Here is a 56103-nt window from a genome sequence, read left to right as displayed (position 1 = left end):
TGCGTCGTCGGCACCGGGGCGCTGGGCAGCGGCGTCGCCGACGTCCTCGGTGCACTCGGTGTTTCCGTCACCGGCGTTCGACGATCCGGCGATCCCGTCCCCGGCTTCGAGGAGGTGTACGCGAACGACGATCTGCTCGAGGCCGTCGCGGACGTCGAGTTCGTGATCGTGACGCTGCCGCTGACCGACGAGACCCACCACCTGATCGACGCCGACGTCTTCGAGGCGATGGACGAGGGGGCGCGCTTCGTCAACGTCGGCCGCGGCCCGGTCGTCGACCAGGACGCGCTGATCTCCGCCCTCGAGTCGAACTCGATCGCCGGCGCGGCGCTGGACGTCTTCGAGACCGAACCGCTCCCCGAGGAGTCGCCGCTGTGGGGGATGGACGAGGTGATCGTCACGCCCCACTGTGCGGCCTTTACGGAGGACTACTTCCGGGATACGGGCGATATCGTCCGAGAGAACGTCGACCGCCTCGAGTCCGGCGAGGCGTTTCACAATCGGATCGTATGACGGTCGACGGCGAGGAGGATCCGATGTGATTCGACCCGAATCGACGTAATCCGGATCGATAGCAATTTCAGTTTCACCGCGGATGGCCGACAGTTACGGTCCCCCGTTCTCTCTCCCCGGTATGGAAACGACGCGTCACTTCACGTCGACCGTCTACATCGTCAACGACGGGGCGACCGCCCTCCACGACCACAAGCGACTGGACTTGATGCTCCCGCCGGGCGGTCACGTCGATCGGGACGAACTCCCCCACCTCGCCGCGATTCGGGAGGTTCGCGAGGAGACCGGCCTCGAGCCCACCCTGCTGGACGAGCCGGCAGCGGTCGAGTCGCCCGACGGGCGGCCCCTTCCACAGCCGCGCCACCAGATGCTCTACGACATCAACGTCCACGACGGCGAGGTCGGCCACCAGCACATTGATATGATCTACTACGCGACGGTTCCGAGCCGCGATATTACGCCGGGTGACGGCGAGGTGAGTTCGGACGACTGGCGGTGGTACGCGCCGCGTGACCTCCGCGGGAGTGATCTCCCCGAGGACAACGTGACGTTCGGGCTCGAGGCGATCGAGGCCGCTGGATCGCCGTCCTAGCGGTTTTTGAGTCCGGGAACTGATTCATACGGTTTACGTCCGTGATTTCCGAGTTAGGTCTGCGTGAACGGAACTGCCTCGTTGGCGACACTGCCTTCCTCGAGACGACTGGCGACGGCGAATACACGCTCGGAAGGTTCACCGAAGACAGTGTTCGGGACCGATAGCAGGGATCGGAGACGAAATTGGGAACCACGAACGAGCGCGGGATACCGACGTTGCTGAAGAACACCGAAAGGATGCATTCCGGAAACGTCGTGAGTGGCCTCGATCCGCGCTCTGAATACTTCCGAACCCCTGTTCAGTCGAAACCTGTAACTCGCTTTGTCCGACAGTATAACCGAATTCCGCCGGATTTTCGCTCGGAGCACAGCAATCCAAATCGTCTTTGGCTCGACGTGCATACGCTCGAGCGGCCGATGACGATACACCCGCTCCGAGCCGGACTCGGCACCTGGTGATGACGAGCCCTATGAGTGCAGAGGCCGCCATTTTTGACGGTAGACGGCGTTTCTAACGGCATCTAGCTGTGGCCACAGTAGACATAGGCCCCGGTCAGGTTCTCGCCGGGTAGGCGGACACGGATTTATGAACGTTGCCGAGTAATCGTACTGCATGGCCGCCGAAATTTCCGACCGGGTTCGAGAAATCGCTAAAGCCCGCGGCCTTCCAGAGTCAGAAGTGTTCGAACAGGCACTCGAACGCGGTCTCGAAGATTTGTGGGAGGACCTCGTACTCGCACAGTACCTCGACGGCGAACTCGACCGCAAGGAGGCTATCGAGCGCGTCGGTCGGACGAAAGTCGAGCGAGCGGACCGAGAGCGCGAGGTCGTCGAGGAAGATGTCGACTGGGGTCTGAACGCGTGACGGTTGCGGCTGTCTCAGACGCGGGACCGCTCATTCACCTCGCCGAAATCGGTTCGTTCGAAATCCTCTCGACGTTTGACACACTACTCGTACCAGAGACGGTTTATAAGGAAGTCGAGGCCGGCGGTGTTCCGGACGAGTTGGCCGACCTCTCGTACGGACTCGTCGAAGCCGATGAGAGCCAAGTCGGAGCTGAAGAACTGGACGCCGGAGAACGCGCCGCGATTGCGGTCGCTGAAGAGCGGGGTATCGTTCTTCTAACCGACGACCTCGCCGCCCGAGAGGCAGCGTCCGACGCGGGCATAAAAGTACACGGCAGTATCGGCGTAATTGCATTCGGTTACGCTCAGCGATTACTAGATAGAGACGAGGCGGCGTCACTCATGCGAGCACTCCAGCGTCAAACAAGTCTCTTCGTGACCGAGGCAGTCGTAGAGCGCGGCATCCGAATGCTGGACGAACAGTAACGCGACGAGCGGACTCTATAGCCACGCTAAACACATTCACTATGGATAGATTGTGAGTCGTGAGTGCCGAGGCCACCGATTTACATGTACCGAGCATGTCATAAATGACAGCTGGAATGACGGTGTTAGGTACAACGTTGGCTCTCCGCTCGTACCATGAAGACGAGCACCCAACCACGCCTACAGCAGTTGATATTCTTCGGGAACTCATTCGAACTGTTCAATAACCATATCTTCGTATTCGTTGATTCAATCAGGTGACGTAGAAATAGCTACTTACGAACGTTCCTATAATACTACTTTGTTCTATAAAATCCACTATCTTCTCATATTTGTCTATCCCGTTTAGGGATTTCTATCGGCAAATTCGTTCGGATAGGGCCAGTACTTGTCCGAGTGCGGGCTATATTACTATCGGAGGGTAATTGTTCTATTTCCGGAAGAACATCAATATGGTTTTGTATTTTGGAACCTTGTTCTGGGTACGTTGATGCCTGAGCATCCGATCCGAGTGCTCGTCATCGGTGCCGACCACTCGTCGCTGTGTCTCGGTGACGGATTCGACGTTCGGCTCGAGCCGACTGCTGGGACAGGCCGCGCCGTTCTCGCGGACGATTCGACGCGGATCGACTGCGTCGTCACGCACCACGGTCGGGTCGACTGTCTCGAGGCGCTCGAGACGCTCCGGGAGGGGTACCCTGAGGTTCCGTGTATCGTCACTCTCGAGCCGGCGGATCGTTCGATCGCAGCCGACGCGATCGAGCGGGGGGCGACAGATTACTACGTCGCGAACGGATCGAGTTCGCTTCTGGCGACTCGAATTCGAACTGCCGTGGGACAGCCGCCCAGACGAACGCTCGAGCGACGAAACCGCCGACTCGAGACGCTCGTCGACAACCTTCCCGGCATCGTCTACCGGTGTCGGAACGAACCGGGGTGGCCGATGGAGCGCATCGAGGGCGAGTGCGAGCAGATCACCGGCTACCCTGCTGGCGCGTTCGAACGGGGAGACGTCTCGTTGGGAGATGACGTGGTTCACCCGGAGGACCGGGAACGAACCTGGGAGACGGTCCAGGACACACTCGACGCTCGAGAGCCATACGAAGTTACGTACCGCATCACCACTGCTGATGGATCCACTAGATGGGTGTGGGAACGCGGACGGGGTATCTACGACGACGGTGATCTCGCGGCGCTCGAGGGGTTCATCGCGGATATCACGGAGCGAACTGAAGGTGAACGAAAGCGCCGGCGGAACCAGCGACGCTTCGAGGCGGTCTTCGACGACCCCAAAACGATCGTCGCGTTGCTCGACCTCGATGGCACGTTGCTACAGGCGAACCAAGCGGCGATGGCGTACGTCGACGAGGATCGATCGGCAGTCGTCGGCGAACCGTTCTGGGAGACGTCCTGGTGGACCGAAAACGTCGCCGACAAGGTCGAACAGTGGGTGGAACGAGCCGCGGCCGGAGAGTACGTCGGATACGAAACGAATCTCGATCCGACGAACGGCGAAAACGAACGGATCAGTGGAACGATTCGTCCAGTCACGAACGAAGACGGCGAGCCGACCTCGCTGATCGCCTCCGCACGCAACATTACTGACCAACGCGATCGCAACCGTCGACTCGAGCAAACGCGCGACCAACTCGCCGTGCTCAACCAGGTCGTCCGCCACGATCTTCGCAACCACATGCAGGTCGTTCGAGGACAGGGACGGTTGTTGGCTGACCACGTCGACGGCGACGCTGATCAGCACCTCGAGGCGGTGTTGCTGGCCGCCGAGGAGGCGATCGATCTGACGACGACGGCACGAGAACTGACCGCGACGATGTCCGAAGACGAGGCCGAGTTGAAGACGATCGCGGTCCACCGGACGGTAACGTCCGTCGTCGAGAGCGTCCGATCCCGGTACGCAGACGCCGAGATCACGGTCTACGGACTGAGCTCCGACGTGGCGATCGAGGCGAACGAGATGTTCGAATCCGTCGTCCACAACCTCGTCCAGAACGCCATCATCCACAACGACAGCGAGCGCCCAAAAGTCGACGTCTCGATCGACCGTCGGAACGACACCGTCCTCGTAACCGTCGCGGACGACGGTCCGGGTATCTCAGACCGTCGGAAAGGGGAGGTCTTCGGCCGTGGCGAGAAGGGCCTCGGGAGTCCGGGGACCGGAGTGGGGCTCTATCTCGTCAGAACGCTCGTCGAGGGGTACGGTGGCGACGTGTGGATCGAAGACAACGAGCCGACGGGATCCGTCTTCGTCGTTCGGCTCCCGATCGACGAGGAGTCGGTGACGTCACATTCGACAGAACGCGTCGACTGACCGTCGCAGCGCGTTCTCGATCTCCCGGCGATCCGCCAGGGTCGCGGCTGCGTCGGCACTGACGGACGGTAACCCGTCTCAGTTAGCCCGAAAAGTCATAGAGGTCGTCGCCGACGTGGTGTAACGAGTCGACGACCTTTCCCTCCTCGCCGACCATCTCCGACCCGTCGACTCGAGCACGGCCGACCGCCAGGACTTTGCCGTGGGATTCCTCCGCGATGACGACCAGATCGTCCGGAGTGATGTCGTCGGTCGCCTCCGTGATTCCGGGTCGCATCACGTCCGCTCCGTCGCTGACGAACGAGATCGCACCGGCGTCGACCGTCACGACGCGACGGTCTGGTTCGTAGGCGTTCGCTCCTCGAACGGTCAGAAACGGCTCCTCGTCGAAGTACGCGACCTGTGGCTCGCCGTCGATGAGGATCACTTCCCAGTCGGTGTCCTCGAACTCGACGCGCTCGTAGGCGTCACCCTCGGGCGAGACGCCGAGTTGCTCGGCCAGCGTCTCCTCGATATCGGAGACAGCGTCGCTTCGGAGGTGGTGTCGGGATTTGACCTGCATACCCTTCCTTCCCTCCGAACCCATTTAACGAATTAGATTCGTCTCGGGGTGACCCACGCGAGGAGTCGGGCGCGAGGCTGAGACCGGACCACGGTCGATTCCGCCTCGTGAGAGTCGAGCGTGGCTACTCGTTCCCTCGGATGGATGGCTCCGCATGATCAAGACGCTCGGCGGGAAGGGAACGGATCGAATGGAGGCGTTGAGCGACGGCTTGTTCGCCATCGTCCTCACGTTGTTGGTGTTGCAGTTCGACGTTCCGGACGTCTCCGCGGCGGAGCTTCCGGGGGCGATCGCGGATCAGGAGACGCTGTTGATCAGCTATCTCTTGAGCTTTCTCGTCGTCGGTCTCTACTGGATTATCCACCACAATCTCTTTCGATACATCGTGGGCCACGACCGCGTCTTGTTGTGGCTCAACCTCCTGTTCTTGCTCTCGATCTCGTTTCTCCCGTATCCGACGGAACTGCTCGGGCTGTACGGGACCCAGTTCGCCTGGACGTTGTACGCGGCCAACTTCGTTCTCGTCGGTCTGTTGCTCACCGCGACCTGGAGCTACGCCGCCAGGGCCGGATTCACCGACGACTCGATCGACTCCCGCACCGAACGTCTGGTCGCCGTTCGGGGTCTGATCTCGCCTGCGGTGTTCGTACTTTCGATCGCCGTCGCAACGGTATCTCTCACCACCGCGTTTTTCGTCCCGATCCTGATTGCACCGCTTCAGCGTCTGTGGGTTCGCTACTATCGCCGCGCGAACCCCTCCGACGACGAACTAGCTGACGACCTGGGGTAGCGCCTCGCTTTCGGCTGAACGAGTATCCAACTGGCGCCGTGGAAGGGGACTCGAGGCGAACTGTCACTCAACCACTTGACGGTCCGTCTCATACTGACCGCTGTAAGTCCTTACCGGGGCAACCGCGCCTCTCCTTGCGGTTGCCCCGGTAAATAGTTACAACAATCCGTCTCAGGTGTGATCCGAATCGATTGGAAGTTCCACGACGAACACCGCCATCTCGCCTTCCAACCAGATCGAACGAAAGCAGGGTGAACGTCTTCGTGCTCACTCGTGAGCGGACTCATAGGGGTTATCGTAGAAGTTCAGAGTTTCTCGCTGGAGAACCGAGAGACAGTGCCGAAGGTCCGGTTTCGAGACCCTCGGTAGGCTACGATAACCCCTATCAGTCCGATGTCGATCGGTTGAGTGTGAGTTCGATGACACTCCCGCCAGATTTACCGGTTTCGTACTCGACGGCACCACTGGATCGCTCGAGAATCCAGTAGACGAGCCACAGACCGAGGCCGCTGCCGTGGTACAGTGGATCTACCTTGCCCGTTCCGGTTAGTACGCATCGTTCCTCCTCTGGAATACCGGGGCCGTTGTCGGCGATCCGGAGGGTGACAGTCTCCGCCGTACACTCGATTTCGACAGTGACCGCAGGCGTGGAACGATTACTGTGAGCGAGCGCGTTGGTGACTAGTTCTTCGATCGCGAGCTCGATCTTCGTCGTCGCTTCGACGAGACCGCGGTCTGGCCCCTCGTATCCGATCCGTGCGTCGGGATACTCGGCACGTATCGAGTCGAGGATCTGTTGAGTGATTTCGACGATGTCGACCTCGAGGTATTCGGGGGGTTTCGAGAGGATCTGAACGATTTCCCGTTGCTTGGCGACCGTCTCGAGGAGTTGATCGCTCCCGGCGGTGATCTGGCGGGCATGATCGGCGAGTTCTCCGCCCGTTCTCTCTTCGATCGTTTGTGCGTAGCCGCGGATAATCGACATCTCGTTGTTGAGGTTGTGTCGGAGGACGCGATCGAGAACCCGAAGCTGGCGAATCCGCTGATTGCGGTCGGTGATGTCGCGAACGAACGCAACGAAGCGATCGTCGCCGTCTTCACTGTCGAGGCGACTCACCCAGACCTCGACCGGATACGTCGAACCATCCGCACGTCGGTGGCGTCCGTCGACTTCGGCTTTGTGACTCGAACCAGGCGCCATCGTCGCCCATCGTTCTCGCAACGGTTCGTCGTCGGCTTCGGTTTCGAAGTCGGAGACGTCCATCTCGAGCAGTTCCGCACGGGAGTAGCCGAGCATTTCGGCGAGCGTTTCGTTGACGTCGAGAACCGCGCCCGTGACGTCGTGAACGACGATTCCGTCCGGTGCCTGGTCGAAGAGCACCTGTAGCCGTGTTCTGTGTTCCTCTAGTTCTCGTTCACGGCGTTTGCGTTCGGTGACGTTTCGCTGGATCGCGACGAACCAATTGATCTCTCCGCTCTCGTCGGCAACAGGAGCGATCGTCTGCTCGGCGTGATAGTGTTCGCCGGATTTCGTCGCGTTGACGATTTCTTCTTCCCAGTCCTCGCCGGCCAGAATCGTCTCCCACAACGCGGCATAGTACTCGTCGTCGACTTCCCCGGACTGCAAAATTCGGGGATTCTGTCCGATGGCTTCGGACGACGTGTATCCGGTGATGTTCTCGAACGCTGGGTTGACGTACTCGATGGCCCCGTCTGTATCAGTGATAAAGATGGCGTCTGCAGCGTGTTCGACCGCCCGTTCGAGACGGTGGCGCTCCTCACGAATTTCACGCTCGTGCAGGGCGTACGCGATGGTCTCACCCAGTTCGTCGAACAACGCCCGCTCGTCCGCGTCGAACGCGTCGATCCGATCTGCGTAGACGTTCAACACACCATAAAGATCCCCCTCGTAGACGAGCGGAATTGCGGCACTGGATCTATACCCCCGCTCGAGTGCGTGATCTCGCCAGGGTTCGTAGTCCGGGTCCGCGGGGATGTTCTGCATGACCTGGGTTTCGTGGGACCGAACGGCCTTCCCCGTGGGCCCGCGTGCAGTTGCGTTCTCGTCCGTGGTGATCGTGATCGCATCGAGGTAGTTCCGTTCGATGCCAGCAGCGGCCCGTTTGGTCACTACCGCCTCGTCGGGATCGTGTTCGCCGATCCAGGCGAACCGGTACGGTTCGGATTGGCTGATGATCTCACAGACCTGCTGGTCGATATCGGTCCGTGAGGAGGCACGAACGAGTGTCTGATTGAGTTTCCGAAGGACGGAATTGATTCGTTCGTACTCGTCCGCTCGACGGTTCGTTCGATATCGTGCGACGACCTCGTCGATGCGGTCGACTAACAGCGGAAACGACTTTTGGTCGGTCTCTCGCGGAAGGTGCTCGGTGATTCCGGCAGCAACTGCACTCCGGATCAGATTGGGAGCGCAGTCGGTGGTGAGTATGATACATGGGAGATCCGCGTCGGCGTTTCGAAACGCTTCGAGAAATCCACTCCGTGACCGCTCGAGAGGAGCGTCACCCACCACGATGCAGTCGTACTCCTCACCGTCGAGCGCTCTGTCACAGACAGTAACATCTTCTTCGAAATCGACGGTGATTCGCTCGATTTCACGGTCGAAAAATGACAAAACAGCGTTCGCAGCGGCCGACCGTTCATCGACGTACAACACCTGCACCGAATCACTCATACACTGGTTCCGTTTCTCCGTTGTTCATTAAACGTGCTGATTAGGATGTCGTCGTAATACTCCGGTGATCGATTTATCCGGATTGCTGTCCCGATGTACCGCCGGACCCGCGACCCGTCTGCGGGTTCGCCGGTAACGATTTACAGCAGACCGTATGACAGGAAATCGTATGAGTGGTCGCTCGATACGAACTGTTGTCCCGATCGTTCCGAACCGATCGACCGGAGGGATGGTGGCCGCTCGTAGCACGTCGGCTATAGTAACAACTCCACCGATGTATCCACTGATCGCCGATACGTCTGGTGATCAGGTGTGCAATGACTTGCAGTGGCTACTATAGTCGTTAAGTACTAGCACGACTTTCGTTCAGCTATGTGGCCCTCCCGAACGCCGTCGGTCGTCTGTCTCGCGTGTGGGACCGAGCTCTCCCAGTCGATGGCCCGCGAGTACGACAAGTACGGCGATCGGTGGGACCGAGCGAACAAGACGTTCGAACACCTCTGTAAGGGCTGTCACTCCGACCTCTGTCCCCAGCCTCGAGGCGAACTCGAGAAGCTACTTGGCGAACTCGAGGCTGGCAACCCGAGCCAGGCGGAGTTTCTCTCACGGTACGTCGCGACGGTCGACGATCGGTACGGGCCACTCGAGGAGTCGTGAGGTGTCCTCCGACCGGGAAAACCGGTCGAATCACCTGCGAGACGATCGAAAACCGGTCCGTCGGTGTCGGACTATCGCTCTCTCCATCCCGACACGACTTTCATCCCCACGTCCGTACTCCCCCTCATGAGCGACGACGCACAGGCCGACGCCGGTACGGCCGAAGGGCAGGGCCCCGTCGAGATCTCCGAGGATCTCGCGCGCCACCTCGAGAACAAGCGCGAGGAACTCTTCGAGAAGTTCGAGATTCGCGACGAGTTTCCCGACGAGGTACTCGAAGAAGCCGAGGATCGCACGCAGGACGTCCAGTCGGAGATAACCGGAGAGATCGACGAGCGCGAGGATCTCCGTGAGCTGACGACGTGGACGACCGACCCGATCGACGCCCAGGACTTCGACGACGCTCTCTCCGTCGAGGAGCGCGACGACGAGTACGTCCTCTGGGTTCACATCGCCGACGTCACCCATTACGTCCACCCCGAGTCGGCGATGTGGGCTGAGGCCGTCGAGCGCAGCAATACGGTCTATCTCCCGGGGTATACGATACACATGCTCCCGCCGGTGCTCGCGGAGTCCGTCTGCTCGCTCGTTCCCAACGAGGAGCGGTTCGCTCACACCGTCGAGATGCACTTAGACAAGGAGACGCTCACCTACGAGACGATCGACATCTACAAGTCCGTCATCGAGTCCGACGAGCGGCTCACCTACAGCCAGGCAGAAAATCGCCTCGAGGATCCCGACGCGCCGCTCCACGAGGAGAACGTCCTCGTCCACGAACTCGCCGATCGGATGCACGAACAGCGTAAAGAAGACGGCTCGCTCGTGCTCAACCCCTCCCGGGATCGCGCACACACGATCATCGAGGAGTGTATGCTGAAAGCGAACAAGGCGGTCACACACACGCTGATGTGGGATCGCGGGGTCGAGGCAATGTACCGGGTCCACCCTCAGCCGAGTCCGGACGAGTGGTCGAAAGCGCTTCAGGAGATTCAGGATTTAGACGGCGTCTCGATCCCGGGCGATACGTGGGAAGATCCCCGAAAGGCGGTCAACGCGACGCTCGAGGAGGCTCCTGGCCGCCAGCTCGACAAGATCCAGTGGGCGGTAATGAAGGTGATGCCCCGGGCTCGGTATATGAACGACCCCTTCGGCGGCCACCACGCGCTGAATTTCGAAATCTACGGCCACTTCACGAGTCCAATCCGTCGGCTCTCGGATCTGATCAATCACTGGATCGTCTACCAGAACGACGTGCCCGAGAACCTCGTGGAACTCTGTGATCGCGCCAGCGACAAACAAAAGGACGCCGAGCAGTGCGAACGCGAGTACAAGGGATTCCTCCAGGAGGTCGGTCTCGACCCGATGGCGGTCAACAACCGCGGGATCGAGGTCGTCGACACCGACGAAGCCGAAAAGACGCTCTAGTCGTCTACAAACGGAGCATCTTCGGCAGACAGTTACGGCCGACGTGTCGGTTCTCGAACACCCGGTTTCCAACGTGACTCGAGGGTTGATATCCACGTGGAATTTATACACCTCGGACACGAACGTGGATGTATGCCCCACGACCAAGACATCGAAGGAGACACGTCGGATATCTCCTCCGAGTACGAATGCCTCCAGTGTGGCCGAATAGTCAGGGCCGAAACGAATCCTGGCGAGTGTAAGGAGTGTGGTAGTGGTGATTTCCAAAACCGGGCGAAGTCAGTCGAGTAGCGGTTCGTTCGACGAAACCGATCCGTTCGTCGAGTCGCATACGGCGTCGGTGTAGTTTCTCGTTGGATGGGCACCGTCCTGGACGGTGGCTCTCCGTCCCCCGAGTGGCTCACAGCGGCTTTTGGTAGACGTACTCTTCGAGTCCCTCGGACAGCTCGTTCTCTCGCGTCTCGATTCGGTCGAATCCCGATGACTCGTAGAACGAGACGCCGACGTGGTTGTCCGCGAGAACAGCGAGCCGAATGCGGTCGAACCGGTCCGCCAGTTTCTCCTCGAGTGTGGCGAGTAGCCTCGATCCGATTCCGTTGCCCCACGCCTCGGGATCGACGTAGACTCGTACCAGAAATGCAACCGACGTTCCTTCGGGCCACGGAATGGCGTGTGCAAAGCCAATGCAGCCGTCCTGGAACCGCGGTATGGAGGCGTCCGCATCGCCGTCGGCGACGAGAAATACCACGTCGTCACGGCTGCTGGCGTTGGCGATCGACGACTCGAGATCACTGATCGCGTACCACTCGTCGACGATCTCGTCGATTCGTCGAGCCTCGAGTATCTCGTCGTACGCAGCGTGCCAGCTTCGTCGCGCCGTTTCGTGGATCGCATCCACGTCGTCGGCCGTCGCCTGGCGGACGTCTCGGCTCATAGAGCGGCGTACGGTTTCCACGGTCAAAAGCTCGTGCCGGAAGACGCCACCGTCGGGCGGTCGCGCGACGAGTTCACCCTCGCTTACTTGCCACTCGTCCCCTCGAGTTCCGTAGCGGCCTCGCGGAAGAGGCCGTCGAGGATCTCGGGTGTCGTCGGGTGATAGGCCCGACGTGGAAGTTCTCGGACGTCGAGTTCCAACTCGACGGCGAGTTGCATTGTCTTCGCCATCACGTCGGCGTGGAGATGAAGGCCCTGATAGCCGAGTACGGTTCCGTCCGCGGCGTCGACGACGAGCGTCGCCAGCCCCTCCGGATGGCCTTTGGTCTTGAAGACGCCGTCCGAGGACGCCTCCCGGCCGACGACGATCGCCTCCCGGTCGGTGCCGACGATCGTTTGGGGCGTGTGGCCGACGCGGGCGAACGGGTAGACGCCGAGCCCGGAGAAGATCACGTGGTGGGGAACGTTGACGTACCGCCGACACGCCTCTCCACGGTGGTGACAGAGGATATTCTCGCCGGCCGTGAACCCCTGTTCTTTGGCCACGTGGAGGATCGGCTCCCGGCCGTTTGCGTCCCCGACGACGAACACCCGGTCGTCGCTCGCCGTCTGCATCGTCGATCCCACCCATCCCGGCTCGGGCTCCAGGCGAGTCCGGTCGAGTCCCAGCCCCTCGAGATTGGCTCGCCGACCGGTAAACAGGTAGAGCTGATCGGCCTCGAGCGCGAACTCCTCGCCGTTCGTTCCGTCGTCCGCGTCCTCGTGTTCCGTTTCGCCGTCCACATCGCCGCGTTCCGTTTCGCCGTCCGCTCCGTCGCGCTCGAGAAATAGCCTGACGCCGCCGTCGTCGGTTCGCTCGAGCCGTCGCTCGTCGACGTTCGTCAGGACGTCGATCCCGAACTGCTCGCGGTAGATTTCGAGGATGGTCTCGCCGTAGCCGGTCGGAAACTCCTCGAGCGGCCGATCATCATGCTCGACGACGGTGAGATCGACGTCGCCGACCTCGCTCAGGTACGGCGTGAGTTCGAGTCCGACGTACCCAAAGCCCATGACGATGCCGGAGTCCGGAAACTCGGTCGCGTCGAGGACGTCCGCACTCGACGAAAACGAAACCTCGTCGACCCCCGGCAGGTCCGGGACGTCGAGAACCGATCCCGACGCGATCACGACGTAATCGGGCTCGATCCGCCGGTCGTCGACTGCGAGAACGCGGTCGTCGACGAACGTGGCCGTCTCGTGGATGAACTCGACGTTCTCGCGTTCGGCGAGGTGGTGGACGTGCCCGCGCCGGTGTTCGGCGAACCCGGAGACGTGTTCGTCCTTGCGGGCGACGACCGCTTCGGGATCGACGTCCGGAACTCCCTCGAGCCGGTCGTCGTGGCGGGCCTGGTACCGGTGTTGGCCGGCCGAGAGGACGTCTTTCGACGGCATACAGCCCCGGAGAATACAGAGCCCGCCGCCCGGCTCCCCGTCGTCGATCAACGTCAACTCGAGGTCGTCTTCGATCTCGCCTTCGCGTTCGAGGAGTTCGTCGGCGGCGGCGACGCCGGCACTGCCGTACGCGCCGACGACGGCTACGTGTACCATACCTGGCGTTCGGTACGGGTGTAAAAAGGCGTTCGCGCTGTCGTGAGTTGGCGACGCACGAACGCGCCGAGGGTGGGGATTAGCGAGAGACCTCTTCGGATCCCGACGAGACGACGGCCTCGACTTCCTCCTCGGAGACAAGTGCGACGTCGCCGGGGATCGTTCGCTTGAGCGCCGCCGTCGCCGCGGCGTACTCGAGGGCTGTCGGAACGTCGTCGCCGGCCAGCCGGCGTGCGATGAACGCGCCGGTGAACGCGTCTCCGGTGCCGATCTTCGAGACCGTGTCGGTCTCGTAGGCGTCCTGTTCGTGAACGACGCTATCGTGCCAGCCGACGGCACCTTCGGAGCCGCGAGTGACGACGACGGTCTCGAAATCGTACTGGGAGCCGAGTTTGTGTGCGAGCTGTCGCGGGTCGCCCTCGAAGTCGAGCACTGTCCGTGCGTCCCGGGCGGCGATCACGAGGACGTCGATCCCCGGGAAGAACTTGGTTAGCGTCTCGTTTGCCTCCTCGGGCGACCAGAGCTTCCGCCGGTAGTTGAAGTCGAAGGCGGTCGTCGTCCCGCCCTGTCTGGCCGCCTTGAGCATGCTCGCTGTCGTATCCCGGAGCGTCGAGGAGAGCGCGGGCGTAATTCCCGTCGTGAAAAACACACGGGCGTTCTGGATCCGGTCGACGTCGAACTCTCGAGCCTCCGCGGTCGCGATGGCGGTGTCGTCCCTGTCGTAGATCACTTTGGTGCCGCGTGGCTTCCCGGCGCGTTCGATGTAGTACGTCCCCTGTCTGCCGCGGTGGCTCCAGACGACGTCCGTCTCGATGCCGTACCCCCGCAGTTCGCTGACGACGCGTTTGCCAAGCGGGGACTCCGGCACCTTCGAGAGCCACGTCGAGTCGGTACCCAGACGCTGTGCCGCCACAGCGACGTTGCTCTCGGCACCGCCTGCGAGAACCTCGAGCTCCCGCGTGTCCTCGAGTCGTTCGCCGTTCGGCGGCGAGAGTCGAAGCATAGTCTCCCCGAACGTGACCAGGTCACTCACCGTTCGGCCCTCCCTGATCCGCGACTCGTCCGTATCGTAATCATACGTCGGTAAACGGATGGCCGAAGTATAAGTTATGTCATTGTTTGACCGTAAGATAACGGCATTTATCAATTCGATCAACGTCGCGGTTCCTCGACGATTGGCCGCGGTGACCGACACGTCGAGGCCACCGGCTCCGGCGGCCCGGCGTGTTCGTCACTCTCGCGTTCGGACCGCGATACGTGGGCCCGTCCCGTCACGTTCGATCGCTACCGGGACGTCGAACGCCTCGAGCAACTCACGCGAGGCCGCGACGTGGTCGGTTATTGTCGGGATGCGTATCGCACCACCAGCGAGAGCGAGTACCACCATAAGCTGATCCGCGAGGTGGCGATCGATCGGTGCCGCCCCGTCGAAAAACGTGACCGCATCCGATGCTGCTCGGGCACCGATGCGTTCGGCCGGCGTGCCACGCTCGCCGAGAGCTGACACCCCCGCTCGCCCGGTTCCGTGATCGATTCGGATCACGATTGCCGACCCCGGTGAATCACTCGCGGCGGTCGTCTCCCGCCGCTCGATCGGGTCGATGGGGTCCTCACCTGGGTCGATATCCGCCCCCACTCCGGCCGACGACAGGCGGTCCAGCGCCCCGTGGATCTGTCGAGAGGCGACGTCGCTGTCGGCGAGTGTGGCCGCTTCGGTCGAGTAGAGTCGAATTCCCTCGAACTGGCCGCGCTCTGTCAGTTCGAGCGGGTCGAGTCGCGACGGGCCGAGAGAGAGCGTGGCCCGGCCGCCGCCAGCAGGGTAGAACCCGCGTCGGTCGACCGCACAGGCGGCGACGAGTCCGAACCGTCTGAGCAGTGGCAGTTTCACCGACCGGAGATAGTCGATCGGTGGCGACCACTTCACGTCCGTTCCACCGGTCGCCGTGACCGAAAGCGGCGACTCGAGGACGGCCGCGAGCGGCAGTAACGCGTCGAACAGCAACGTCACGCTTCCCGCCGTGCCGATGTCGACGCGATAGTGGCCTCCCTCGAGGTGGCTTTCTCCCGAATCGATCGGAAGCGACCCGCCGTCGCCCGAGCGTCCCGGGTCGAACTCGACTATCTCGGAGCCGAGTTCGTCTCCCGACGTGTCGGCGTCGCAGACGTCGGTCATCGTCTCGAGGACGGCGAGGTGCTGGTGGCCCAGACCCGGGTCCGGCCGATCACCGCGAACGTTTTCGACGGTAATTGGGTCGCCGGTGACGACCGACAGTCCGAGTGCCGTTCGAAGGAACTGTCCGCCGGCGGTCGAGCCGTCGAGCGTGCGAGCTGTCGACACGGTTGGAGGTACGCACTCGGCGTACGTACCGTTACTGACTGGCGTCGGTCGTCCGGTACCTGCTCGTCAGCGCCGGGCCGGAACGCCAGGAACATTAATGGTGTTTCACAATAAAGTGAAAAACGGTCCCGGAGATCAGGTGCTTCGGCGGGGCTTCGGGACACGTCGTTCGACAGCGCGGTCGGTGCGGCTGTGAGCGGTCAGAGGCACGCGGCCGATACCGGACCCCGTCGGTATCGGTCGATCACGACGTTCGCATCCGCTTTTTCTGGGTGGCGTTTACGGGAGCGCAGTCTCGCTCGTCCTACCCGTGTCCCGGATAGTCGCGTTCGAATCGACGGTCGATCTCGTTGCCGTCGATTCTGACGATCACTGGCCGTCCGTGTGGACAGGAGTAGGGATTCTCACAGCCGTCGAGCGCCGCGAGCAGGTCGACGACTGACCCCTCCGTGAGCGACGTATTTCCGGTGATCGACGGGTAACACGCCAGATCGCCGAGGAACTCGTCTGCCAGCGCGTCGACGGTCTCCGCACCCGCTTCGCGGTCGCCCTCGACGAACGACGTCAGGACGTCACGCAGGTGTTCGGGCTCGAGCGTCTCCTCGAGCACCGCGGGGACGGTCGTCACCGCGACCGTCCGATCGCCGACCCGGTCGGCGTAAAAGCCCAGGCGCGCGAGCGCATCGCGGTACGCCGAGAACGCCTCGGCTTCGGCCGCCGTCAACTCGAGTTCGACCGGCGACGCCAGCGCCTGGGCTGGCGGGTCGTCCGCGAACGCGTCGCGAAGGCGTTCGTAGTTCACCCGTTCGTCGGCGGCGTGTTGGTCGATCAACGCGAGGCCGTCGGGAGTCTCGCAGACGACGTACGTCTCCTCTAGCTGGCCGAGGACGCGGAGCGGTGGCAACGAGTCGTACTCCGTTGTCTCGCCCGTTGCCGGCGTCCCCCCGAGCGTTTGCTGGTCGGTCGCGACGGCGAACTTTCGGTCGGGATCGAGAGTCGGCGAATCGACGGGGTCCGTTCCCGCGGTGGGATCGTCGTGAGTTTCCGATCGTGGCTTCGTCTCCGAGTCGGTGCCCTTCCCTTCTCCGACGTTCGCGTTCTTCGATTCGCCTCCCACAGTCGGTGTCGAGTCGGTGCCGGCGCTCGAGTCGCCCGCGTTCTCTCCCGATTCGGTCTCGGTACTCGACGGTGACGGCGGATCACCGGCGGTTTTCGACGCGCCGTCCGTGTCGGCGTTCGACGCCCTCGAGGCGTTCTCCCGCCGTGTCTGGGGTGGCTCGCTCGAACTCGTCGTCCTCCCGTTCGACTCGCTCGAGGTGGGTTCCGTCGACGTCGATACCTCCTCCGTACTCGTCTGGACCGACGCTTCGTCCGGCTCGCCATCCGGATCGATCGCGTTCTCCGGTGTGACGCTCGTCTCCGCGGGTGCCGACCGCCCCCGTGGTGCCCGCGACCGGAGCATACCGTGCTCGAGCAGCGCCGACTCGATCGCCGCGTCGACCTGCCGGCGCACTGCATCGTCGTCGTCGAATCGCACCTCTCGCTTGCGCGGGTGGACGTTCACGTCGACGGCGTTCCCAGGCACCTCGAGAAAACAGACGGCGAAGGGGTATCGATCGCTGCCGAGTTGGGTCCCGTAAGCACCCATGATCCCCTCGCGAATCGCGTCGGCCGTGACGGCGCGGCCGTTCACGTACGTCGCGAGGTACTCCCGGCTCGAGCGGTTCGTCTCGGGGTGGGAAACGAGCCCCGAGAGCGACTCGAGGGGACCCGGCGGCAGGTCGTCGGCGTCGGCGTCGACGGGGATCATCGACGAGGCGACTTCGCGACCGTAGACGGCGAGCACCGCGGCTTGCAAGTCGCTTTGGCCGGTCGTCGCGAACACCTCCCGGCCGTCGTGGGTGAGCGAGACGGCCACGTCGGGGTTTGCGAGCGCGTAGCGCGTGACGACGCGATTGACGTGGGCGAACTCCGTCGCCGTCGTTTTGAGGAACTTCCGGCGAGCGGGCGTGTTGTAGAAGAGATCCTCGACCTCGACGATCGTTCCCACCGGACAGCCCGTCGGCTCGACCGAGGTTACTTCGCCGCCCTCGTAGACGAGTTCGGTCCCGACGTCGGCTTCACCTCCATCCCCCGTTCCCGAGCCCGCCCGCGGGCGCGAGCGGATCCTCGTCCGGGAAACCGAGCCGATCGTGTGCAGGGCTTCTCCCCGAAATCCGAGGGTGGCGACGCCCGACTCGAGATCCTCGAGGCCCTCGATCTTGCTCGTCGTGTGCTGGCGGACCGCGGTGCGAAGGTCCGCCTCGCTCATCCCGCGGCCGTCGTCGGCGACCCTGATAAGTTCGGTACCGCCCTTCTCGACCGTCACGTCGACGCTCGAGGCGTCCGCATCCAGGCTGTTCTCGACGAGTTCCTTGACGGCGCTGGCCGGCCGCTCGACGACCTCGCCGGCGGCGATCCGGGCGACGGTGTCGTCGTCGAGTCGGTGGATCTGGGTCTCGTCGCCGTCCGGTGACGCGTCGGTCATCCGTTTCCGTTCCCGATCGATTTCGCTCGAGCGGTCTCGGTCGATGCACCCCTCTCGTCGAACTGCCCTCTATCCCCGTTCATACTGGCTGTGGGTTGCGCTCGAGCATCAATAGGTGTTACGCGCGGGAACAACGCGGGAGTTCAGACCTCGAGCAGGTCGTCGACTGCCCGCCCGACCCGTTCAGTACCGTCCTCGGGAACCGCGACCAGCGGCGGCCGAACGGCGTCGGATGGGATCGTCCCCCAGCGTAACTGTGACCCGTCCTGGGGCGAACCGATCCGACGGGACGGCAGTCCGTCTCACTCCTCGAGTCGCCGCTGCCACTCCTGGACCTTCGTGATCAACTCGACCGGGGGCGTCTCGTTGACGTCGATCGACTCGAGGTCCTCGAGGACGTCGTTCGCCTCGGAATCGATCGACTCGTTCGTCTCGCCGGCCTCGGGTGGCTCCCCGCCATCGGCGTTCGCCGGCCCGCGGAACTGGCCGCTCGAGAGGTCGAAGACGGTCTGGACCGGCTCGCTCGAGCCGCCTTTGGCCTCGATGGCTTTCTCCTCGCGGAGGCGATCTAAGACGTCTCGAGCGCGGTCGACGACGGGACCGGGGACGCCGGCGAGGTCGGCGACGTGGATGCCATAAGAGCGGTCGGTCGGCCCCTCGCGGACGGTCCGGAGGAAGGTGACGTCGCCGTCGCGTTCGTCGGCGGCGACGTGGACATTTGCGACGCGAGGGAGGTTCTCCGCGAGGCCAGTCAGTTCGTGGTAGTGGGTCGCAAACAGCGTCTTCGCACCCACTTCGTTGTGGAGGTACTCGGTCGCCGCCCAGGCGATCGAGATGCCGTCGTACGTCGCCGTCCCGCGGCCAACCTCGTCTAAGATGACGAGTGACTCCTCGGTCGCCGTATGCAGGATGTTCGAGAGTTCGCTCATCTCGACCATGAACGTGGATCGACCCTGGGCGAGTTCATCGAGCGCGCCGACGCGGGTAAAAATCCCGTCGACGAGGCCGATCTCCGCTCGCTTCGCCGGGACGAAACTACCGACCTGCGCGAGAAGGACGATACAGGCCACCTGGCGCATGTACGTCGACTTCCCGGACATGTTGGGCCCGGTCACGACCAGAAACTGCTGGTCGTCGGTCATCCCGACGTCGTTCGGGACGAACTCGGTCGTCTGTTCGACTACGGGGTGGCGTCCCTGTTCGATCTCGAGGCGATCTCCCCGGTGTAACTCGGGTGCGATCCACCGGTTTTCCGCCGCGTGGGTCGCCAGACTCGCGAGGGCGTCGACGGTCGCGAGCGTCCGCCCGACGTCCTGGAGGAGTTCGGCCCGCGCCGCCACGTCCTCGCGAAGCGCTTCGAACAGTTCGTACTCGAGGTCGCCGCGTCGCTCCTCGAGTCTGAGCATCTCCCGTTCTTTCTCCTCGAGTTCGTCGGTCGTAAACCGCTTCGAGTTCTTCAGCGTCTTGATCTGTTCGTAGTGGTCGGGGACGCCGTCGGCCGCGGATTTGCCGACCTGGACGTAGTAGCCGTCGGTCTTGTTCCGATCGACGGTGACGTGTGCGAGGCCGTACTGGCGTTTCTCGCGGTCGGCGAGCGTTCCGAACCACTCCTCGAGTTCCTCGTAGCGGTCGATCACCTCGTCCAGTTCGTCGTCGTAACCTCGCTGGAAGAGCCCACCCTGGGTCACCGTCGACGGCGGCTCGGGCGCGATGGCCTCCTCGAGTCGCTCACGGAGGGTCGCCGCGGCCACTCGATCGGGTCGGTCGACGACCGCTGACAGCGGCGAGTCGGCGAGTTCGGGGTCGCTCTCGACGATCTCGACGAGTTTCGGGAGAACGGCGAGTGTCTCCCGGGCCGCGAGCAGGTCCCGCGCGTCGGCGCTTCCGTGACTCGCCTTCGAGGCGAGTCGCGCCAGGTCGTACGCGTCGCCGAGCGTCTCGCGGATCTCATCACGAGCGAGCGCCGCCGACGAGAGTGCCGCGACGCTCTCCCGTCGGGTCTCGAGGACCTCGAGGGACCGCCGCGGGCGCTGGAGCCACTCCTTTAACAGGCGGGCCCCGGCACTCGTCTCGGTGTGATCGATCGTCTCGAACAGCGAGCCCTCGCCGTCGCCGTGCATCGTTTCCGTTAGCTCGAGATTTCGCTGGGTCGTCGCATCGAGCGTGACGTGATCGTCGCCCTGATGGGTCTGGATGCGGGTCATCGACGCCAGGACGCCGGTTCCCGACTCCTCGACGTACGAGAGGATCGCGCCGGCGGCCGCGATCGCGGACGCGCCGACCCCGAGGCGGTCGATCGTCTCGCGGCCGAACTGGTCGCGGACGGCGTGGTCGGCCCGTTTGGGCGCGAACGCTTCCGTCTCGTGGAGTGTCAGTGTCGCCTCGGTGCGCTCGTGGACGGCGTTCAACAGCTCGTCGTCACTTCGCACCTCGGGGCCCGGCAGTATCTCGACGGGATCGAATCGATACAGTTCCGTCAGCGCCTCGTCGACGTCCTCGGCGTCGGCGACGAGGAACCGCCCGGTCGTCACGTCCGCGAACGCGAGCCCGTAGCCCGTCGACGAGTGCCCGCTCGAGTCTGCCTCGACGATCGTCGCGAGATACTGGGCGTCAGCCTCGGCGGTCTCGAGTAAGGTTCCGGGTGTGACGACGCGGACGATCTCTCGTGCGTGTCCGTCGTCGGTCTCGTACTGGTCGGCGACGGCCACCCGGTAGCCGCGTTCGACCAGCGCCTTGAGGTAGGGCGTGAGGTCGTCGACGGGAACGCCGGCCATCGGATACGACGAGCCGTGGGAGGACTTCTGGGAGACTTTCAGATCGAGTTCGTCGCTAACGAATTCAGCGTCCTCGCCGAAGAATTCGTAGAAATCGCCACACTGCATCGCCAACAACTCCGCGTCGGTCCCCTCTTTGAGAGAGAAGAACTCCCCGACGATCCCCGTCGCCTCGGTCATGTGCGGTGACTGGCGGGCCACGACAAAAACCCTGCGGGATCCGCGGTGAAGTGACCGTCCCGAGCCTCCGGCGGTCTGCGCGGACTGTCCTCACGCAATACCGACGCGACCGGGAACGGCCACGGTCGTGTCGGCACATCGTTGCCCGACGGTACGGGCGCCGTTTTCTCGTATCACATATCGGTAGCTGTGACACTAATCACTGCGTTCGTGCCGGTTCTATTACGGTCGCCGTCCTATCTCGTGAAACGACTCCCAGAATGGCTGCACCCCGCGACCATCGCGTCCTGATCCCGATCGACGTCCTCGGCGGCGACTCCGTTCCCCGGACGGTCGTCGACGCGTTCGCGTCCGTTCCCGTCGTGTTGCTCGGCTACCGGGTGGTTCCCGACCAGACCGGTACCGGCCAGGCACGTGACCAGTACGAATCCCGCGTGCGCGACGAACTCGACGACGTCCAGCAAACGTTCGAAGACGCCGGCTGCCTCGACGTCTCCACTCGGATCGTCTTCACCCACGATCGCCTCGAGACCTTCGAGCGGGTCGCCGTCGAGACGGGGTGTGACGGCGTCCTGCTGGTCAATCCCGCACCCGTTCTCGAGTCGGTCCTCGTCGCGGTCCGGAGCGACGTCAACCTCGAGTACATCGCCCAGTTACTCGGCGCACTAGTCGCCGGCACCGACCTCGATGTGACCCTCTTCCACGTCGCCTCCGACGAGGGTGACCGCGACCGTGGGTCCGAGCTTCTCGACGACGCCGTCGACGAACTGATCGCAGTCGGAGTCGATCGCGATCGAGTCGACACGGCGCTCAGCGTCGACGGCTCGCCGTCGCGTGAGATCCTGAATGTAGCGGGTGAGCACGACCTGCTCGTCGTCGGCGAGAGTCGCCCGTCGATTCGTCGGTTCATCTTCCGCGACCGGGCGAAAACGCTCGCCAGAAAGACCGTCGACCCCGTTCTCGTGATCCGCGGGGAGTATCTCGAGGTCGCAGATACGGACGAATCGGCTGTCCCCGGAGACGAACACGGCGACGCCACCTGATCCGTCGCGACCGGTGACGCCGCCTGGCCCTCTACGACAGGTGACACATCACCGGTTCGAGAGATTCCCGATTAGGACTCTTCCCCACCCGCGGACCGGTCGGCGTGACCCTCGCCACGTCGAACGACGAGTACCGGGCCGACCGACTCGGTCGCGACGCGTTCGGCTTCCTCGCCGAAAACGAGCGTCCGGAGTGACGGCGCGCGTTCGCCCATGACGATGGCGTCGTGATCGACGGCGGCGGCGACGAGCGCCTCGAGCGGCGGTTCGCCGACCGCGAGTTCGGTTCGAACCGCGATTCCGTCTTCGGAGAGCACCTGAGCGCTCGTCTCGAGGAGTTCTCGACCGGCGCCCTCCTCGTCGGTCGCCAGAAAGAGCGTGACGTCGATCTCGCGGTCGCCGACCAGTTGCGCGACGAACGAGACGATCCGGTTGACGGCGACGTCGCCCGAAAGCGCCACGAGGAGTCGTTCGACCGGACCGGTCGCTCCCGGAATGGCGTAGACGTCCGACGCTGTCTTCGCGGCGACCCGGTCGAACGTCTGCTTGCGATCGTGGGTGAAGACCAGTCGGTAGTCGGCGGTCCCCTCGCCGGCCCCGAATTCGGTCGCGAGATCCTCGAGTGCGTCCGTCGCGCGCTCTTCGTACTGCAACCGGGCCTGGTCCGGCGGCGTTTGTTCCGGCAGGACGTGATAGCCCAGCACGGTCACGTTCATCGGCTCGAGTAACTCCGTCAGCCCGGCCGAGATCGATTCACCCTCGAGTATTTTCAGCGGAACGAGTATGCGTGTCATAGTGCACCTTTGAGTTCGACGTCGCGCGCGTAGTAGAAGTACCAGCCGACGGTCAGGAGCATGATCCCGCCACCGACGTACAGCGAAGCGCGTTGCATGAACAGGATCAACGCGAAACTACAGATCGCACCGAGCGCCGGGACGACGGGATGACCGGGCACCCGGAAGTCGGGGTCGTACCACTCCGGCTCGTCGCGACGCAACGCGATGAGCGCCACGCAGATCAGCCCGTACATGATGAGGTGGAGAAACGACGCGACCTCGGCGAGCAGTTCGACGCGTCCCGTCGCCGTCAACACCAGAATCGGTCCGCCGGCCAGTCCCAGCGCGACGTGTGGCGTTCCGTACCGGAGATTGATCCGGCTCGCTCGCTGGGGCAACAGGGCGTCCCGCGAGACCGCGTAGATGGCTCGAGACGTGCTGAGCACCGACGCGTTAGCGCTGGACATCGTCGCGAGTAAGCCGCCGAAGACGATCGCGAACGCGCCGACCGGGCCGAGATAGTGGCGGCCGACCTCGACCATCGCCGTCTCACCGAACCCCGCGAGCGCTTCTCTGCCGAACGCACTCGTCGCGACGAAGATCGTCACCACGTAGAGAACCCCGACGACGAGCACCGATCCGACCATCGCCAGTGGCAGGTTTCGGCCGGGATCTCTCATCTCGCCGGCAACGGTCGCCACCTGTGCGAAGCCGAGATACGAGGTGAACACCAGCGCCGCCGTCGTAAACACAGGGAAGGTTCCTTCCGGGGCGAACTGTTCGGGAGCCGTCGGCTCGCCCAGGAGCCCGGCGGCGTCGAGCCCGCCGTATCCGAGGAACACGATCAGTATCGACAGCAACAACGCGACGACGCCGTTCTGGAGTTTCGCCGCGTTTTCGGTCCCGGTGACGTTCAACACGGTAAAGCCCACGCCGAACAGCAACGCGATCGGGATGACCAACTCCGCCCCGACCGCGATACCCAACTCGGCCAGCGTGTCGACGGCGTAGTAGCCAAAGCCCACGAGGTAAAACGCCGTGGCGAACACCAGCCCGAACCACAACGAGAGTCCGACGACGGCCCCGGCAAGCGAGCCGAGTCCGCGCGAGATGAAGTAGTAACCGCCGCCGCTTTTCGGCATCGCCGTCGCGAGTTCCGATGCCGGCAACGCGACCAGTAACGCGACGACGGCGCCGATGGCGAACGAGACCGACGCGGCCGGTCCCGCGTTGCCCGCTGCCAGCCCCGGAAAGACGAAAATCCCCGCTCCGATCATCGTTCCGATCCCGATCGCGAGGCCGCCGGAGAGTCCGAGCGTTCGCTCGAGTTCGGCGTCGTCGGTAATCGTCGCCTCTTCGGTTTCGACCGTCGGCTCGACCTGCGGTGACTCCCCTTCGACGTTGGTCCCCTCGGCCGACGGTCCCTGCGTCGGTGGCGGATCGCCGTCCATACTGGTTGTGCTCTCGCCCGACGGATAGGTTTACTGCTATTTCTGACTCACGAAAGTGTTCGTCCTCGTACTGATTGGGACTGACATCAAATAGCCGCACTCGACAGGTGCTTTCGGATACTGTGTGACGTTGTCGAGCCTTCTCCGATCGCGAAGAACTCTCCGACGATACCCGTCGTCTCGATCGTGTCTGGAGTGGATCTCGACCGCAAAAGCCCTGCGAGTTCCGTGGTGTACGTGACGCCTCGATGGGGGCTGTTACCCCAGTGGCCTCCCACGTCTTCCCGGCAGGGTCGAACCGACCCACGTCACCGAGTTCGACCCTGCAGTCGACGCGTGGCTGAGTACTAAACTGACGTCCCGTCGTCGACTTCGGTCAACTGGTCGACGATCGAGACGATCCGGGTCACCCGCTGTCTCGCCTCCCCGTTTGCATCGACGAGCGCTTCGGTCTCGGAGGTCGACGCCGACTGCTCTTTCGCGTAGTCGTCGATCTCTCTCGTCCCCTCGTCGATTCGCTCTGCGAACTCCGTGAGTTCGTCGACGGTCTCCTCCAGGTCCTCACGAACGTCCTCTCGGCGGTGCTCGAGTTCCGCTATCTGTTCCATGAAGATTCCCACTCTCGAGCCCATCGCGAGCTGTTGATCCAACAGTGCCATCCGGAGGAACGCGAGCGAGCGCTCGACAGTCTCCTGGACCGCCGCTTCGAGGTCAGCCTCCGTCAGCTCTGCTCCGCCTCGATCCGCGTTCTCGTCGTCCGAAACGTGTTCGTGGCGAACCGGAAAACCGTTCCGTTCTCGGTGTCAGCGGCGACTATCGCGGTTCGATCAGAACAGCACGCCGCCGAGTGGCACGTCGGTCTCCGGCTCGACGAGTACCGGAAACCCCTCCTCGTCGGGGACGCCGACCGTCAACGCCTCGGAGTTGAATCCCGCGATCCGGACGGAGCCGAGATTCGTCGCGCACAACACCTGTTTTCCCTCGAGTTCGTCCGGATCGTAGTGGTGATCCAGCTGTCCAGCGGACTGGATCTCGCCGTGTTCCTCGCCGAGATCGATCCACAGCTTCGTCATCTTCGGTTTGTTCGCCTCCGGGAACGATTCGGCCTCGAGGACCTCACCGACGCGGATCTCCGCGTCGAACGGATTCTCGACCATACGCCGAGTGGGCGACCGGCCCACAAAAACCCGACGAGCGCGAGCGAGACGACTCGAGTGGACCGGCGTTCGCGCTCCGCGAATGGTCCGTTGCTCGTTGTGTGAGAGTCATCGACTCGTGACCAATGATTGATACGTCCGGTCGAACTATCGTGAGGTATGTTCGCCAGTTGTTCACAGCGAACAGCACCGTCTACCCTGATCGAACGACTCCAGCGACCGCCGTTCCGTGGGCAGAATCCGACGACAGTGCCGAAACTCGAGGCGAGTGGGGACGATCGGATGGCGTCGTCCGCTGTGAATCGATGACCGAACCGCCCGTGATCGAGTTTCCCGATCGGGAGACCGTGCGAATCGACGGCGATCTCGAGGACGTGATCGTCTCGCTGTGCTGGTGGGACGAGGCCGGACTCGTCGGGACGATTTCGGAACCGGTCGGTCGCGTCGACGGCGGACGCGTCGTCTGCGCCCACGAGGAGTTCGGTGAGTTCGCGTACGGCCCGGTGATTACCGGCGTCGAAGGGTTCCTGAACGGATCGCCGGTCGTCCCGGGCGCCGGAGACGTCTCGGCGTCGAACCCCGACGCGCCGTCGCACCTCGACGCGATCCGCGCGTCGTACGACGGGCCAGGTGAACTCGACGATCCGTTTCGTACCGGTCCGGAGAACTGAGACGGAACGACTCGAGCGCCGAGAGAGCTAGTCCGTGATCGTTGTCCAAGAGAGCTGGTCTGTGATCGTTCGCCGAGAGAGCCGTCCGGCGACCACTTCCCGGTCTCGCTGTTTGACCGGTCGGTGAAAATTGACTCGAGAACTTACTCGAGACAGGATCGATCAATCACTATCAGCGGTCGTCGGCGCACGCTGTGGTCCCGCCCGTAACACATCCTCCTGGGTTTCGGTCAGGAGGCGAACGAACTGGCCGGCGTTCTCGACGAGTTTGTTTTCGGCTTTCCGCAGGTGTTCTTCGAAGGTCGCTCGGGCGACGGTCGTCTCTTCGGCAAGTTCCTCGATCGACGCGTCCCGGGGCTGATTGTAGTAGCCCGCATCCAGCGCGATCCGCAGGGCCTCGAGCTGGCGTTTCGTGAGTCCGTCGAACAGCCGGTCGACCGAGAGCAACGAACTGTGGGGAACGTGGCGCTCCTCGATCGACGTCTTCGAGAGGATGTCGATCTCCCGGTCCTCGTCGAGTTCCGCTAACAGGGCAGTGACGTCGTTCTCGTCGAATCCGATCACAGAATAGTGTTCCCAGCCGTTTCGGTACACCGTCGGCGGGAGATGTACGCAGTTGTGACGTTCGAACTTCCGGACGATGGACTCCTCGATGGGGCAGGAACACGACTGGACGATCACGTTCAGGTCCGAACCGTCGACTGCGGTGTGCAGAACCGTCCCGAGACCGTCGATCACCTCGAGCAACTCGCCATCGTCGGCGTCCAACGCGGTGATCTCGAGGACCTGGCAGTCCCGAAGGTACCACTCGCGGATCGACACCCCCGGAAATCGCTCGGAGATCTCTCGATAGGGACACTCGTGGCGGAGTTTGAACGACACTTCGTACATTCCCATACGTAGTACGAGGATTCGACAGTGAATAGTGTTGCCGGCTATGACCGGCACCGGCCAGACAGGGGGCGCGTCGTGACTTGTCACTGCCTTCCACCCCCGTTTACCAGGGAACCAGAGGTGCCAGTTATAGCTGGCACCGGTGATATGCCCCTACTGTCCCTACGGGACGTCGATGGCAAAAATCACGCCGGAAACAGTCGCAGAACGGCTCGAACGAGGAGACGACGACCTCAGACTCGTCGACGTCCGCGACGAGACGGACTTTCGTGAGTGGCACATTCCGGGAAGTGAAAACGTCGACGTCTACGACGAACTGAAAGACGATCCCGACGCGGCAGCCGAGGAGCTGGCCGACTTGCCGGAACACGGTGAGGTCGTTACCGTCTGTGCAGCGGGGGTACTCGCCGCCGACGCGACAGACTTGCTCCAGGAACAGGGCTACGACGCCAAAACCCTGGTAGACGGCATGAACGGCTGGGCCCGCGTTCACCGCACCGCTCCCCTCGACGTCGGTCTCGAGGGCGAGTTGATCCAGGTCGCCCGCCCTGGCACGGGCTGTCTCTCTCACGTTCTGATCTCCGAGGGCGAGGCCGCAGTCTTCGAACCCTCGCAGTACACCGAGGAGTACGAGGCAATTCTCGAGGCGCACGACGCCGATTTTGCGGGTGTCTTCGACACCCACGCCCACGCCGACCACGTCTCCGGCGGGCAGACACTGGCCGAAGCTCACGACGCGCCCTACTATCTCCATCCCGCCGACGACGATGGAATCGACGCGACGCGCGTCGAGGACGGCGACGGTCTCGAGGTCGGTGTCGTAACGATCGACGTGATTCACACGCCCGGTCACAGCCCAGGCAGCGTCACCTACGCTCTCGAGGACGAGGCACTCCTGACCGGCGACACGCTCTTTCACGACAGCGTCGGTCGGGTCGAACTCGGTGTCGACGCTGGACTCGAGGAGACGGACGTCGAGGACAACGCCGAGACGCTCTACGAGAGTTTAGAGGGGCTGCGCACCGTCGAGGGCGATCCGCTCGTGTTGCCGGCTCACGACCCTGGGAGCCCCCAGCCGCCGGTGGCCGCCCGTCTGAGCGAGGTCGAAGAGCGCAACGAAGCGTTCGGCCAGGACCGGGAGACGTTAGTCGCGGCACTGGCCGGCGATATCCCTGACCAGCCGGCGAACTTCGAGCGAATCAAGCTCGCCAACGTCGGCACCGAGGAGATTTCGGACGAAGAGGCGGACGAACTCGAGCTCGGCCCAAACCGTTGTGCGGCCGAATAACCCATGAGCGGCGAGTACGCACAGGGTATCCGCCGAAACTGGCGACAGTTTACGCTTCAGATATTCACGGTCTTCGCCGTCGGGCTCACGATGGGGTCCCAGCGAAACGTCGTGCCTATCATGGGCGAGGAGACCTTCGGCGTCGAGTCCCTGCTGGTGATCGGCTCGTTCGTCGTGAGCTTCGGGATCGTCAAGGCCGTACTCAACCTGTATTCGGGGAAGTGGGCCGACGCCTACGGGCGCAAGCCGATCCTGATCGCGGGTTGGATCGCTGCGATCCCGATCCCGTTCATCCTGATCTACGCGCCGAGTTGGAGCTGGATCGCCGTCGGGAACGTCTTGCTCGGGGTCAACCAGGGCGTTGCCTGGAGCATGAGCATGATCTCGAAGATCGAACTCGCCGGCCCCAACCAGCGTGGGCTCGCCGCAGGGCTCGACGAGGCCTTCGGCTACACCGGCGTCGCCGCCGGCGCGTGGCTCACCGGCGTGATCGCGGCTCAGTACAGCCTTCGGCCGGAACCGTTCTACTTCCTCGCGGCGGTGATCGTCGTCGCCTTGCTCATCGCGATCGTCCTGATCGAGGAAACCCTTCCCTACGCGAAAGCGGAGGCAGCAGATCTCGACGACGATGGCGACGGCGTCGAAGCTGACGGCGGAACGAGCGAGGCCGACCTCTCGTTCACCGAGATCGTCAAACGCGCGACCTACAAGGACCGGACGCTCTTTACCGCAGCCCAGGCGGGACACGTCGAGAACTTCGTCGACACGCTCGTCTGGATCGCCTTCCCCATCTTCCTTGTCTCCCAGGGTCTCGGTGTTGCCCAGGTCGGCGTCGTTGTCGGCGTCCACAGTGCCGCGTACTTCCTGCAGGTCTACACCGGCCGCCTCGGTGACCGAGTCGGACGTAAGCCGCCGATCGTCGTCGGCTTTTTCCTCGCTGGAGCGGGCGTCCTCGGGATGGTTCTCGTGGAGGGGTATTACCTCTGGATCCTTTTGTCGGCGATTTCGGGTGTTGGGATGGCACTGCACTACCCCAACCTGATCGCAGTCGCCAGCGACGCGGCTCACCCGTTGTGGCGTTCGACGGGTCTCGGGGTCTATCGGCTCTGGCGTGATCTTGGCTACGCCGTTGGAGCCGTCCTCATCGGTCTCTCCGTCGATCTGCTCTCGATCGAGGCCGCCTTCTACGGTACCGCTATCGCGATGTTCCTCTCGGGAGGGTTGGTTGTCCTCTGGATGGAAGAAACCCATCCAGAACTCGGAACGCACGAACCACCGTCGGTCGACCTCGAGGCCAGCAAAACCGGTTCCGAGGACTGATATTCGGTTATTTCGAATCTTCGATAGATGCAACGCTCGCTGTTCTTTCGTACGGTCTGTGATGACTGATTGCCAGTCGATCGCAGACCGGCGAGCGATCGACGGGGACCGACCCATTGCGGTCCGTATCACGACTCGACCCAGATGATCACCGCCGAACCAACAGCACCGCTGAGACGGCTGTCGGAGCTGTTTCTGGCGAGGTCGTGGGAACCAGCCGGGGAACGCGTGCCGTGTGCGGTCAGGTCTGTAGCCGACGGTTACGATGTGACACCGAATCGTGAACTATAGTAGCCACTGAAAGTCATTGCACACTCGATCGCCAGACGGATCGGCGATCGATGTGTGAATCGTTTCAGTTGTTACTATAGGGCGTTGCCCCCGGAACGACGACGATCGGACGGGTCGCGCTGCCGAGGAGTTCTCGAGCGGTCGAGCCGAGACCGGACGGCTCTTCTCGATTGTCATCGTCCGGACGCCATCCACGTGCCCCGATCACGATCTCGTCCGCCTCGAGCATCGCTGCGGAGTCTCGTAACGCGCTCGCCACCGTCACACCGTCGTCCGCGTCGTCGGGTTCCCGGAGTTCCGTGTCGACGGATCCCGCAGCCGCGAGTCGGACGGCGGCGACGTTCAACGCTTCCTGCCGATCACGGCGGGCGGACGGGTCGTCGACGACCGCGACGACGGTGATCGAATCCGACGTATCGATGCGTCCGTCGAGATAGTCACAGATCGATGCGGTCGTGTGAACCGATTCGGTTCCGACGAGATACTGCATGGTCGTTCTCGGAACTCGAGTCACGTCAGTGTCGTGGGCTCGTCGCGTGTGGGTGTTTCTCGAGGGCGGATTTTCCGACCCAGAGAATCCGCTGGGGTCACTAATAGGGGACAGCCGAAAGCCAACTGTAGGGGACGGAGCGAGGCGCGATCGAAGCCCCTCGTTGGTCCCCCGCTACCCGGCGTGTGGATCCGACGACAGCCCTCGTGGACGTAGCCCCTGTCCCCGTCACCGATCTCACGCCCGTTCCACCGGCGTGGCGTCCACCCGTACACCACCCGGTGGAGACCTGGCCACACCCTTCCGCATTTGCTTCGGCCCTCCCACGGTCTCGTACGGTTCGTTGTTCCGATGTTCCGACGTACCCGCCGAACGATCGCGGGTGCGCCGGCACTGACTGTAGACCGTCTCAGGTGGGTTTTACAACCGGGTTCTTTCGACTGTCCGGTCTGAAACGACGTCGAGTGTCGTATCGCGCAACAGCGTCGAACTTCTGTGTCACGAACGGAGTCGAAATTTCGTACCGGGGACGGAGTGGTGTTTCGAACAGCAGACGGCGGTGTCGAAGCCGCGTCAGTGACGTCCGTACAGCGAGTACATGATCGCGAGCAACCCGAGCAGTCGGCTCACGTTCTCGAAGAACACCGTGACGAGATGGTCCGCGCTCGTGACCGTCGTGATCGTGACGTTGACGAGAAATGGACAGACCGTGAGCAACAACAGACCGAGGGCGAGATAGAGCATCGACGTCGCGTCGTTGCGCCGGTATCCACGGTAGGCCTGGTAGGCGATGATTGCACCCATGAGCGCGACGAGAAAGAGGCTAGCGATAGTGAACAGTTCGAAGACGCTCGTCTCGCCGATCCGGACCGGACCTGTGGTCATCGCATCCCCTCCCACATCCTCGTGAACCTGTCGGCGACGTCCTCTTCACGGTAGGTCAACTCGAGGTCGAACGCGCCGTCCTCGAGGCTGAGCTCCAGTCGATCGAGGTTCGCGCTGTAGACGCTGTAGTGGTTACCATCAGCCGCGAGTTCCGTCTCTTCGGTCACGAGTCGACACTCCTCGAGTCGATCCAGTCGTCGGTAGATCGTCGGCAGGGAGGCGTCACACCGTTCGCTCAGGGTACTAGCAGACATGGGTTCGACGCTCGTGTGGGTGAGGATCTCCCGTGCGTACTCGTCGTCGAGAACCGAGAGCACCGTGGATAGGTCGATCTCCTCACTCACTTGTAGCTGATCGTTCTGCCATCGCTATGAAAAGCGGTCCGGTTTCTCTGATCGAGAAAACACCGGCAGCCTCGGAACCGACCGTCGACGACCGGGTCTCGGCGCAGACCAGCGGACGATTCGCCACGCCGGGCGCTGGGGCCGTCGAACTCGACTGGTCAGATCCGGGTCAGTCGGGACCAGTCAACGGTCGGTTAGTCAGCTTCGGATCGACTCGAGCCAGTCGAACGTCAGCGCGAGCAGTCGGCTCTCGGCAGGGGCCGAAAAGCGGTGTCCCTCCGCCGAGAACGTCTGGAGGAGAACGTCCGTCTCGAGTCGCCGCGTCGCGTCGATGCTGTCGTCGACGTCGACGGATTCGTCCGCCGTGCCGTGGAAGATGGCGACCGGCACATCGAGTGCGGACACCACGTCGTCGAAGGGGTAGCGATCGAGGTCCTCGAAGAAGCGGTCGTCGATCCGATCCCCCGTTTCGAAGCGGTGCTCGCCGTCGGCGGCGACGCTTGATCGGTAATTGTCGAACGCTCGGTTGTCAGTCACGGGCGCTCGCGTCACGACCGCCTCGACCCGATCGAGGCCGGTCGCCGCGTGAAACGCCACCTTCCCGCCGAAACTCGAGCCGAACAGGACGATCGACGACGGCTCGACGTCGTCGACGACCGCCTCGAGGTCGGCGATCTTCTCGCTTACCCCCTGCTCGACGAACGCGCCGTCGGACTCGCCACACCCTCTGAAGTCGAACCTGACGCCGTTGTATCCTTCCTGGACCGCCCGCCTACACCGTCGCTCGTAGCTCCCCGACTTGTCGCTGAGAAAGCCGTGACAGCAGACGAACCAGCGGTTCGACGGCGCCTCGTGGTGGACCGCCGCGACCGACTCGCCGCCGGCGACCGGTACCTCGTGATGCTCGACCATCCTGTGAACGGTGGCGCGCCAGCCCGTAACCGTTGCCGGTTCGCCTCGACGGCCGTCCGGGGAGATCCGCCCACTGCCGGAGCGGCAGCCAGCCAGGAACGACCGTAGAACCTCCATAACTAACCCCTCGAGGGCGCGACTTCACGCCGATGTGGCCATGGGAACACGCCATCGCCGGCTATCTCGCGTACTCTCTGTTCAGCCGCGCGTACTACCGGCGAGCGCCGACCGGACTCGAGGCGTTCACGGTCGTGTTCGCGTCGCTGTTGCCGGATCTCATCGACAAACCGCTGGCGTGGGAGTTCGGCGTCTTCGAGTCGGGATACGCCCTGGGACACTCGGTATTCTTCGCGGTTCCGCTCTCGATACTCGTGGGGTTGCTCGCGAAACGGATCGGCCGGCCGAGTGCCGGCGTCGCGTTCGGACTCGGCTACCTGCTTCACCTCCCGTCCGACGCCCTCTATCACTCGATCGGGGGCGAAGGCGTACGAACCGAGGTGATGCTCTGGCCTGTCGATCCAATCGAATCGCCAGGCGAACCCGTCGGGTTCGTCGGGGAGTTCACTCGACTGTTCGGAACCTATCAGGAGGCCCTTCTCGCCGGCGAACTCACGACGTACATGTGGGTTCAACTCGGACTCGCCGGATTCGTGTTTTTGCTGTGGCTCGCCGACGGTGCCCCGGTTCTCCGGGAGTGTCTCGGCTTCGGACGGCGGACTCTCGGGGCGGTAATCGGTCGATCGAGCCGCCCCGACGCGGCGACTAAAGAACGAGAGTGACCGGTCGTCGACGAGTGGCCGACTGTTCATCGGCGAATACCTGACCGTTCATCGAGGCTGACTCTCGAGTAGGCCGGAGCTACCGGATCGAACGTCCGTGTGCAATCGGGGTATTCCGGGTACGTTGTCATTTACTATCGTATCGGTACGGATGAGTGTACAGACGTGATGAGCGATACGACTCGAAGCCAGGACTCTCCGCGGGCGTGGACGCAGGGCTCCCGCGTCGAGACGGTGCCCGTCGATGGGGAGTTCGCGCTCTGTCTCACCCACGACGTCGACCGCCCGTACAAGGGGTTTCGGTCGTTTTACTACGCGGCGAACGGCCGACCGACCTACCACCTCCGGACTGCGCTCTCGGACACGAACCCCTACTGGCAGTTCGAGAATCTGATGACGTTGGAGGAGAAACTGGGCGTCCGTTCGGCGTTTTACTTCCTGAACGAACAGCATCTGCTCGCGAACCGCCCGATGAGCGACTGGCTGTCCCCGTCGAACTGGATCCAACACCTTGGCCGGTACGACGTCCGAAGCGACGAGATCGCTCGCGTCGTCCGTGACCTCGAGGACGGTGGCTGGGAGGTCGGACTCCACGGCTCCTATCACTCTCCCGACGATCCGCACCGACTCCGGGAGGAGAAGGCTATCCTCGAGTCGCTGCTCGACGGTCCCGTGACTGGTGGACGCCAACACCACCTTCGGCTCGGCTCCGACACCTGGCGACACCACCGCCGGATTGGTCTCGAGTACGACGCGAGTCTCGGCTCGACGACGGAGTGTGGGTTCCACGCGGGATACCGACCGATTCGACCGTTCGACGACGAGTTCCTCGTCTTCCCGCTGACGATCATGGACCAGGCGCTTCCGGACCCCGGAACGCGGCCGAACGCCGCGCGTCGCGTCTGTGATCGGCTCCTGCTCGAGGCGGCCGAGAACGACGCCGTCATGACGGTCCTCTGGCATCCACGATTTTTCAACGAACGAGAGTTTCCCGGTCACCGTCGACTCTACCGCTGGCTCGTCGAACGGGCCCAGGAACTCGACGCCTGGGTCGGTTCGCCCGCCCGACTGGTCGACGCGTACGAGCGAGCACGAGGCGACTCCGCGGCGGCCTCGAGTCGGGAGTCAGATCTCCGTTCGGCGACCGAACCGGGGAAGCGGGCGAGGCCGCCGAGAGAATCCGCCGGCGACCGTCTCCCCGACGACGAGTACGACGTCGAGCGAGCGACGGCGACGAACGAACCGGCGAAAGCTCGCGGTGAACCATGAGCGGGAATCGACTGTTGGTCGTGTTCGTCGCAGGACTGCTCGCGGCGGGTGCGGTCACAGGGTTCGCTCCGCTCGCTGCCGGTAACACCGCCCAGGACGCGTCGCCGGAGTCGTACGTCATCGAGCAAGGGACGTACTGCGAGCCGATCGAACCGCTTCAGACGTCTCAGACGGTCGAGTCGTTCTACGACTATCGGAACCACGTGACTCACCCCGACACCGATCCCGAGGATAGACAGTACAGCTCCTACGGGACGACACACCTCCAGGAGGACGACACGAGCATCCTGATGCTCCACGAGGGGACCGACGGGACGAGTCTCGTGATGGTCCACGACCAACTCCACGGCAACTCGAGTGGTGGTATCGTGACGTTCGATATCGTCGGCCTCCCCTCGGAGTCGGAGTGGGTCGTCCAGGACGACAAGTACGAGGCCGAGACGAACATGGTCGAGTGGGATAGCGGCGACGGCTGGGCGTACGCCTCCTGGATCTGGCGAGACGCCAGAACCGACGGCGGTGCGATCCAGGGCGGACTCGGCGACGAGTTCGCCGTGACGATCCAGCCCGGGTTCAACGAGGCGTCGGACTTCCACGAGAACGAGTCCCTTCACGACCCCGAGTGGCACGAAGACGGCGAGATCGACAGTTGGGAGTACCTCTCGGGAGACGCCGACGATCCGGAACGGTTCGAACTGGCACTCGACGAGCCGGTAACCATCCGTACGGGTGCGTGTGACGAACCGTCGGTCACGTACGACCGGACGGACGATGGATTCACCGCCAGTGTGACCGGAGTATCTGGCGGCGATCCGATCACCCTCCGTCCGTCGAACGACTCGAACGACAACGGTAGCTTCGACTGGATCGACGTCACCGGCCTCGAGGAGGACGCGGCGTTCTCCTTCGCGAACGGACAGCCGGCCGGGACCGACTCACCCCACGAGGTCGCGTCGCTGTCGAACCTGACGGTGACGAGCGACCACGACGACGTCTCCGCGACGGTGGCGTTCAGCGTCTCGGCCGACACCCTCGAGGAGATCGGCTACCACCCCGAGGACGTCGCACTCTACGCGACTGACGGAACCGAGTGGACCGAGTCGAACGCGACGGTGGTCGACGACTCCGGCGAGCGCTACCAGTTCGAAGCGGACGTCGACTCGCTCGAGGCTCTCGCGATCGCACCCACACAGGATGCGACGCCGATCGACGAGGAGTCCGACGCGCTCCCCTCCCCAGGAGTTGTCCACGTCGCCGTTTCCATCGCGACGCTGCTGGTACTCGCCACAGTGACGCGGCGGTACCGAGGGGACCGATAGCGGCCTCGGACTAGTGGCGTCCCACGCCTCATACGGATTGCTGTAACAATTTACCGGCGAAACCGCAGACGGGTCGCGGTTTCGGCGGTACCGACTTACAGTAAACCGTATCACTGCAGGCTCGAACTCGGTGGCGTCGGGTCGGTTCGACCCTGCAGTCGACGCGTGGCGAAGTACTATCGTAGCCACTGCACGTCAGTACACACCTGATCGCACGACGCTCGTTCGATCAGTTCGTACTCGAGAATCACTCCAACCCGTCGGTCTGGGGTGGAGAGAACGTGATTCGTACCTGTCGGTACACCGCGATCGGCCGACGGTTGCACCGGAACTCGACACCGATTTCTCGCATACAGTGTGCGTACGATATTTCGGAGGGGCCGCGACTCGCTGGGGACCTACCGCCAGTGACGGACAGCAGTCCGTCTCAGTCGCTTCCGACGCCGACCGATCCGGCGGGTTCTGGCCTCGAGGCTCCGCCAAAGCGCTGGAGTGAATCGAGTGCGCCGACGCGGCCGTGAGCCGTCGCGATGTCGACGATCACGTCCGTCAGGTTCGCCTTGTCGGCGAGGAACTCGTCGCGTTTCCGTTGCCACGTCTCGCCGACGCCGTCCGAGTCGAGGACGGTCCGCGATCGGTCGACGATCTCCGACACGGAGGCGACGTTGTGAATCAGTCCCTGGTTCTCGAGTTCGACGAAGTTACCCATGTCGTCGTCGCCGACGAACGAGTTCGAGCGGATCGCGGGCGTCCCGAGCAACGCCGCCTCGGTGACCATCGTCTGTGTGTCAGCGACCAGCAACGCCGCCTCGGCGAGCGCGTCGTGTATCAGTGCTGGGTGAAGGTCGAACGGCCGAGCGGGGAGCGCCTCGAGGTCGGTGTTTTCACCCTCGTCGGAGACGAGGACGGTCGCGTGCTCGTCGAGTCGTTCGACGATTCGTCGACGGGCGCTCCCGGTGATTCCGCGCTTTCCGACGTCGTGTTGGGAGCCGAACGCGTTGAGCCGAAGGATGACGTACGGTTCGTCTCGTGTGACGCCGAGTCGATCCCTGATCGTCGGATCCGGTTCGTAAATCTCCGGGTGGAGGTAGGCACACTCCTTGAATCCGGGGAAGACGTAGTGTCGATCGCCGAGGTCCTTTCGAAACTTGTTTGGCGTGATGATCGTCCGGGCGAACGGCGTCGAGATCGTGTGATCGAACGACGCGGGTTCGGAGTCGATCAGCAACACCGTCGGCGTCCCGACGACTGCGCCCGTGTGAGCCGCGTACCCGCCCATCCCGAAGACGAGGTCGGGATCGAACCGGTGTGCGAGACGGATCGCCCGGGCGTAGTGTACCGGGAGACGGCTCAAGAGCGACCCCTTCGTCGTCCCGCAGCTGCCGTACACCTCGTAGGGCAGGTCGTACCACTCGAGCAGGTCGACGGTGCACGTGTAATCGCGAGCCAGAACCAGCACCTCGTTGCCCTGGTCGCGAAGCCGCTGTACCGCGTGTTTGTACAGGTGGACGTGTGCCGGTGTGTTGGTGAAAAACAGGTATCTCATGTGGAGCCCACGGTATCCTGTTCGACGAGTGGGGGAGAGCGCGGTTTGTTATCTGGGACATACCCTCCGGAACGACTCGCTGGATCGACTACAGTCCGCGAGTACTCGGATTCAGACGCCGGCGACGGCGTCACGGCGACCTCGTGTCGAGGGGTAGCGAGCGTATAATAATGTGGATATGTTTCCAGAGGACGGTAGATGCAGTCATACGGCGTTTCAGAGACGAACCCGACGGAACCGGCGGAAACGCGGACTCGAGCGCTCGCGTCGTACGCCTCCGTCCTCGATTCGACGCTCGCGCACGCACGCAGACGGGACTACATCGGCCCCGATTACGGCGACGGAATGAGCAGCCAGCTCCTCCAGTCGCTTCCGTTCGAAAATCGGGTGCTCAACCTGGTCGTCCAGGAGGTCGTCAAGCGGACGCCGGTCGACGTCAGACCGCTGTTGGGTGTCGAACACCGGCGAAACTACAAGGGAGCCGCGCTGTTCGCGATGGCCAACCTGAACTACCACCGATTGATCCGCGAGTACGACGCCCCGCTCGAGCCGGCGTTCGACCCGATCGGCGAGGCCGGCAGGCTCGCGAACTGGCTCGTCGAGGAACGGATCACGGGGTACAGTGGCTTCTGTGGGGGGCATCGCCACGAGATGCAACACGTTCATACCAAAGGCGTCCCGAGCGATCCGGACGTCGTCTCGACGACGTACGCCGTCAGGGCGCTCCTTCACGCCGCCGATCTCGACCCCGAGTACGCCGAACTCGCACGCACCGCACCGTCGTTCGTGATCGAGGACCTGAACTACCGGGAGGTCCCGGATGGTGCGAAGATCGACTACCACATGAACCACCCCGACGACTCCTACACGCTGAACGCCGCCGCCCTCGGGGCCGGCATGTTCGTCGACCTCTACGAACGGACCGGAAACGAAGAGCTTCGCGACCGCGCGACGAAGATCTTAGATCACGTCGCCGCCAACCAGACCGACGTGGGCGGCTGGCCCTACCGGCTTCCGGCCGACGCCTCACATCTCTCGATGGACAGCCACCACAACGGCTTCATCATCGAGTCCTTCCAGCGCTATCGCGACGTCGTCGACGAAGAACGGTACAGCGAGACGCTCGAGGACGCTCTCGAGTTCTACCGCACTGAACTGTTCGAACTCGACGGTGCGCCCAACTTCGACGAATCCAACGCCTACCCCCGCGACATCCACGCGAGCACGCAGGGCATGCTGGTGTTCACCCGCGAGGGCGACCTCGAGTTCGCCGACAGAATCCTCCGGTGGGTCCTCGCGAACCTGCAGGTCGAGGAGGGGCGATTCTACTACCGCCAGTTTCGCCACCACACGAAGCGAGTCACGCTGATGCGGTGGTGTCAGGGGTGGATGGCCTACGCGCTCTCGGAGTACCTCCTCGCCCGCTGTGAGTCGAACCGTTCTCCGACGGTTTGAGCGGTAGAACGGTTTGAGTCGGTGAAATCGTCCGTTCCGATTCGTTCTCTGCAACCGATCGCCGAACTCGTCCGCCGCCGTCGAGGTCGTCCCCCTGCCCTCGAGGTCGTCCGCCGCCGAGGTCGTCCCCTCGAGTATGCTCTTTGTTGTGACTCGACTGGTACCAGGGTACGCACGCGCCAAACGGATTTCGTGACACTCTTCGGCCGGTTACTGTGTGGATAACAACGTCGTCGGGGGCCAAACGGTGTCCCAGCATGGACGTCACACGAATCGATCTCGAGGACTGGCGCGAAGCCCTCCCGTCGTCCGGATACGAGATCTTCCACGAGCCGGACGCACTCCGCGTTCTCGACGATCACACTGACGCGACGCTTCGGTTGTACGGCGCCTACAAGGGACAGCAATCGGTCGGTCTTCTCCCCGTCTTCGTCGGCGAGCGTTCGATCGGACGGACGGCATTCTCGCCACCCGTCTCGCTGGGCGTTCCTCGTCTGGGCCCGATCCTCGACCCCAATAGCCCGAAACCCCGCAAGGCCGAACGGATCAACGGCGAACTGATATCCGCCGTCGTCGACGATCTCGGGGTCGCCAACCGATCGACGCTCTTCCGATCGTCCTGTCATATCTACTACGACGATCCGAGACCGTTCGCCTGGAACGACCTCTCCGTCGAACCGAAGTTCACCTACGTCGTCGACCTCGAGGGGTGTGCCGACGCCGAGGACGCCATGGCCGGCTTCAGCAAGAGCCTGCGAAACGAGATGCGCCGGATCGACGACGTGGATCTCTCGATCGACACCGAGGGAATCGACGCGGCGTTACGGGTGTACGACGACGTCGTCGACCAGTACGCCGAGTACGACGACACCGCGCCGATGTCACGTCCTTTCTTGCGTGATCTTCTCTCGACGCTCGAGGACGACCAGTGGCGGGTGTACGTCGCTCGAGCGCCCGACGGCACCTACCAGAGCGGCATCATCACGCTGTTCGCGCCGGAACTCGCATACTACTGGCAGGGCGGCGTTACCGCCTCTTACGACCACGTCAGCGTGAACAACCTCCTCCACCGGGCCATCTTAGAGGACGTGGTCACCGATCCCGCCCTCGAGTCGGTGATCGGCTACGACCTCGTCGGCGCGAACACCGAACGTCTCTGTGAGTACAAAGGGAAGTTCAACGGCGAGTTGCGCCCCTACTACGTCGTCGAATCCTCGGGCCTCGAGATGTCGCTCGCGAAGACGGCCTACCGGACGTTTGCCGGCATGAAATAACGCCTGTCGAGCGATACGCTCGACGAAAACGGCGCTCGAGCGCTTCACGAACTCTCTTTGGGTTGCCGTCCACGAACCCGGCGGTGCTCACCGATCGATCGAGTGATTGACCGCCCCTGGTCCGCGCCCGACGTCGTAGTGGTGTTCGATCGCTCGAGCCAGAAAGTCCGTCGCGCCCTCGACGGCGGACTCGAGTCCGTCGCCGGACGCGAGCCTCGCGGCGATGGCGGCCGCGAGCGTACAGCCGGAGCCGTGGGTTGCGTCGGTGTCGACGCGCTCGTGTTCGAACACTGTACTCGTCGATCCCTCGACGCCCGCTGGGCCGTCGCCGGGACGGACCAGCACGTCCCGGACCGTCTCGCCGGGGACGTGACCACCTTTGATCAGCGCGGCGTCGGCACCCATCTCGAGCAGCGCCTCGCCGGCCTCGCGGGCGCTCTCTTCGCCGTCGATCTCGATCCCGGTCAGCACTTCGGCCTCGTCGGCGTTCGGGGTCACGACCGCGGCCTCGGCGATCAGGTTCTCGTAGGCGCGCTCGGCCGTTTCGTCGAGCAACCGGTCACCCGAGGTGGCGACCATCACGGGGTCGACGACGAGCGGGAACGCGAACCCTCGAGCGCGCTCTGTGACCAGTTCGACGACCTCGGTCGTCGCGAGCATCCCCGTCTTCGCCGCGCCGACGTCGACGTCGCCGACGACGGCGTCGATCTGGGCGGCGATCTCGTCGGTCGGCAGGACGAACGACGAGTCGACGCCGCGGGTGTGCTGGGCGGTGACGGCGGTGAGCGCCGACGTGCCGTAGACGCCGTGGGTCGCGAACGTCGCGAGGTCGGCCTGGATACCCGCGCCGCCGCCGGAGTCGCTTCCGGCGATCGTCAACGCGACCGGTCTGGATTCGGGTGTGGGCGTTCGCATACCTCCGTGTATACCTCGGTTATACAAATCAATGATGGTCACATCGTTCCTCCGGAGATGGTGCCGCCGTTGTTCCAATAGTACCGCCGTCCTCTCCGTCTCGAGTGCGTTACTGCGATGCCAGTTCCGCATAGGCCGCCCACGACGGATCGACGCTCGGATGGTCGAGCCGATCACCGTCGACGACCACGCCCTCTCCCTCGGTGACGCGTCCGATTTCGGCGACGACGGTCCCGCGATCCTCGAGCGCTCCGCGAACGGTGTCGACACCCGCCGGATCGACCGCGATGGCGAGTGACCCGCAACTCGTGGCGGCCCACGGATCGATCTCGAGTGTCTCACACACTTCCCGGACACCGGGTCGCATCGGGACGGCCTTGCGGTCGATCTCGAAACGGGCGCTGGCGCCGTTGGCCATCTCGTTCAGTGCGCCCGCAAGACCGCCTTCGGTCACGTCGTGCATCGCCGTCACCGGTCCGGCGGCGGCCGCCGTCAGGGCGTCTCGGACGCAGTAGACGTCCTCGAGGCGTTCCTGGGCGTCGGCCAGTACGTCCTCGGAAACGGCGATTCGATCGCCGAACAGGGTGCTCAGGAGGCCGACCGACTCGACGGCGGGGCCGGTCGTCAACAGGAGTCTGTCGCCGGGTCGTGCGCCGTCGGGGCGAACGATCTCGTCGTGGTCGCCGACGCCCATCGCGGTCGCCGCGCCGACCCAGGGGTGAGACGAATCGGAGTAGCGGGCCGTGTGTCCGGTGACGACGGCGACGCCGAGGTCGACACACTCCTCGTGGATCGTCGACTGGATCGTCGCGAACTCGTCGTCGGTCATCGTCGCCGGGAGGGTGAAACAGATCGAGAGATGCGACGGGGAAACGCCGCTGACGGCGACGTCCGCGAGCACGAGATCGAGGGCGAACCGCGCCGCGCGCTCGAGGCCAAGCGCCGGGAGGATCGAGAGTGGATCCGTCGCGGTCACGAGCGCCGTTCCGTCGACGTCGATCACTCCAAAGTCGACGCCGTGTTGCGGTCCGAGGACGACGTCGTCGCGGCTGGCACCGAGGTTCGACGCGACGGCGTTCTCGAAGACCGTCCGATCGATCTTGCCGAGGTTGGTCACGTTCGACCGATCTGGACTCGACACCTTATATCGTCCGTTCCAGTTTCGTGGCCTCCGTCACTCGCAGCTGTCGTTCGTCCAGACAGACATAGTTAAGATGACACTATTCCCGAAACTGTTATTATGTTTTCGTCTAAAACGAGTAAAATATTATGGAACATGGATCGAGTAACAGTTTGGCAAGCGCACTGCTGGAGACGATCGGGGGGTGAGGAATGCACGGAATCATACTGAAAACGCTTCGTGATTTCGTCGTCGACACGTACGACGAGGAGACGTGGCTCGAGATCCAGCGCGAGGCAGACGTCGACGAGAAGGTGTACGTCCCCGTGACGGTCTATCCCGACGGCGACGTCTACGAACTCGTTCGTGCTGCGGGAAGCCTGACGGGGGAGAGCCCGCGAACGATCCTCTCAGAGTACGGCCGGTGGGTCGTCCCGGCCCTGCTCGAGACGTACGACCTGCACATCGACGAGGAGTGGGACGCTCTCGAACTGCTCGCGAATATCCAGCGATTTCACACGTCGTTGCGGACGCGCGATCTCACCGAGTTGACGACACCGCGTGTCAAAACCGAGTGGCTGGACGAGAGCCGGGTTCGGATCACGTACGATTCGGATCGACAGCTGTGTGATATCGCCCGCGGTGCGATCCAAGGGGTCGCCGACCATTTCGACGAAACGCTCCTCGTCGAGGAGACGACGTGCATGTTCGAGGGCGACGACGCCTGTCGGTTCGTCGTCGAACGGCCCGTCGCGGAGGGAGCGTCGGGAACCGAGGCGTCGACCGAACGCCGAACCGAGGTGACGCGATGACCGCACAGCACTCGAGTGGCGGCGTGACGTCGCCGCTGCCAGCGGCGATCCAGACCGACCGCCCGTTCGGATTCGGCGTCGTCATCGTGCTCGTCGGAGTGGCCGTCGCCGTCGGAGTCGCGTTCGGACTCGGCGAACCCGCCACGCCGACGCTCGCCGCCGGTGTGGGCGGTGTCGTCGCCACCGGGTTCGCCGCGATACTGATCGCGTCGGTTTCGGATGCGAAGTCGGCCCCGCGGGAACGCGACGAACTCCGAAGCGCGGTCGCGGAGCTTCGCGAGCGAACGACTCGACTCGAGGACGGGAACCACGGCGTCGAGTTCGAGACGGACCGGAGTGACGTCGTCGCCGACCTCGCAACGGACCTCGCGTCGATCCGGGACCTACTCGAGGAGAGTGAGCGGACCGATCGGACGCTCTCGGATCTCGAGCGAACGGTTGGTGTCCACGCGGACGTGACGAGGTCGGTCGCTGACGGCGATCTAACGGAGCGGTTCGATCCCGAGGGAGGCCACGACGTGATCGGCGACCTCGCACGGAACTCAAACGAGATGCTCGCGGAGATCGAGGAGACGTTCTCGACGCTGAAGTCGTTCTCCGGGGAGGTCGTCACGTACAGCCGCGAACTCAACATGAGCATCGAGACCGTCCGGGCGGAGGGCGAGCGGACCCGTAAAGCCCTCTCGACGGTCGCCGACGACACGGACGAACAGAACGAACAGCTCAGGTCGGCGACGGCGGAGATGGAGTCGCTCTCGACGACGATCGAGGAGATCGCCGCGACGGCGTCCGAGGTCGCCGACACCGCGGACGAAACGGCTCGCGTCGGACAGGATGGCGGTCGCTCCGCGTCCGACGCCATCGAGGGAATGGCGGTGATCGAAGAGGAGACCGAACGCGCCGTCGCGGAGATCGAAGCGCTCGAGGACGAGGCGGAACGAATCGACGGTCTCATCGACTCGATCAGCGGAATCGCCGAACAGACGAACATGCTAGCGTTGAACGCCAACATCGAGGCCTCTCGATCGACCCAGGGTGGCGAGGGAGGCTTTACCGCCGTCGCCGACGAGATTCAGAACCTCTCCGAGGAGGTCTACGACTCGGTCAAAGACGTCGAGGAACGCCTCGAGGGGCTTCGAACGCGAGCGCTGTCGGCGGCCGACGAGGTGCGGCGGAGTCGTGAACGCATCGAGGGAAGCGTCGACGACGTCGAGGACGCCGCCGAGGCGCTCGAACGAATCGCCGATCTCTCCGAACGCACGAACGAGGGCGTTCAGGAGATTTCGGCGGCGACCCAACAGCAGGCGGCGTCGACCGAGGAAGTCGTCGCGATGGTCGAGGGGGCAGCGGAGACGAGCGACGAGACCGTCCTGTCGGCACAGCGAGCGGCCCAGCGGGCGTCCGCACAGGCCGATGCGCTGTCCCACGTCGCCCACAGCGCGACCGTCCTCGCCGACCAGTCCGGGCAGCTAAATCGCCATCTCGAGCGATACGATACCGAACGCGGCTACGATCTACCCGAGGCAAGAGCCGCAGACGACGTCGATCCGGAGGCGGTCTCGACGGCCGAGCCGACGCCGGAAACGATCCCTCACGCGTCGGACGAGCCACGGTGAGTCCCCGTCGTGGTCGGACGGCAGATCAGTGCGTGCCCGTAACCGGACGTCGGTTCGTCGGCCGGGCAGAGATACTACTTTTGGTTACCCGAAACAGTGAAACAGTTACTCGTTAAATCCACTGTCGATGGCGTACTCGATCGGCAGATCCGTCGATTCGGGCCTCGAGTTTTCGAGCTCGGAACTCACGGGTGCGCTAGGGGATTCGGTTACTGTCCTCCCGCTGCTCGTCGCGCTCGCGGCGACGACGTCTGTCTCGCTTCCACACGTCCTGGTCGGCTTCGGCATCTTCCAGATCGTCTGGGGGCTGTACTACCGGATGCCCCTCTCGATCGAGCCGATGAAGGCGTTGGTCGGCCTCGCCATCGTGGGATCGCTCTCGTACCCCGAACTCGCCGCGGCGGGGTTGCTCGCCGGGGCCGTCTTGCTCGCGATCGGATCGCTCGGCCTCGTCGGACACCTCCAGCGAGTCGTCGGCGAACCCGTCGTCCGAGGCGTCCAGTTCGCGGTCGCCTTGCTGTTGCTCGAGGCGGCGGTCGGACTCTCCGCGGGTAACGTTCCCGTCGCGGTGGCCGGGCTCGCCGTCGTCGGTCTCTTCGCCGTCGCTGGCTACCGAAGCGTGAGCATCCTGATCGTGCTCGCGCTGGGCGGGCTCGCGGCGCTCGTGACGGCCGGTGTGCCGACGCCGCGACTCCCGGCAGCCGCGCTGTTTCCCGCCGGAACGCCGACGCTATCGACTGCGGCCCTCGAGGGGACGGTCGCTCAGCTGGGGATGACACTCGGCAACGCGGCGATCGCGACCGCGCTCCTCTGTGGTGATCTCTACGACCGGGAGGTCTCGGCTGATTCGCTCTCGAAGAGTATGGGCGTGACCTGCCTCGCTGCGGTGCCGATCGGGGGGATCCCGATGTGCCACGGGAGCGGCGGATTAGCCGGTAAGCACGCTTTCGGCGCGCGAACCGGTGGCGCGAACGTCCTGCTTGGCGTCGGCTACCTCGCGCTCGCGCTGGTCGCCGCCGGGGCGGTGCTCGCGGCGTTCCCGATGGCCGTCCTCGGCGCCTTGCTCGTCGTCGTCGCCGTCGAACTGGCGCGGGCGGCGCTCGAGCCAGTCTCGGGACGCCGGTCGCTCGCGGTCGTGGCCGGCGTCGGTGCGGTCGGACTCGCCGTCAACGTCGGCGTCGCGTTCGTTCTCGGCGCCGTCGCGTTCTGGTTGCTCTCACGTGAGACGTAATCGGTGACACTCGTAGCCGGAGAAACGAGGTCGCCGGTCGAAGCCAGTCGTTCTTTGGCCCTCGAGCACCAACCTCGATCGATGACCGCGAGCTGGGGCGATCTGTTCGACCGTGCTGGGGCGTACGACGTCGATGACGACCACGTTCGGAGCACGTACGACGGCCTCGAGAGACAGCGAGCGAGCGACGATTCGACGGCGGCTGGTGACGGTTCGACGGCAACCCGTGGCGACACACCGGAGGAGGGTGACGATGGCTGACTCCCCGAACCCCGCGCGCGTCGTCGCCGATCCCGCCGTCCTCGCCGCCGACCTCTTCGTCGATGGAGACGCTCGAGACGCCCTCGACCACGTCCGTCGTCACTCGTGGGTCGACCTCGTCGCGAGCGATCCGTTACTCGAGGAGACCGAACGGCTCGTCGCCGAACTCGGCGACGCTGAACTCGCGGCGGACCACCGAACGCGACTCGAGGACGAACGCGTTCTCGTCGAGCATCCGCCGGAGGACCATCCAGCGCTGGCGTCGGCCTACCAGGGAGGTGCCGCGCATCTCCTCACGTACGACGACCGGCTCACGTCGGCGAAAGTCGGTCTCACGATACAACCCAGAGTGTCGGTTAGCGCCCGTCCGCCGGACGCGTTCGCGCGACTGTTCGATCCCGAGAGTCTCTACGAGGCGGTCGAGGACGGCGAGTATCCGGGCCCCGACTGCGATCCGCGTGTGTAACCACTCGTCGACCCGTTCGCCGGCCACCCAGCCTACGCTGGCTTTCTGGCCTCGATTCGGGCCGAGACGACCGGCAACGCTTCGCTCCAGTCGTCTTCCGTCACGATCGAGACGTCGACGAATCCCGCGTCCTCGAGCCACGTTTCGAGTGACTCGATCTGCGCTGCGTCCCCGACGCAGTCGGCGATCGCGTCCGGGTCCTCCCGGACCTCCTGGGGTAACGGCGCGGTCGCGACGAGATCCGAAACCGAGAGCGATCCGCCGGCGTCGAGGACGCGAAACGCCTCCGCGAGCACTCGTGGTTTTTCCGGTGAAAGGTTCAGAACGCAGTTCGAGATGATTGTATCGACGGTGCCGTCGGCGACCGGCAGGTGTTCGATCTCGCCGAGGCGGAACTCGACGTTCTCGAACTCGCTTTCGCGGGCGTTCTCTCGTGCCCTGTCGATCATTTCCGGCGTCATGTCGACCCCGATCACCCGGCCCTCGGGGCCCACCTCACGCGCGGCCAGAAAACAGTCGAACCCGCCGCCGGATCCGAGATCGAGCACCGTCTCCCCGGCCTCGAGTCGCGAGATCGCCACCGGGTTGCCACAGCCCAACCCGAGGTTCGCGCCCTCGGGGGCGGTCTCGAGGTCGTCCGCCTCGTACCCGATCGAGCGGGCGCGATCGTCGGCCGCCGTCGGTTCCGGCTCGTTCGTCGCGTCGGCCGCGGACGATCCACAGCAGCCGTCGGTCGTCGCGGCGATCTCCCCGTACTCCTCGCGGACGTGACTACGTCGGTTCGTCGGTTGGGTGGTCTCTCCGTCGGTACTCCGGTCGGTCTCGTCGTCGGTCGTGGATGAGTCGGTCATCGGTTCTGGTCGTATCGGTTACTTCTCGAGCGGGACGTCGACGGCCTCGGCGACGTCAAGCAGTTCGAAGACGGCCGTGTCGGCGATCCGGTAGTACGTCCACCGGCCTTTTTTTCGGCTCTTCACCAGCCCCGCCTCGCGCAGCGTCCGGAGGTGACTCGCGACCGTCGACTGTGGGGCCTCGAGAACGACCTGCAGTTCGCAGCCACAGAGCTCTCCCTCTCGGAGCGCCTCGAGGAGTTGAACGCGGTGTTCGTTCGCCAGTGCGCCGAAGACGGTCGCCTGCGTCACGACCGCGCCGTGGTCCGGTCGCCGGGCTTCGAGATCGTCGATCGGATCGTCGTCTTCGTACAGGTCCTCGAGCGCTCGACAGGCCTGCTCGAGCGTATCTGGTCCGTGGCTCATATTGTGAATTCTCGATTTGACGTCGACAGCAAAAACGATGTTCTTCGATATAACCGTTTCCGTTGAAACCAGGTTCCGACCTCTGGCCAGGATTTGGCCTCGATCAGAGCTCGGTTTGAATAGAGTTTGGCCACGAGGCGGGACGATTGCACGTCTGGACGTCCTGTCGGGAGACGATATCTTCGAACTACTGCACAACAGATTGGGAATAGTCGATACGTCAGTGCTGGTCGGCGTACCACTCGGCGAACGTCGAGAGCGCCCGCCCCCGGTGGGAGATCGCGTTTTTCTCCTTGGTGCTCATCTCGGCCAACGTCTGGCCGTTGTACTCGAAGATCGGATCGTAGCCGAACCCACCCTCTCCGCGGGGGGCGACGATCGTGCCGGCGACCGAGCCCTCGAACGTCTCCGTCTGCTCTGCGTCCGCGAATGCGAGCACCGTTCGGAACCGTGCCCGCCTGTTCTCTTCCTCGCTGACGAGCCGCCAGAGCCGTTCGACGCCGACCGTCTCCTCGACGTACGCCGAGTACGGCCCCGGAAAGCCGTCGAGCGCGTCGACGAATAGCCCGGCGTCGCCGACGAGAACCGGTTCCCCCTCGTCTACCCCCTCGTAGGCTTCCCGCGCGCCGCGGGCGGCGATCTCCTCGAGCGAGTCGCTCTGGATCTCCGTGTAGTCGTACTCGACCTGGTTGACGGCCGTGATACCCTCGAGATACTCGCGGGCCTCCCTGACTTTCCCCTCGTTTCCGGTGACGAACCGTACGGACATGTGCGAGGCGGCGCGCTCCGGGCGAATATAGTCGTCGGTTGCGCGCCGGCGCTCTGTCATACGGTCTGCCGTCAGTCAGTTGCGGGGCGACCGCGACCCGTTCTGCGGTCACACCGGAACAGCGTTCCGTATCACCCCTCCCGGGACGTGAGCCGTCGGCGGTCGAGGACGATCGATCGAAGCGCGTACTCGAGGAACCCAACCGCGAGGACGACCGCGAGCGGAACCATCCACAGGAGAGTGTACAACGTGTCGGCCTCCGGCGAAATGCTGGCCGCGGCCCCGCCCGTTTCTCGGTGGACCGCGAGGGAGTCCCAGGCCGTCCGATACGTCCACGAGAACGACGCCACGAGCGCGACCGTCGGCGTCACGAGCCGGAGTCGGTACAGCGCGACGGCGGGAGCAGCGCCGAGGAGGACGAGACCTGCCCCGACGTAGACGAGCGCGACTGCCTCGAGTGGGTGGGTCGGCACGACCCCCTCGAGAACCGGCTCCTGGCGAACGGACGCGCTGGCCCACAGGCTGGCGAGCGTGTGAACCGCACCGGCAGTCAGTCCGACGGCGACAGTCCGCGGCGTGAGCGACGCGATCACTGACCGTCGATTTCGAACCGCGTACTCTCCTGCGAAGAGGTAGATCGCGAGGATCGTCACCGAAAGCACCGGACCGGTCGCCGCTTCCGCGGAGGGGTCAGACGGTGGCAGATCCACCGGAACGAACCACAACGGGCCGAGCACGACGAGGGCGACCAACGACAGGCCGACGGTTGCCGGGTATCCCATGATGGCTGCCCCGCCGAGCAACGCGCCGAGGGCGACGAGCAACGCGCCGAGGGCCCCGGGTGGGACGATCCCCTCGAGACCGTACCCCGTCGCGACGAAGTACGCCGTCGCCGCGGCCGGGAGGGCGAGCCCGCCGACTGTCGCTCCGAAAAGCGGGGACCGGCGAACCGCGGCGGCGGCGAGAGCGAGGCGCTCACGCCTCGGAGGGCGCATACGCTCGAGTAGAGAGCCGTCCCCAATAACTGCTGTTGTCTTTACAGATCGAGCCGGCTGACGACCCGCTGCTGTGCCTTCCGGAGGTGTTCGGCGGCCGTCCCCGGCGCACAGCCGAGTTCGTCGGCGACCTCCTCGACGCTCGCCTCCCGCGGCACTGCGAAGTAGCCTCGGTCTCGGGCGACGCGCAGGGCCTCCCGCTGGCGCTCGGTCAGCGTCTCGACCGCGTGGTCGCCACCGCGGTACTCGCCGACGCGCTCGACCGTCGTCTCGATCCCGTCGGGGACAGCCTCGAGCGCCGCTCGAATGTCGTCGGGTTCGCCGACCAGCCCGAACCGGACCGACCAGTCCATCCGGTACTCGAGAGGCGGGATCGGAACCAGACTCTCGCGGGAGAACGCCGCGATCAACTGCTCGCTGAGTTCCCCGGGCTCCTCGCGGACGTAGACGTAAAAGGCGTCGCCGTCGCCGGCCGTGACGTCGACCGAGATGAATCCACCGAGCGCCTCGAGTCGGTTCCGGTAGGCGTCCCTGTCGCCGACGACGTGGAAGATGAAGGCGTTGTGTCCCTCGTGGGCGAAGTTCGAGGCGACCATGCGGTAGCGGTCGAACCCGTCGTGCTCCGCGACGAACCGGTGCATCGGGTGGACGTTCTCCGGACCGTGCTGGAGTGTCAACCGAACTGACTTCATCGATCGTGGTTCGAACGCCCGGTATAAATGCCCTCGTGAGTGACGCAGAATGAATTCCCGGTATCGGTCTCGAGAGAGGAACGGGATGTCTTCGCAGTCGGGACTCGAAACGGGCGCGTCGTCTTCAGCTACCGAATCGTCTACCGCGGCCGAATCCGTCCTCGAGGCGTACGCACTCGACCGGGACGATCACCTGAACGCACCCGCGTTCGTGATCCGGCCCGACGAGGTTATGGCGGCACTGGCCGATCTCCGCGACGAGGCCGGCTTCGACCACTGTGCCTGCGTCACCGCCCAGCAATACGAGGACCGGTACGAGACGATCTACCACCTCCGGTCGTACGCCGATCCTACTCGGGAGGTGAGCGTCGTCGTGCCGACGCCGATCGACGATCCCGTGAGCCAGTCTGTGACACCGGTTTTCGAGACGGCGAACTGGCACGAACGCGAGGCGTACGACCTCGTGGGTATCGCGTACGACGGCCACCCCGACTTGCGACGCATTCTCCTGCCAGAGACCTGGCAGGGTCACCCGTTGGCGCTCGAGTACGATCGGGAAACGCCCCAGATCGTCACGCTCTCCGAACACGACTCCCCGACCGTAGCCGGGGAAGACGGATCCGAACCGGAGACGCTCTTTTTGAACGTCGGACCACACCACCCGGCGACCCACGGCGTCATGCACGTCAAGGTGGTGCTGGACGGCGAGACCGTCGTCGACGCCGACCCAGACATCGGCTACATGCACCGCTGTGAGGAGCAGATGTGTCAACAGAGCACCTACCGCCACCAGATCATGCCCTACCCCGACCGCTGGGACTGGGTCTCTTCCGGATTGCTGAACGAGTGGGCCTACGCCCGCGTCGCCGAGGACCTCGCCGACCTCGAGGTTCCCGAGTACGCGCAGGTGATCCGCACCATGGGCGCGGAACTCTCCCGGATGGCCGCCCACTTCATCGCGCTCGGCACCTACGCGCTCGACGTCCACGGCGAGTTCACCGCCACCTTCCAGTACGCCTTTCGCGACCGGGAACTCGTCCTCGACTGTCTCGAGGAGCTGACCGGCCAGCGGATGATGTTTAACTACCTCCGACTGGGCGGCGTCGCCTGGGATCTGCCCGAACCCCGCGAGGAGTTTCTCGAGGGGGTCCGGGACCTCCTCGAGGATCTCCCGGCCAAGATCGACGAGTACCACGACCTGGTGGTGACAAACGAGATATTCCAGGCCCGCTGCGTCGACACCGGCGTTCTCGAGCCCGACGTCGCCAAACAGTACGGCTGTACCGGACCGGTCGCCCGGGGTTCGGGGATCGACTACGACCTCCGACGGGACGATCCCTACGGCTACTACGACCGACTCGAGTGGGACGTCGTCACCGAGTCCGCAGGCGACAACTACGCGCGCCTGCTCGTCCGGATGGGCGAACTCGAGGAGTCGGCGAAGATCGTCGAGCAGTGTCTCGACGTCCTCGAGGAGTGGCCCGAAGGCGACCGCGAGATCCAGTCGAACGTCCCGCGGACCCTGAAACCCGATCCCGACGCGGAGATCTACCGCGCCGTCGAAGGGGCGAAAGGCGAACTCGGGATCTACGTCCGCGCCGATGGAACGGAGACGCCCGCCCGGTTCAAAATTCGGAGCCCGTCCTTTTCGAACCTCTCCGTCCTCCCCGAGATCGTTCGCGGCGAGTACCTCCCCGACCTCATCGCGGCGATCGGCAGTCTCGACTGTATCATGGGCGAAGTCGACCGATGATGGCGTTACTGGTCGTCTTCCAACCGTCCGTACGAATGACTGGACGTGGGTTCGAAAACCTACAGCACGGATCGCGACTCGATCAGTCGGTTGGGACCGCCCGTCAGATCAGTCGTCGTCGACGATGACCTCGACCGGTTCGTCCTCGCTCTCGTCCGTACTCGTCGATGAACTCTGTTCTTGCTGCCAGAGGAGTGCACCCGCGACGGCGACGACGACCCACGAGCGCCAGTTCGCGAGGTTCAGGGAGTAGCCGACGCCGAAGGGCTTCTCGACGAGCATCCCCTCGCCGGGCTGCCAGTACGCCGAGATCAGACGGCTCAGGCTCGGTCGGTCGAAGTTGTACGGTACTCCGAGGATCTCTCCGGAGGTCGGCTTGTCTGCCATGGCCGGACGTACGTCCTCACCTGATATGAGTATTGGGTCACGGTTCGTTTTGCGAGTCACTCGAGAGACGGTGTCCTCGCGTCACTCGAGTGCCGTCCGTAGATCTCCGATCACGTCGTCGTAGGCTTCGTGGGCTCGCTCGAAGTTCGCCGGCTCCGAGACCATACTGAAGAAGCCGTGGATCACGTCGTCGTAGTTCCGATACGTGACGGGAACGCCGGCAGCCTCGAGTCGGTCGGCGTAGGCGGCGCCGTCGTCCCGGAGCGGATCGAAGCCGGCCGTGACGACCGTCGCAGGCGGGAGTCTGGAGAGGTCCGCCGCGCGGCGGGGGGCCGCGTAGACGTTCCCGCGATCGATCTCGCACTCGAAGTAGTGATCGCTGAACCACTGTATGTCGTCGGTTGTCAAGAAGTGCCCCTCGGCGTTTCCTTCGTCGGAATCGGTCGACTCGAGGTCGCCAGTGCTGGGGTAGATCAACAGCTGGTAGGCTGCCTCGGGCCCGCCGCGATCGCGGGCGAGTAGCGCCGTCGCGGCCGCCAGGTTGCCGCCAGCGCTGTCGCCCGCGAGGACGATCCGGTCGGGATCGCCACCGAAGTCGGGTGCGGCCTCGGCGAGCCACTCGAGTGTCGCATAACAGTCCAGCAATCCCGCCGGAAACGGGTGTTCCGGGGCGAGGCGGTAGTCGACGCTGACGACTGGATACCCCGAGTCGGCGGCGAGTTTCCGGCAGGTTCCGTCGTGGGTCTCGAGGCTGCCGATCACCCAACCGCCGCCGTGAACGTAGAGGACGACGGGTCTGCCAGTCGCGTCGCTCGTCCCATCCTCAGTTCTGTTGGGCTCGTGGTGATCGTCGGTTTCGGGCTCGTAGATCCGAATCGGGATCTCGCCGTTTGGGCCGTCGACCGTCCGGTCTTCGGTCGGCAGATCGACCGTCGGCTCCGCGGGTGCTCGGAACTGCTCTATCATCCGACGGGCGTCGGCGGGCGCGAGTTCGGACAGAGGCGGGGCGTCGATCGATTCGTACCGCTCGAGGAACTCCCGAACGTCGGGGTGGAGTTCGTCGGCGCGTGTCGTCATACCCTCAGTCGTTCTTCGCCGTCGCGCAAAAAGGTCGTCACCCGGACTGCTCCCGCCGATCCGTTTCACACCACTTATTTCGGTTCGGAGCGGCCCTTCGAGCGATGGCCAACCAGGATCTCATCGACGCGCTCCGAGCAGCGGATGCGGTGTCGTTCGGCGAGTTCGAACTCTCCTCCGGCGGCACCAGCGAGTACTACATCGACAAGTACCTCTTCGAGACGGATCCGCGCTCTCTCGAGGCGGTCGCGGAGGCGTTCGCCGACCACCTCGAGGAAGACGACACGCTGGGCGCCGTCGCCCTCGGCGGCGTCCCCCTCGCGGCGGCGACCAGCGTCGAGGCGGGCGTCCCCTACGTCATCGCGCGCAAACAGCGCAAGGATCACGGCACCGGCAACCTGATCGAGGGGCGACTCGAGGAGGGCGAGGAAGTCGTCGTCCTCGAGGACGTCGTCACGACGGGAAAGAGCCTCGTCGACGCGATCGAGGCGCTTCGCGACGCCGGCGCGACGGTCGAGCGCGCGCTGGTCGTCGCCGACCGCGAGGAAGGCGGCCGAGAGGCAGTCGAGGAGACCGGAGTCGAGATGGAGGCGCTCGTGACCGCGAGCGAGTTGCTCGCTGACCGGGACGAATAGACGTTCCCAGCGACGAACGCGTTACTGTCCGTACAACTCGAACTTCTCGAGGACCGTCTCCAACTGGTCGTCCGACAGCGTCGTCGGCTCGAGCCCAGCCGCCCGCGTCTGAAGGTAGAGTCGCGCGAGACTTTCGACGTGGTGGGTGTTCTCTACGGCGGTCTCGAGGTCGGGTGCGGTGACGACGAGGCCGTGATTCTCGATGAACGACGCCGTCGCGTCGGCCTCGTCCATCGCGCGAACGATGTTTTCGGCCAGTTCGTCGGTGCCGTAGGGTGCGTACTCGGCGACGGGAACCCGTTTTCCGACGGCGACGATCATGTAGTGGACCGGCGGCAGTGGCTCGCGTGCGACCGCCATCGCTGTCGACCACGGCGAGTGGGTGTGAACGATCGCGCCGACGTCCTCGCGCCGGTAGATCGAGGTGTGCATCGGCACCTCGCTGCTCGGGACCATCTCCCCGTCGCGCTGGTCGCCGTCGAGGCCGACGACCGGCACGTCTGCGGCGTCGAACCCGTCGTAGGGGACGCCGGTCGGGGTGATCGCGAACGCGTCGCCGTCGCGGCCGTCGCGAACGCTCAGGTTGCCGGTCCGGCCCGGCGTCAGCGCGGCGAGGTCGGGCGCACCGTCGACGACGGCCCGCCGCTGGGACTCGAGGATCATCGTACCAGCTCCGTTAGCTGCCCGAACGCATCTATTCTGTGGTCGGGGTTCCGGCGTCCCTCGAGGCGCTCGTCAGCCCAGTCGCCGTCGGGATCGAACAGCACCGTTTCGATCCCGGCTGCGTTGCCCCCGACGATATCCGCGTCGACGTTGTCACCGACCATCACCGCCTCCGACGGCGTCCGCTCGAGGCGAGCCAGCGGGAGCGTGAACATGACTGATCCGGGCTTCTCCCGGCCGGTCTCCTCGGAGGTGAGAAGCAGATCGATCTGGGCCTCGAGGCCCAGCCGTTCGACCTTCGCGAGCTGGATGCGCGTCGTGAGGTTCGTCACGACGGCGACGTCGACCCCCGTCTCGCCGAGTGTCGTCAGGGTCTCCTCGACGCCCGGAAAGAGTTGCATCTCCTCGAGGTAGGCCTGCCAGAACGCCTCCCCGAGCGCCAGGGCGTCGCCAGCTCGCGGTTCGCCGGTGTGTTCCTCGAGCGCACGCTTGAAGTAGAGAAAGCGCTCGTGGGTCGCGGCAGTTCCCGAGAGTTCGCGTTTCACCTCGCGTCGGCCGGACTGGTAGAACGCCTCGAACTCGGTTCGGTCGAGGTCGTAGCCCAGGTCGCGACCCTCCTCGAGTGCCGCCTCCATTCCTGCCGTCTTACACGGCTGGTACGGGTAGAGCGTGTCGTCGAGGTCGAGCAACACGGTCGTTACGGTCATACGTGTCTCGTGTTCACCGAGACGCAAAACGAGTACCGGTCGTTTGCCCCAGGGCGACGCCCGTTCGAGTCGGTGGAGTGGTCGACCATCACAACGCTTTTATCCCGAACGAGTTTATCCGTAGCTACGATGGTAGGTGTCCGCTTTACAGGGGCGTCAGCCCGCTTTTAACTCACACCTACCGTGCGCTGTGTCGAACTCGAACTCCGACGACGATCAGCGGACGGTCCGGGCGACGAACCCGGTCGCGGACAACCCACCGGAACCCTCACATCCATGTCAGAATCCGAATCAGAACCGGAGTCAGCCGAGTCGATAGCGGTCGTCCTCCCCGACGGATCCGAACTC

General features: G+C 64.1%; 54 protein-coding genes and 1 pseudogene (2 of these 55 running past the window's edge). 26 read left to right on the top strand and 29 right to left on the bottom strand.

Annotated features, from left to right (window positions below; translation table 11 throughout):
• The 5 genes from ddh to GRS80_RS11260 form a co-directional block, all read left to right on the top strand.
• Window positions 1-513, top strand: the 3' portion of a protein-coding gene (ddh, locus tag GRS80_RS11280) for a D-2-hydroxyacid dehydrogenase (RefSeq protein WP_160047631.1). 417 nt of this gene lie to the left of the window's left edge; only the last 513 of its 930 coding nucleotides appear in the window; the start codon falls outside the window, past its left edge; it ends in the stop codon at window positions 511-513.
• Between the two features lie 121 nt (window positions 514-634).
• Window positions 635-1105: an NUDIX domain-containing protein gene (locus tag GRS80_RS11275; protein WP_160047630.1), complete on the top strand. Its 471-nt coding sequence runs from the start codon at window positions 635-637 to the stop codon at window positions 1103-1105.
• Window positions 1106-1720: 615 nt separating this feature from the next.
• Window positions 1721-1972, top strand: coding sequence for a hypothetical protein (locus GRS80_RS11270; RefSeq protein ID WP_160047629.1), 252 nt, complete (start codon window positions 1721-1723; stop codon window positions 1970-1972).
• A complete protein-coding gene (locus GRS80_RS11265) occupies window positions 1969-2439 on the top strand; it encodes a nucleic acid-binding protein (protein WP_235019719.1) in 471 nt (156 codons plus the stop codon). The genes GRS80_RS11270 and GRS80_RS11265 overlap by 4 nt, the downstream gene beginning before the upstream one ends.
• A gap of 490 nt (window positions 2440-2929) precedes the next feature.
• A complete protein-coding gene (locus tag GRS80_RS11260; protein WP_160047628.1) occupies window positions 2930-4768 on the top strand; it encodes an ATP-binding protein in 1839 nt (612 codons plus the stop codon).
• A gap of 82 nt (window positions 4769-4850) precedes the next feature.
• Here GRS80_RS11260 and GRS80_RS11255 read toward each other — a convergent pair whose 3' ends face one another.
• The gene (locus GRS80_RS11255; protein ID WP_160047627.1) at window positions 4851-5330 is read right to left on the bottom strand and encodes an RNA-binding protein; all 480 of its coding nucleotides are present in this window, start codon (window positions 5328-5330) and stop codon (window positions 4851-4853) included.
• Between the two features lie 154 nt (window positions 5331-5484).
• On the opposite strand from GRS80_RS11255, the gene GRS80_RS11250 reads away from it, so the two are divergent.
• Window positions 5485-6120, top strand: coding sequence for a TMEM175 family protein (locus tag GRS80_RS11250; protein ID WP_160047626.1), 636 nt, complete (start codon window positions 5485-5487; stop codon window positions 6118-6120).
• A 385-nt stretch (window positions 6121-6505) separates the two neighbouring features.
• On the opposite strand, the gene GRS80_RS11245 is transcribed toward GRS80_RS11250, so the two are convergent.
• Window positions 6506-8815, bottom strand: coding sequence for a PAS domain S-box protein (locus tag GRS80_RS11245; protein ID WP_160047625.1), 2310 nt, complete (start codon window positions 8813-8815; stop codon window positions 6506-6508).
• A gap of 372 nt (window positions 8816-9187) precedes the next feature.
• Here GRS80_RS11245 and GRS80_RS11240 point away from each other — a divergent pair, with 372 nt between their 5' ends.
• From GRS80_RS11240 to GRS80_RS11230, 3 genes are all read left to right on the top strand, one after another.
• Entirely contained in the window at window positions 9188-9472 is a 285-nt protein-coding gene (locus GRS80_RS11240; protein ID WP_160047624.1) for a hypothetical protein, read from the top strand.
• Window positions 9473-9598: 126 nt separating this feature from the next.
• Window positions 9599-10897 (top strand): ribonuclease R family protein, encoded by a 1299-nt coding sequence (locus GRS80_RS11235; RefSeq protein ID WP_160047623.1) that lies wholly within the window; start codon window positions 9599-9601, stop codon window positions 10895-10897.
• Window positions 10898-11029: 132 nt separating this feature from the next.
• Window positions 11030-11188 (top strand): rubrerythrin-like domain-containing protein, encoded by a 159-nt coding sequence (locus tag GRS80_RS11230; protein WP_149081073.1) that lies wholly within the window; start codon window positions 11030-11032, stop codon window positions 11186-11188.
• A gap of 109 nt (window positions 11189-11297) precedes the next feature.
• Here GRS80_RS11230 and GRS80_RS11225 read toward each other — a convergent pair whose 3' ends face one another.
• The 6 genes from GRS80_RS11225 to mutS all read right to left on the bottom strand — a co-directional run bounded on the left by GRS80_RS11225 (window position 11298) and on the right by mutS (window position 21236).
• The gene (locus GRS80_RS11225) at window positions 11298-11831 is read right to left on the bottom strand and encodes a GNAT family N-acetyltransferase (protein ID WP_160047622.1); all 534 of its coding nucleotides are present in this window, start codon (window positions 11829-11831) and stop codon (window positions 11298-11300) included.
• Window positions 11832-11914: 83 nt separating this feature from the next.
• On the bottom strand, window positions 11915-13417 hold the full coding sequence (locus GRS80_RS11220) for an NAD(P)/FAD-dependent oxidoreductase (RefSeq protein ID WP_160047621.1): 1503 nt from the start codon (window positions 13415-13417) through the stop codon (window positions 11915-11917).
• 79 nt (window positions 13418-13496) lie between these two features.
• Window positions 13497-14450: a bifunctional 2-dehydro-3-deoxygluconokinase/2-dehydro-3-deoxygalactonokinase gene (gene kdgK1, locus GRS80_RS11215; RefSeq protein WP_343161541.1), complete on the bottom strand. Its 954-nt coding sequence runs from the start codon at window positions 14448-14450 to the stop codon at window positions 13497-13499.
• 198 nt (window positions 14451-14648) lie between these two features.
• Entirely contained in the window at window positions 14649-15755 is a 1107-nt protein-coding gene (gene rtcA / locus GRS80_RS11210) for an RNA 3'-terminal phosphate cyclase (RefSeq protein WP_343161540.1), read from the bottom strand.
• Window positions 15756-16059: 304 nt separating this feature from the next.
• Window positions 16060-18282 carry a DNA mismatch repair endonuclease MutL gene (mutL, locus tag GRS80_RS11205; RefSeq protein WP_160047620.1) on the bottom strand — a complete coding sequence of 741 codons (2223 nt, stop codon included), beginning with the start codon at window positions 18280-18282 and terminating at the stop codon, window positions 16060-16062.
• A 302-nt stretch (window positions 18283-18584) separates the two neighbouring features.
• The gene (mutS, locus tag GRS80_RS11200) at window positions 18585-21236 is read right to left on the bottom strand and encodes a DNA mismatch repair protein MutS (RefSeq protein WP_160047619.1); all 2652 of its coding nucleotides are present in this window, start codon (window positions 21234-21236) and stop codon (window positions 18585-18587) included.
• A 260-nt stretch (window positions 21237-21496) separates the two neighbouring features.
• Between mutS and GRS80_RS11195 the strand changes: the two genes are divergently transcribed.
• Window positions 21497-22279: a universal stress protein gene (locus tag GRS80_RS11195; protein ID WP_160047618.1), complete on the top strand. Its 783-nt coding sequence runs from the start codon at window positions 21497-21499 to the stop codon at window positions 22277-22279.
• Between the two features lie 71 nt (window positions 22280-22350).
• Here the strand turns inward: GRS80_RS11195 and GRS80_RS11190 are convergent, their stop codons facing one another.
• The 4 genes from GRS80_RS11190 to GRS80_RS11175 form a co-directional block, all read right to left on the bottom strand.
• A complete protein-coding gene (locus tag GRS80_RS11190) occupies window positions 22351-23073 on the bottom strand; it encodes a universal stress protein (protein WP_160047617.1) in 723 nt (240 codons plus the stop codon).
• A complete protein-coding gene (locus GRS80_RS11185; protein ID WP_160047616.1) occupies window positions 23070-24506 on the bottom strand; it encodes an APC family permease in 1437 nt (478 codons plus the stop codon). Before GRS80_RS11185 ends, GRS80_RS11190 begins: the two co-directional genes overlap by 4 nt.
• 347 nt (window positions 24507-24853) lie before the next feature.
• Entirely contained in the window at window positions 24854-25165 is a 312-nt protein-coding gene (locus GRS80_RS11180) for a hypothetical protein (protein ID WP_160047615.1), read from the bottom strand.
• Between the two features lie 168 nt (window positions 25166-25333).
• Window positions 25334-25663 (bottom strand): tRNA-binding protein, encoded by a 330-nt coding sequence (locus tag GRS80_RS11175; protein WP_160047614.1) that lies wholly within the window; start codon window positions 25661-25663, stop codon window positions 25334-25336.
• 152 nt (window positions 25664-25815) lie between these two features.
• Between GRS80_RS11175 and GRS80_RS20415 the strand changes: the two genes are divergently transcribed.
• Complete coding sequence (locus tag GRS80_RS20415; RefSeq protein WP_200840372.1) at window positions 25816-26334, top strand: hypothetical protein; 519 nt, start codon at window positions 25816-25818, stop codon at window positions 26332-26334.
• 162 nt (window positions 26335-26496) lie between these two features.
• Here the strand turns inward: GRS80_RS20415 and GRS80_RS11165 are convergent, their stop codons facing one another.
• Window positions 26497-27231 (bottom strand): helix-turn-helix domain-containing protein, encoded by a 735-nt coding sequence (locus GRS80_RS11165; RefSeq protein WP_160047613.1) that lies wholly within the window; start codon window positions 27229-27231, stop codon window positions 26497-26499.
• 172 nt (window positions 27232-27403) lie between these two features.
• Here GRS80_RS11165 and GRS80_RS11160 point away from each other — a divergent pair, with 172 nt between their 5' ends.
• Together GRS80_RS11160 and GRS80_RS11155 are read left to right on the top strand one after the other, a co-directional pair.
• Window positions 27404-28516, top strand: coding sequence for a rhodanese-like domain-containing protein (locus tag GRS80_RS11160; RefSeq protein WP_160047612.1), 1113 nt, complete (start codon window positions 27404-27406; stop codon window positions 28514-28516).
• A 3-nt stretch (window positions 28517-28519) separates the two neighbouring features.
• Window positions 28520-29836, top strand: coding sequence for an MFS transporter (locus tag GRS80_RS11155; protein WP_160047611.1), 1317 nt, complete (start codon window positions 28520-28522; stop codon window positions 29834-29836).
• Window positions 29837-30191: 355 nt separating this feature from the next.
• Here the strand turns inward: GRS80_RS11155 and GRS80_RS11150 are convergent, their stop codons facing one another.
• From GRS80_RS11150 to GRS80_RS11135, 4 genes are all read right to left on the bottom strand, one after another.
• Window positions 30192-30617: a universal stress protein gene (locus GRS80_RS11150; RefSeq protein WP_160047610.1), complete on the bottom strand. Its 426-nt coding sequence runs from the start codon at window positions 30615-30617 to the stop codon at window positions 30192-30194.
• Window positions 30618-31190: 573 nt separating this feature from the next.
• Window positions 31191-31502, bottom strand: coding sequence for a hypothetical protein (locus tag GRS80_RS11145; protein WP_160047609.1), 312 nt, complete (start codon window positions 31500-31502; stop codon window positions 31191-31193).
• On the bottom strand, window positions 31499-31846 hold the full coding sequence (locus tag GRS80_RS11140; RefSeq protein ID WP_149081056.1) for a winged helix-turn-helix domain-containing protein: 348 nt from the start codon (window positions 31844-31846) through the stop codon (window positions 31499-31501). The genes GRS80_RS11145 and GRS80_RS11140 overlap by 4 nt, the downstream gene beginning before the upstream one ends.
• 198 nt (window positions 31847-32044) lie before the next feature.
• A complete protein-coding gene (locus GRS80_RS11135) occupies window positions 32045-32758 on the bottom strand; it encodes an alpha/beta fold hydrolase (RefSeq protein WP_160047608.1) in 714 nt (237 codons plus the stop codon).
• 149 nt (window positions 32759-32907) lie between these two features.
• On the opposite strand from GRS80_RS11135, the gene GRS80_RS11130 reads away from it, so the two are divergent.
• The 3 genes from GRS80_RS11130 to GRS80_RS11120 all read left to right on the top strand — a co-directional run bounded on the left by GRS80_RS11130 (window position 32908) and on the right by GRS80_RS11120 (window position 36125).
• Window positions 32908-33537 carry a metal-dependent hydrolase gene (locus tag GRS80_RS11130; RefSeq protein ID WP_160047607.1) on the top strand — a complete coding sequence of 210 codons (630 nt, stop codon included), beginning with the start codon at window positions 32908-32910 and terminating at the stop codon, window positions 33535-33537.
• Between the two features lie 168 nt (window positions 33538-33705).
• Complete coding sequence (locus tag GRS80_RS11125) at window positions 33706-34806, top strand: polysaccharide deacetylase family protein (protein WP_235019718.1); 1101 nt, start codon at window positions 33706-33708, stop codon at window positions 34804-34806.
• A complete protein-coding gene (locus GRS80_RS11120) occupies window positions 34803-36125 on the top strand; it encodes a hypothetical protein (protein WP_160047606.1) in 1323 nt (440 codons plus the stop codon). Before GRS80_RS11125 ends, GRS80_RS11120 begins: the two co-directional genes overlap by 4 nt.
• A gap of 427 nt (window positions 36126-36552) precedes the next feature.
• Here the strand turns inward: GRS80_RS11120 and GRS80_RS11115 are convergent, their stop codons facing one another.
• Window positions 36553-37671: a DUF354 domain-containing protein gene (locus GRS80_RS11115; RefSeq protein ID WP_160047605.1), complete on the bottom strand. Its 1119-nt coding sequence runs from the start codon at window positions 37669-37671 to the stop codon at window positions 36553-36555.
• Between the two features lie 198 nt (window positions 37672-37869).
• On the opposite strand from GRS80_RS11115, the gene GRS80_RS11110 reads away from it, so the two are divergent.
• Window positions 37870-39126, top strand: coding sequence for an antibiotic ABC transporter permease (locus tag GRS80_RS11110; RefSeq protein WP_160047604.1), 1257 nt, complete (start codon window positions 37870-37872; stop codon window positions 39124-39126).
• 257 nt (window positions 39127-39383) lie between these two features.
• On the top strand, window positions 39384-40400 hold the full coding sequence (locus GRS80_RS11105; protein WP_160047603.1) for a GNAT family N-acetyltransferase: 1017 nt from the start codon (window positions 39384-39386) through the stop codon (window positions 40398-40400).
• A gap of 93 nt (window positions 40401-40493) precedes the next feature.
• Here the strand turns inward: GRS80_RS11105 and thiD are convergent.
• A pseudogene (gene thiD / locus GRS80_RS11100) lies at window positions 40494-41315 on the bottom strand (bifunctional hydroxymethylpyrimidine kinase/phosphomethylpyrimidine kinase); the annotation flags it as partial.
• 109 nt (window positions 41316-41424) lie between these two features.
• Entirely contained in the window at window positions 41425-42432 is a 1008-nt protein-coding gene (locus GRS80_RS11095) for an AIR synthase family protein (RefSeq protein ID WP_343161539.1), read from the bottom strand.
• Window positions 42433-42647: 215 nt separating this feature from the next.
• On the opposite strand from GRS80_RS11095, the gene GRS80_RS11090 reads away from it, so the two are divergent.
• The 5 genes from GRS80_RS11090 (at window position 42648) to GRS80_RS11070 (ending at window position 46821) form a co-directional block, all read left to right on the top strand.
• Window positions 42648-43247, top strand: coding sequence for a heme NO-binding domain-containing protein (locus GRS80_RS11090; protein WP_160047601.1), 600 nt, complete (start codon window positions 42648-42650; stop codon window positions 43245-43247).
• Entirely contained in the window at window positions 43244-44863 is a 1620-nt protein-coding gene (locus GRS80_RS11085; protein WP_160047600.1) for a HAMP domain-containing methyl-accepting chemotaxis protein, read from the top strand. The genes GRS80_RS11090 and GRS80_RS11085 overlap by 4 nt, the downstream gene beginning before the upstream one ends.
• Window positions 44864-44990: 127 nt before the next feature.
• On the top strand, window positions 44991-46094 hold the full coding sequence (locus GRS80_RS11080; protein ID WP_160047599.1) for a putative sulfate/molybdate transporter: 1104 nt from the start codon (window positions 44991-44993) through the stop codon (window positions 46092-46094).
• Window positions 46095-46175: 81 nt separating this feature from the next.
• Entirely contained in the window at window positions 46176-46355 is a 180-nt protein-coding gene (locus tag GRS80_RS11075) for a hypothetical protein (protein ID WP_160047598.1), read from the top strand.
• Window positions 46348-46821 carry a hypothetical protein gene (locus GRS80_RS11070; protein ID WP_160047597.1) on the top strand — a complete coding sequence of 158 codons (474 nt, stop codon included), beginning with the start codon at window positions 46348-46350 and terminating at the stop codon, window positions 46819-46821. The genes GRS80_RS11075 and GRS80_RS11070 overlap by 8 nt, the downstream gene beginning before the upstream one ends.
• 32 nt (window positions 46822-46853) lie before the next feature.
• Here GRS80_RS11070 and arsM read toward each other — a convergent pair whose 3' ends face one another.
• From arsM to GRS80_RS11045, 5 genes are all read right to left on the bottom strand, one after another.
• Window positions 46854-47672, bottom strand: a complete 819-nt coding sequence (gene arsM, locus GRS80_RS11065; protein ID WP_160047596.1) for an arsenite methyltransferase — start codon at window positions 47670-47672, stop codon at window positions 46854-46856.
• Window positions 47673-47690: 18 nt separating this feature from the next.
• Entirely contained in the window at window positions 47691-48077 is a 387-nt protein-coding gene (locus tag GRS80_RS11060; RefSeq protein ID WP_160047595.1) for a metalloregulator ArsR/SmtB family transcription factor, read from the bottom strand.
• A gap of 220 nt (window positions 48078-48297) precedes the next feature.
• On the bottom strand, window positions 48298-48846 hold the full coding sequence (locus GRS80_RS11055) for an XTP/dITP diphosphatase (RefSeq protein WP_160047594.1): 549 nt from the start codon (window positions 48844-48846) through the stop codon (window positions 48298-48300).
• A 131-nt stretch (window positions 48847-48977) separates the two neighbouring features.
• Complete coding sequence (locus GRS80_RS11050) at window positions 48978-49841, bottom strand: hypothetical protein (RefSeq protein WP_160047593.1); 864 nt, start codon at window positions 49839-49841, stop codon at window positions 48978-48980.
• 41 nt (window positions 49842-49882) lie between these two features.
• Complete coding sequence (locus GRS80_RS11045) at window positions 49883-50533, bottom strand: helix-turn-helix domain-containing protein (protein ID WP_160047592.1); 651 nt, start codon at window positions 50531-50533, stop codon at window positions 49883-49885.
• Window positions 50534-50618: 85 nt separating this feature from the next.
• Between GRS80_RS11045 and GRS80_RS11040 the strand changes: the two genes are divergently transcribed.
• Entirely contained in the window at window positions 50619-52286 is a 1668-nt protein-coding gene (locus tag GRS80_RS11040; RefSeq protein ID WP_160047591.1) for an NADH-quinone oxidoreductase subunit D, read from the top strand.
• Between the two features lie 108 nt (window positions 52287-52394).
• On the opposite strand, the gene GRS80_RS11035 is transcribed toward GRS80_RS11040, so the two are convergent.
• Together GRS80_RS11035 and GRS80_RS11030 are read right to left on the bottom strand one after the other, a co-directional pair.
• Entirely contained in the window at window positions 52395-52673 is a 279-nt protein-coding gene (locus GRS80_RS11035) for a DUF5808 domain-containing protein (protein WP_160047590.1), read from the bottom strand.
• A gap of 81 nt (window positions 52674-52754) precedes the next feature.
• Window positions 52755-53750, bottom strand: a complete 996-nt coding sequence (locus GRS80_RS11030; protein WP_160047589.1) for an alpha/beta hydrolase — start codon at window positions 53748-53750, stop codon at window positions 52755-52757.
• A 104-nt stretch (window positions 53751-53854) separates the two neighbouring features.
• On the opposite strand from GRS80_RS11030, the gene pyrE reads away from it, so the two are divergent.
• Complete coding sequence (pyrE, locus tag GRS80_RS11025) at window positions 53855-54385, top strand: orotate phosphoribosyltransferase (RefSeq protein WP_160047588.1); 531 nt, start codon at window positions 53855-53857, stop codon at window positions 54383-54385.
• 21 nt (window positions 54386-54406) lie between these two features.
• Here pyrE and GRS80_RS11020 read toward each other — a convergent pair whose 3' ends face one another.
• Both GRS80_RS11020 and GRS80_RS11015 read right to left on the bottom strand, forming a co-directional pair.
• Window positions 54407-55048 (bottom strand): class II aldolase/adducin family protein, encoded by a 642-nt coding sequence (locus GRS80_RS11020; RefSeq protein ID WP_160047587.1) that lies wholly within the window; start codon window positions 55046-55048, stop codon window positions 54407-54409.
• Window positions 55045-55755, bottom strand: a complete 711-nt coding sequence (locus GRS80_RS11015; RefSeq protein WP_160047586.1) for an HAD family hydrolase — start codon at window positions 55753-55755, stop codon at window positions 55045-55047. The genes GRS80_RS11020 and GRS80_RS11015 overlap by 4 nt, the downstream gene beginning before the upstream one ends.
• A 276-nt stretch (window positions 55756-56031) precedes the next feature.
• On the opposite strand from GRS80_RS11015, the gene thrS reads away from it, so the two are divergent.
• Window positions 56032-56103, top strand: partial view of a threonine--tRNA ligase gene (gene thrS, locus GRS80_RS11010; protein WP_160047585.1) — the 5' portion only. It continues 1881 nt past the right edge of the window; 72 of the gene's 1953 nt are visible here — the first part of the coding sequence; the start codon lies at window positions 56032-56034; its stop codon lies beyond the right edge, outside the window.

The sequence above is a fragment of the Natrialba sp. INN-245 genome, assembly GCF_009807105.1.
GTDB lineage: Archaea > Halobacteriota > Halobacteria > Halobacteriales > Natrialbaceae > Natrarchaeobius > Natrarchaeobius swarupiae.
Note: the sequence above shows the minus strand (reverse complement) of the source record. Positions and strands in the feature narration are given on the sequence as shown.

Coding starts and splice junctions, on each gene's coding strand:
- GRS80_RS11275 (WP_160047630.1), top strand. CDS start 635: ATGGAAACGACGCGTCACTTCACGTCGACCGTCTACATCGTCAACGAC.
- GRS80_RS11270 (WP_160047629.1), top strand. CDS start 1,721: ATGGCCGCCGAAATTTCCGACCGGGTTCGAGAAATCGCTAAAGCCCGC.
- GRS80_RS11260 (WP_160047628.1), top strand. CDS start 2,930: ATGCCTGAGCATCCGATCCGAGTGCTCGTCATCGGTGCCGACCACTCG.
- GRS80_RS11255 (WP_160047627.1), bottom strand. CDS start 5,330: ATGCAGGTCAAATCCCGACACCACCTCCGAAGCGACGCTGTCTCCGAT.
- GRS80_RS11250 (WP_160047626.1), top strand. CDS start 5,485: ATGATCAAGACGCTCGGCGGGAAGGGAACGGATCGAATGGAGGCGTTG.
- GRS80_RS11245 (WP_160047625.1), bottom strand. CDS start 8,815: ATGAGTGATTCGGTGCAGGTGTTGTACGTCGATGAACGGTCGGCCGCT.
- GRS80_RS11240 (WP_160047624.1), top strand. CDS start 9,188: ATGTGGCCCTCCCGAACGCCGTCGGTCGTCTGTCTCGCGTGTGGGACC.
- GRS80_RS11235 (WP_160047623.1), top strand. CDS start 9,599: ATGAGCGACGACGCACAGGCCGACGCCGGTACGGCCGAAGGGCAGGGC.
- GRS80_RS11230 (WP_149081073.1), top strand. CDS start 11,030: ATGCCCCACGACCAAGACATCGAAGGAGACACGTCGGATATCTCCTCC.
- GRS80_RS11225 (WP_160047622.1), bottom strand. CDS start 11,831: ATGAGCCGAGACGTCCGCCAGGCGACGGCCGACGACGTGGATGCGATC.
- GRS80_RS11220 (WP_160047621.1), bottom strand. CDS start 13,417: ATGGTACACGTAGCCGTCGTCGGCGCGTACGGCAGTGCCGGCGTCGCC.
- mutL (WP_160047620.1), bottom strand. CDS start 18,282: ATGACCGACGCGTCACCGGACGGCGACGAGACCCAGATCCACCGACTC.
- mutS (WP_160047619.1), bottom strand. CDS start 21,236: ATGACCGAGGCGACGGGGATCGTCGGGGAGTTCTTCTCTCTCAAAGAG.
- GRS80_RS11195 (WP_160047618.1), top strand. CDS start 21,497: ATGGCTGCACCCCGCGACCATCGCGTCCTGATCCCGATCGACGTCCTC.
- GRS80_RS11190 (WP_160047617.1), bottom strand. CDS start 23,073: ATGACACGCATACTCGTTCCGCTGAAAATACTCGAGGGTGAATCGATC.
- GRS80_RS11185 (WP_160047616.1), bottom strand. CDS start 24,506: ATGGACGGCGATCCGCCACCGACGCAGGGACCGTCGGCCGAGGGGACC.
- GRS80_RS11180 (WP_160047615.1), bottom strand. CDS start 25,165: ATGGCACTGTTGGATCAACAGCTCGCGATGGGCTCGAGAGTGGGAATC.
- GRS80_RS11175 (WP_160047614.1), bottom strand. CDS start 25,663: ATGGTCGAGAATCCGTTCGACGCGGAGATCCGCGTCGGTGAGGTCCTC.
- GRS80_RS11165 (WP_160047613.1), bottom strand. CDS start 27,231: ATGGGAATGTACGAAGTGTCGTTCAAACTCCGCCACGAGTGTCCCTAT.
- GRS80_RS11160 (WP_160047612.1), top strand. CDS start 27,404: ATGGCAAAAATCACGCCGGAAACAGTCGCAGAACGGCTCGAACGAGGA.
- GRS80_RS11155 (WP_160047611.1), top strand. CDS start 28,520: ATGAGCGGCGAGTACGCACAGGGTATCCGCCGAAACTGGCGACAGTTT.
- GRS80_RS11150 (WP_160047610.1), bottom strand. CDS start 30,617: ATGCAGTATCTCGTCGGAACCGAATCGGTTCACACGACCGCATCGATC.
- GRS80_RS11145 (WP_160047609.1), bottom strand. CDS start 31,502: ATGACCACAGGTCCGGTCCGGATCGGCGAGACGAGCGTCTTCGAACTG.
- GRS80_RS11135 (WP_160047608.1), bottom strand. CDS start 32,758: ATGGTCGAGCATCACGAGGTACCGGTCGCCGGCGGCGAGTCGGTCGCG.
- GRS80_RS11130 (WP_160047607.1), top strand. CDS start 32,908: ATGTGGCCATGGGAACACGCCATCGCCGGCTATCTCGCGTACTCTCTG.
- GRS80_RS11125 (WP_235019718.1), top strand. CDS start 33,706: ATGAGCGATACGACTCGAAGCCAGGACTCTCCGCGGGCGTGGACGCAG.
- GRS80_RS11120 (WP_160047606.1), top strand. CDS start 34,803: ATGAGCGGGAATCGACTGTTGGTCGTGTTCGTCGCAGGACTGCTCGCG.
- GRS80_RS11115 (WP_160047605.1), bottom strand. CDS start 37,671: ATGAGATACCTGTTTTTCACCAACACACCGGCACACGTCCACCTGTAC.
- GRS80_RS11110 (WP_160047604.1), top strand. CDS start 37,870: ATGCAGTCATACGGCGTTTCAGAGACGAACCCGACGGAACCGGCGGAA.
- GRS80_RS11105 (WP_160047603.1), top strand. CDS start 39,384: ATGGACGTCACACGAATCGATCTCGAGGACTGGCGCGAAGCCCTCCCG.
- GRS80_RS11090 (WP_160047601.1), top strand. CDS start 42,648: ATGCACGGAATCATACTGAAAACGCTTCGTGATTTCGTCGTCGACACG.
- GRS80_RS11085 (WP_160047600.1), top strand. CDS start 43,244: ATGACCGCACAGCACTCGAGTGGCGGCGTGACGTCGCCGCTGCCAGCG.
- GRS80_RS11080 (WP_160047599.1), top strand. CDS start 44,991: ATGGCGTACTCGATCGGCAGATCCGTCGATTCGGGCCTCGAGTTTTCG.
- GRS80_RS11075 (WP_160047598.1), top strand. CDS start 46,176: ATGACCGCGAGCTGGGGCGATCTGTTCGACCGTGCTGGGGCGTACGAC.
- GRS80_RS11070 (WP_160047597.1), top strand. CDS start 46,348: ATGGCTGACTCCCCGAACCCCGCGCGCGTCGTCGCCGATCCCGCCGTC.
- arsM (WP_160047596.1), bottom strand. CDS start 47,672: ATGACCGACTCATCCACGACCGACGACGAGACCGACCGGAGTACCGAC.
- GRS80_RS11060 (WP_160047595.1), bottom strand. CDS start 48,077: ATGAGCCACGGACCAGATACGCTCGAGCAGGCCTGTCGAGCGCTCGAG.
- GRS80_RS11055 (WP_160047594.1), bottom strand. CDS start 48,846: ATGTCCGTACGGTTCGTCACCGGAAACGAGGGGAAAGTCAGGGAGGCC.
- GRS80_RS11050 (WP_160047593.1), bottom strand. CDS start 49,841: ATGCGCCCTCCGAGGCGTGAGCGCCTCGCTCTCGCCGCCGCCGCGGTT.
- GRS80_RS11045 (WP_160047592.1), bottom strand. CDS start 50,533: ATGAAGTCAGTTCGGTTGACACTCCAGCACGGTCCGGAGAACGTCCAC.
- GRS80_RS11040 (WP_160047591.1), top strand. CDS start 50,619: ATGTCTTCGCAGTCGGGACTCGAAACGGGCGCGTCGTCTTCAGCTACC.
- GRS80_RS11035 (WP_160047590.1), bottom strand. CDS start 52,673: ATGGCAGACAAGCCGACCTCCGGAGAGATCCTCGGAGTACCGTACAAC.
- GRS80_RS11030 (WP_160047589.1), bottom strand. CDS start 53,750: ATGACGACACGCGCCGACGAACTCCACCCCGACGTTCGGGAGTTCCTC.
- pyrE (WP_160047588.1), top strand. CDS start 53,855: ATGGCCAACCAGGATCTCATCGACGCGCTCCGAGCAGCGGATGCGGTG.
- GRS80_RS11020 (WP_160047587.1), bottom strand. CDS start 55,048: ATGATCCTCGAGTCCCAGCGGCGGGCCGTCGTCGACGGTGCGCCCGAC.
- GRS80_RS11015 (WP_160047586.1), bottom strand. CDS start 55,755: ATGACCGTAACGACCGTGTTGCTCGACCTCGACGACACGCTCTACCCG.